Consider the following 57671-nt stretch of genomic DNA (forward strand, 5'->3'; position numbering starts at 1 on the left):
TCAACCCGGCGCTCATGGCGTATAGCCTGGCGCAGGTCGTTCTGATTATCGCTGTAGCCTCTATAGTTGGGAAACTCGGGCAATATGGCGGTGTTGCCATTACGGGCCCGGTTGCGCACTTGCTCTAATGCCCATTTTGCCTTTGTCAGGTTATTGTTTTCGCAACAAGCCTCAGCATACATCAGCAGGGCATCGGCATAACGTATCACTTTATTGTTAATGGGCCCGCGGCTGGGATGTGTTAATGAGTATAGCGTGTTACCGGGGCCATCTTCCATCATGGCATATTTCCTGTTGAGATACCGGTCTCCTAAGTAAATTTCCTGTGCAGGCGTTTCAATCTGATCAGATGTAGGGTTTAATATGGTAACGTCTCTTCTTGGGTCACCGGTTTCATATTCATTATATAAGTTTTGTGTAGGCTTATTAAAACCCCATCCGCCTCCAAGCTTTGACGAGCGTGAACGGGTTAAAATAACACTGAATGTCCCTCTGGTAAATCCGAAACCTTCGCCATAATCACTGGTGGGGTCTTCCATATATTGTATCTCAAAAATGGATTCAGGTCCGTTCTCACCACTCAATGTGAAGTTGTCTTTGTAATTGGTTACCAGGTGATATTCGCCCTGATCTTCGGCCTGTTTCACAATCTCCTGACCCCACTTTTCGGCTTCAGTATAGTTGTGAACGGTGAGATATACGTTTAGCAGCAGTGATTGGGCTGCACCTGACGTTGCCCGCCCAAGATCTGTTGCGGGGTATTCGCTTTTGCGCCATAATTTACCGGCCGCATCTTTTAAGTCGCTGATAATGAAATCATAAATTTCGGAAACTGGCGCTATAGGTTGTTTCCATTGATTGGAGCTTTCTATCACAAAATCTACTTTTGGCACACCGCCAAATACCCGCACTAAGCGTAAATAATAATATGCCCGCAGAAATTTGGCTTCACCAATTAACCGATCTTTAAGCCGCTGATCCATCGTTGCGTCAGGCGATACTTTTGGAATTTCCTGTAAGGCGAGGTTACACCGGGCTATGCCCTGGTATTGCGCCCGGTAAAAATCTAACAGAAAGACGTTATTAGACTGGGTTTTAAAATTTTCCATGTCGTACACAGCCGCCATATCGCTAACATCCTGGCCGCCTTTCAGGGCATCGTCAGAAACCACATCGCCAATGAACCATTCGCTGAAATAGGTGGTATTGTATTCCCAGCCTAAAGGCGCATAAGCGGCATTTACAGATTGTATGGCGGTTTCGCCGGATGAAAAGAAATCGTCAAGCTTAGTAACGCCTGGTGAAGGTGAGAGAAGCCATTTTTTACAGGACACCAGCGTGAGTGATCCTGTGAACAGTAAAACGACGAATATTTTTTTGGATATGTTATTTTTCATGATAACTGATTTTTCAGAAGTTAATATTTGCACCCAACATCACAGTTCTGGCCTGCGGGTAGTTGCCAAAATCTACTCCGCTGCCTATTTCGGGGTCATAACCGGTATATTTGGTAAAGGTTAGCAGGTTGCTTGCGGCCAGGTAAATCCGGCACCGGTTTATTCCTTTTATAGAAGCCGGTAACGTATACCCGATCTGTACATTTTTAAGCCGCAGGTAAGCACCGCTTTCTACAAACCGGGTGGATGCAAACTGATTTACAGAACTGTACGGATTTGGAATATCGCCTCCGGAATTGTCTGGTGTCCAGGCATTTCGCATGCTGGTGCTTAGGGTTGCTTCCAGGCCGGTTCCTTCGGTACGCATACGCACGGCGTTAAAGAGTTGATTTCCATACACGCCCTGGAAAAATACCTGTACGTCGAACCGGTTCCAGTCGGCGCTCAGATTTAAGCCATACGTTAGCCAGGGAAACGGATTTCCGATCTTGGTTTTATCGGCATCGTCTATTTTGCCATCGCCGTTCAGGTCTTTGTATTTGGCATCGCCGGCATGATAGGATATTGAACTGGCATCATAACCGTACAAATAGGCTAATGCTTCCTGGTCGGTTTTGTAAATGCCTTCGTATTCATATCCCCAAAGGGAAAATAGAGGTAAGCCCTGATCGCTTAGGGTGTATGTGCCGTAAATTTTTTGTCCGCCGTTTAACGCGGTAAGCTCATTCTTGATAACCGATGCATTTCCGGTTATGGCATAATTAAGCAGCTTTGTGCCTAAGGTTGCTTTGTTCTGATAAGTCAGGGTAAGCTCAATACCCTTATTGCGCACCGTACCTACGTTTGCAATGGCATCATAACGGTTTCCTACATACGCGGGAGCCTTTACGGAGAGCAACATATCTTTGGTATCCCGCTGGAACAGATCAATGGTTCCGGAAAACTTACTTTTAAACAGGCCAAAATCTATTCCCGCATCCAGCTGCTCTGTTCGTTCCCACCGGCCGCCTTTATTTACATAGGTTAATATCGTAGCTCCATTGGCTAATTGCTGGTCACTGCCCAGTACATAATCTACAAAAGTAGGGCCGGTATTAAACATTTTAAGGGTGAAATTATCCGAACCGATTTTTTCATTACCGATTTGTCCCCAGCCAACACGCAGCTTCAGGTAATCAATAACCGGTATGTTCTTCATCCAGCTTTCATCGCTTATCCGCCATGCCAGGGCTGTTGATGGAAAGTATCCCCAAAGGTTTTCAGGAAATTTGCTTGACGCATCGGCCCTGAAGTTAAAGGTAGCCAGATAACGATTGTTATAGGAATAGTGAAGTCTTCCTAATAAAGAGAACATCCGGGTGCGTGCCACACCATCAGAAGAATAGGTTCTGTCTTCGGTAGTTTGCGATAAGTACCAGTTTGTGCTTTCAGGATTGAGAATAGATGCTCCCGAACCGCCGATAGTGTAATAATTGTATTCTTCGGTAGTTTGTCCACCCATTACAGAGAAGCTATGCTTACCAATATCCCTGGTATAGGTTAGCGTATTTTCAAACCGTAATGTTGAATTTCTGGTCATGCTGCTTGACAGGAAATTCTTGGTAGACTGGTCGTAATCAGAATATTGATAAGCATCTTTGAATAGCCTGTTTCGCGAGTTGGAAAGGTCGAGACTAACATCTGAGCGAAATAACAGGCCTTTTATCGGGGTGATCTCAACAAACGCATCGCCGATAAGCCGCTCATTTTTATCTGACGGATGCGAATGCTCAACCATAGAGAATGGATTGGTAACATTTTTGAAGTTTGATGAGGCGCTGATTTGTCCGCTTAAATCTTTTCCATTCAGGTTTCTGGAGCCGGCGGGATAATGTGTGGGATCCCAGGGCGCCATAGCTAAAGCTGCCGATAAGATGGAGGCGCCGGGACTGGCATTATTATTCATGGCGTTGCGACCGTATGATGGAACAAACGATAGATTTTGCCCTACTTTAAGCCAGTTCTTAACCTGGTGCGCTGAATTAAAGCGTATGGTTAACCGGTTATAGTTTGATCCGATAATAGTTCCCTGCTGATTAAAATAACTGCTGCTGAAGGAGTAGCTGCTTTTGTCGTTACCGCCATCAACTGAAAGGTAGTAGTTTTGGATGAGTGCATTTGGGTTAAATACTTCATCCTGCCAGTCGGTTTCAATGCCTGCATAGTTTAACCCATCCGGGTTTGATGAGGATTTTATAAGCGGGTAATATGGTGAACTGCCTAAGCGATATGCATTTAGCCAACGGTTGAACCCGTATTGATTGTAATAGTCTATTTGAGATTGTACGCGGTTTAAGTCGATAATAGTTTTGGCGAACTCTTTGCTTTTCATCAGCTCCAGCTTATTCCACCGGTTCTGAATCCCGGTATAGGCATCTACAGAAATAGTTGCTTTACCGGTTTTTCCTTTCTTGGTTGTAACCAGGATAACGCCATTGGCTCCGCGTGAGCCATAGATAGCTGTAGCCGATGCATCTTTTAAAATTTCTGTTGATTCAATATCGTTAGGGCTCAAAAAAGAAATATCGCTTAAAATGATACCATCAACTACGTAAATAGGCGAGCTATCATTTACGGTACCTATTCCGCGTATACGAACTACTGCCGGAGCCCCCGGTTGTCCGGAATTTGCATTAACAGTTACACCGGCAGCCCTCCCCTGCAACGCCTGATCCAGGCCTGCCGCGGGTGTTCGCTGTAATTGCTCTGCCTTTATAGAGGTTACAGCACCGGTTACGTCGCTTTTTTTCATAGTGCCGTATCCAATAGCTATCACCTGATCCAGCATCTGGATATCGGGCTCTAAAACAATGTTAATAATTCCCTCTGTATGGATGGTTTTTTCCTGTTCCTTGAAGCCTACCGACGAAAATACCAGTGTCCTGCCTTGTTTAACCGGGATGGTGTATTTACCGTTGATGTCGGTTACAGTACCCTGGGCAGAACCTTTCACTTTAACACTTACTCCCGATAAGGGCTGCTTATCATCAGATGCCGTTACTGAGCCTGCTATATGTAGCTGTTGGGCTATGGCGGTCTGCAGCAGGAACAAGCCTGAAACTAATAAAGTTATTTTTTTCATCTATAATGAAATTAAAGCGTGAAATCAGAATATGCGGGTTTTTCTTGCTGTGTGTAGCAGGCATTTGTTAATGCAAATGGCATCAACTGAAAACAATGAATGAATGTAGTTTTTCCTTCCATATAAGTTTAATATTAATTAATTGGTTATCAGGTTGTATCCCGAAATACATCAGGATTGCATTTTCAAAGGTAAATACAAATTATACAGGCGTTGTAATTTACTACTACAATATTACCCATACATTGCGGATTATGTGCGCTTAAATGCACTTTTAAGGTACTACAATACTACTACACAGTAAAACAAAGTTGTTTGCTGAATATAAATCGCAATATTTGGGGCTGACTAAAAAGCTCCCGTCATCCCGATCCCTCCCGTACATACGGGATTGGGAGAGGGATCTCCGCCAGAAGTGCTTAGGAAGAAGATTTTGCTTCGCAGCTGCTTCGTGGTCTCCTTCTAAGGTCGTCGAAATGACGCAGCTTTCTGACTTTTTGGTCAGCCCCTTGTTTAAGGAGCATGCTTTTACGTGCAAATAAGAGCATGTTTAAATTTCATGAAACAATGGTTTTATTGCTGCTGGTGGGGACACCAGCAGCGGTTGAAGCCCTGGATGGTGTCTTCACCGTCCATCCACAATTACTACATCTATGAAATTTAAACATGTTCTAAGTGATGTGTTTATTTTGAATAATTACTAAATTGCTTTATCAATTAACCAATAAAATCTGAATGAGGTATTTATACTTACTAATTATAATTTGTTGTGTTAAAAGTCTGCAGGCACAAAATCCCATCGGGATTCCACAAATAAATACTTATGGAAGCCTGGATTATAGAGGTGGTACGCAGAATTGGGATATTGATCAGGATAAAAACGGCATTTTATATTTTGCAAATAACGAAGGGCTGCTAACTTTTGATGGCCGGCACTGGAATCTGTACCCGTTGCCTCATAAAACAATTGTGCGCTCGCTAAAAGTAAGCCGCGATGGTAAGATCTATGTAGGGGCGCAGGATGAGATCGGTTATTTTTTCCCGGATAAAAATGGTGTATTAAAGTTTCATTCCATACGTAATCTTATTCCCGAACCGGAGCGCCAGTTCTCTGATCTGTGGGATATTGTGGCATTAAAGGATGAACTATTCTTCAGAACCACCAATAAAATATTTTACCTGAGAGACGGCGTAATTAAGGTCTACAAGCCGCAACGTACCTGGGAGTTTATGGGCCAGGTGAATGGAGTTCTTTATGCCCAGGACAGTGGCAAAGGACTACTGACGTTCCAGGATGGTGCATGGCAGCCTGTTGTAACCGCTTCGAAACTTAAAGATTATATCACTGCCATTCTACCCTACCAGGGCGATACACTTTTGGTTACTACCCTAAAAAACGGGTTGTTTTTGTTGGGTAAAAACTTCTTTGCAAAAAAAACCAGCCCGTACGATGCGAGTTTTAGCAGGTATCGTTTATACAAGGCCATACAGGTAAGTAACGACTGGTATGCTGTGGCTACCTCATCAGGAGGATGTTATATTATCGATAAGGCAGGACGCATTGTACAACAGTTTTCATCGGCTGAAGGCTTATACAAAAATAACCTGCGCAGCATTTTTATAGATCGTAATAAGAATCTGTGGCTTGGTCTTGACGATGGTATTAACTTCATCGCGTTTAACAATGCTATCAAGTATATCTATCCCGATAAGGATAAGCAAACCAGCAGCTATGCCACGCTGATATACAATAATGTATTATACATTGGTACGTCTAACGGTGTATTTTATACTGCGCTGCAAGCTAATAACAAAGATCTAAGCTATTCTAAAAATCCTTTTAATGAATTTGCCAATACTGCGGGACAGGTTTGGAGCCTCCGGGAGATCAACCGGCATGTACTTGTTGGGCACGAAGACGGGGCTTATGTGATAGACGGCGGTCAGGCTAAGCAGCTATATTCATCGCCGGGAACGTGGCTGTTTAACCCGCTTTCTTCTTACCCCACACAGCATATTATAGCAGGTACGTACGGAGGGCTGCAACTGATAACATTTCAGAATAACCAGTTCATCAACCGGGGACATATTACAGGGCTTAATAATGAATCGCTGCGGTTTCTGCTCATTGATAACGGTGTGATCTGGGCTTCGCACCCGTACAGGGGCATTTACAGGTTAAGGCTTTCGCCGGATCTGAAAAGCATCAGCGAGATAAAATTATATACCGAAAAAAATGGCTTGCCATCGGCGTTAGGTAATTGCATTGCCAAGATCAGGGGCAAAATTGTTGCGGCAACTACACAGGGTATTTATGAATACGATGCCAGATCAGACCGGTTCATTCCATCGGCATTTCTTACACCAATTTTAAAAAAGAACGTTTATCATTACCTGAAAGAGGATAAAGATGGTAATATCTGGTTCATCAGCTTTAAAAAAGTTGGCCTGGTTGATTTTAATAATCCTTCGGAAGATAGTGCCTACACTATTGTTCATTTCCCGGAATTGAACTCGCAGGTGGTTGCAGGATTTGAAAATATCTATCCGTACGATGCCGAGAATATTTTTATTGGCGCCAATAAAGGGCTCATTCACATTAATTATAAAAAGTACATACAAAACCTGAAACCTATTGATGTTATGCTATCGTTGGTAAAGGCTACGGGTAAGCAGGATAGTGTGATTTACGGCGGATATTTTTTGAAAAACAACCGTATTGAGGCTGCACAGGATAAAAACCAAAAGGTAGAATTAACAAAAAATCTCAATTCGCTGCATTTTGAATATTCATCAACCCTGTACGAGCAGCAAAACAATATTGAGTTTAGCTACCAGCTTAGCGGATTTGACAAGGAATGGTCGGCATGGAGCGCTAAGAGTGAGAAAGATTATACCAATCTGCCTTACGGTAATTACACCTTTAAGGTTAAAGCCCGCAATAATTTAAGGAACGAATCGCCGGTTATTTCCTATTCGTTTTACATTAAGCCTGCGTGGTATGAAACGGTCTGGATCTATGCGCTTTACGTTATAGTATTGATCGGTCTGGTTTACCTGCTGATACGGCGGCAAAAGAAAAAGCATGAAAAAGCGCAGGCGTATCTTAAACACGTTCATCAGCTCGAAATTGAGCACAATGAAAAAGAAATTGTCAAGTTAAAGAACGAAAAGCTTGAAGCCGAGATCAGCTATAAGCAAAAGGAGCTGGCGACTACCAGCATGCACCTGGTGCAGAAGAATAAGCTTTTATTGAAAATAAAAGAAGTATTGCTGCCTTTAGTGAAGCTGGATGCCGTAGAGCATCATTCGGAAGATTTGAAAAAAGTGTTACGCTTACTGAATGACGCGGAACGGAGAGATGCCGATTGGGAACAATTTGCGGTGCATTTTGACCATGTACATTCCAACTTTTTAAGTACACTGAAAGAAAAATTCCCTAACCTGAGTCCTAATGACCTTAAGCTGTGTGCCTACCTGAAAATGAATTTATCATCTAAAGAAATAGCACAGCTGATGAGCATTACCATTCGTGCTGTTGAAGTAAGCCGCTACCGGTTGAGGAAGAAATTACAGGTATCGTCAGATACCAATTTATTTGATTACCTGATACAGGTGACCAGCCAGAAGTAACGGGGTTTGCCTGGAATTGACCTACGCTAAGAATGCTGAAAAGCATCGAGGTGTTAAGTTAAAAGTCGAGTCCCGTATCCTGAATCAGCTTGCGCTCGTTTGCAAAACGAGTGCATCATTATCCGGCGTTTGCAACGCCGCAAGCACAACAAAAGCTCTAAAACTTTTTCATTTATTTTAAGACTTAAGTTAGCCTGATGGCCCAATTGCCCGGCTGAAACTTAAGCCAGTTTTGCAGTTTATTTTTTTCAAGTTTAAACAGCTTCATATTTTATATGTACAATTGTTTACCTTTAAGAAGGTTTAAACAGCTTTAATCCGGACAAAACAGGCTGGATAGCCATAAGGAAGCGATTTTTGTTACAATTAATTTGATAAGAATACTACTAAAATAAATGAAAAGTAAAATAACCGGAGGAGAAACAGTCCTTTTATTTGCAGCCAAAATATTGAATAAATACGAGGTGAAATACTACCAGTGTATCGAAACAGGATTTATTCAAACCGAGGAGCCATACTGGTTACAAGAAGCCTACTCATCAGCAATTACTAAACTTGATATTGGATTACCTTACCGAAATGAGTTGCTCAGGGATAAAACGGTAAAAATACTGATGGATAATTTTAATGTTCATGGAAGGTTTCTTGATTATGCCGGGGGGTATGGGTTATTTACCAGATTAATGCGTGATAAAGGCTTTAATTTTTATCATACTGATATATATTGCCAGAATCTTTTTGCCGAAAATTTTGATCTGGCGGATATCAAAGAGCAAAGTCCAAAGTTTGAAGTGCTAACCGCATTTGAAGTGTTTGAACACATGGTTAACCCTAAAGATGAGATAAGCCGGCTGTTTTCATATTCGGATAATGTTCTTTTTTCAACAGAACTCCAGCCTGAAACTACGGTTAAGGGTATAAACCACTGGTGGTATCTTTCCCCTGAAACGGGACAGCATATCTCCTTCTTTAATCGTAATTCGTTAGAGTTTCTTTCAAAGAAGTTTGGCTATAACTTTTATTCAGATGGTGTTAGTACGCATTTATTTTCAAAAAGAAAATTTGCTGTGAATCCATTCAAAGAAAAAAGAGCTCCCTTTTTTATCAGAAAGATGCGCCGGATGGTTCATAATTATGAGCTGAAAAAATATCCTCCATTAGAGGGTCTGCTCCAAAGCGATTGGCAATACATTAAAGATAAAATAAACCAGCACTAACAGTTAGTAATTTCTGTCCGGTTAGAAGCTAAGGCTGATCTGATCTTTGAAAAGAAACAACAGCTTTAGAACATGTTTAATTTTATATATGTGGTCAGCCCCGGCCTCAGCCGCTGCTGGTGTCCCCACCAGCAGCAATAAGAACATCATTTCGTGAAATTTAAATATGTTCTTACCCGTTAAGAATCTATATTCTTTAAAAAGTACGTTCTGCATGTTTTGGCATAAAACTCATAATTTTGTTTTAGCATATAGGCATACAGATCAGATTTAAAAAACGCTTCAAAATCCAGTTCACTCTCTACAAGCACCAGGGTTGGGCGAATTTTATCCCAATTATTAGATTGTAATATGCGGAAATCATAACCTTCGGCATCAATTGTTAAAAAATCTACAGACTGGTTCCCGGGCAGGTATTCATTAAGTATATCCTGCAGGCCGCGGGTTTGTACTTCTATGGTCTTTTCTATTCTATAGCCTTTTTCTCCATCCCGTTCATGAGCTATTTCGGGGATAAATGTGTTTAAAGCCGGCTCATTAAATATATAGAAGGTAACGGTCTCGGTGTGGTCAGAAACCGGTATTTCGAGATTGATATCCTCGGGCCTTATCCGCTTAAAAAGTTCCATGCTGCCTGGCATTGCATCTATATTTATACCACGCCAGCCCATTTTATAAAATTTATAGGTGTTGGAGAACCGTTTGGGATGATGCGCCCCGATATCAATAAAGTAACCTTTCTGCCGGCCTTCAAAAAACCGGCCTAAGATACCATCTTCCCCTTCCTGGGAATATGATTCATTCAAATAATCCGGCTCTGGCTTTTTCTTTAAGCCTAATAGTGTTCTTAGTCCCATGACTATAATTTTATCTTAGTTTTAGCAGTCGCTTTATCCTGTACTTTAGTTTTCCTTTCTTTTTGGATCCGGCGCCAAAATCCCTATGAAGCAAAATCACATCGGCTTGTTTTTCGGGTAAAATATACCTGGGATGTTCAATGGAATGGGGCAAAGGTTCAAGAGGAAGGTTAGCGTTCGGATCATCGCTTGCAAAAGTATGCGTACCATCGGCTCTAAAGCCAATATTCGATACAAGATTGTAATTGGGAATAATGCATAAGCCGTTATTGAAAAAATTGCTGATGCCAACCTGGTAGTCCCAGGTATCTATCATTCCTTGTTTTAACCGGTGAAAAATATCGCACCAGCCTTCAACGAGAACAAGGTCATTAAATATTTTGCTGAATTGCTCTTCAACTTCGCTTTCATGATATTGATTCAGCTCCACATCATATTGTTGCCAAACCCTTCTCCACGCGGCCCATCCCCAAACATGCACATTATTTGAAAAGTAATAGGTTGCGTTACCCCATTTTTTTCCGTAATGTAAATTACAGCCCGCTATGTGCCTGATGCGTGTATCGTGCCTGTAACGTTCAAGCATCAGGTCGCAGAACCTGAAGAAATCATTGCCCGGCAGGCAATCGTCTTCCAGTATAATGCCTTCATTTTCATGCTCAAAAAACCAGGTAACTGCCGATGATACGCCATACTTACACCCCATATTAGAATCTCTGTAAAGTATTTTAACCTCGCAGGGCCAGTCAACCTGTATGAGCTCCCTGGTGGCTTTGCATAACAGCGATTCATTTTCACGGTCGGGTTTGGGGCCATCGGCAGCAACATATAGCCTGGGCGGTTTAGCCTCACGTATTTTTTCAAATACCCTGGCCGATGTATCAGGGCGTTTGTAAATAATAAATAAAACTGCTGAACGGGTTTGATACAGCATGGTTTACACTTCAAAGGTTTGCATATCGATCAGGCGTTTATATAAACCGTTATGTGCTATCAGTTCTAAATGTGTGCCTTGCTCAACAATCTGTCCGGCTTCCAGAACAATAATTTTGTCGGCATTCTGAATAGTGCTTAAACGATGGGCGATGACCAACGTCGTGCGGTTCTGCATCAATTTATTCAAAGCATCCTGTACCAGGCGCTCTGATTCGGTATCCAGGGCTGAAGTAGCTTCATCCAGCAGCATGATAGGCGGATTGGTAAGTACGGCCCTTGCAATGTTAATGCGTTGTTTTTGTCCGCCCGAAAGTTTTACGCCCCTGTCGCCGATATTGGTTTGATAACCATGCTCGGTTTGCATGATGAAATCATGTGCGTTGGCAATGCGGGCGGCTGCCTCCACTTCTTCAAGAGTAGCGTTGGGCTTGCCAAAGGCGATGTTGTTAAAAATACTATCATTAAATAAGATGGATTCCTGGTTAACAAAACCCATCTGTGAACGTAAAGAGTTTGCTTTTATGTTGCGAGTATCTATATCATCAAAAAGTATAGCACCATTGTCAGGCTCAATAAAACGAGGAATCAGATCCATCAATGTAGATTTACCTCCACCCGAAGGGCCAACCAATGCGATGGTTTTGCCTTTGGGAATAATTAACGAAATACTGTCGAGCACCTGTTTATCGCCATAAGCGAAACTTACATTTTTAAACTCGATGCTTTTATTGAAGCCATTTACCTCAACAGCATTAATGCCATCAATAACGGCAGGTTTGGTATCTATGAGTTCTAAGACCCGTTCGCCGGCAGCTATACCCTGATGAATATTACTAAAGGAATCGCTAATGGCTTTTACCGGACGTGTAAGCTGTGAGAAAATACCAATATATACGATGAACTGGGCTGATGTTAACTCGGATTGCTTATTTAATATCAGGTATCCGCCATACAGCACAATGCCGGCCACCATCAGGATGCTTAAAAACTGCGAGGTTGGCGATGCCAGTTGCTGCCGCCGGGCCATGGCCTTAACAATATTGGTGTAACGCCTGTTCTCTTCATTAAACTTCTGTTTCATGCGCTCGGCAGCATTAAACGCTTTAACGATTTTCATGCCGGTTAAGGTTTCATCCAGGTAGCTGATCATGATACCGAACGATTGTTGCAGGTTAATAGCCTGCTGTTTAAGTGTTTTAACAATACGGGCTACTACCAAACCGGCTAAAGGCACTACGAGTAATGAGATCAGCGTAAGCTTTACCGATATATTCAGCAGCATAATCAGGTAAGCAATAATTTGCAGTGGCTCCTTAAAAACCACCTGTAGCGTACCCGTAACCGAAAATTGTACTACCTGTACATCGTTGGTTACTTTTGACATGATATTACCCTTACGTTCATTATTGAAATAACCAAGATGGAGGTTGACCATATTGTTAAATACGGCTTTACGTAAGTTGAGCAGGGTATGCGCTCTAAGGTTCTCCATGATCCGCTGGGCGAGATAAGTAAAAACATTAGCCAGTAATACTGAAATAACAATAACCGCACAAACATATTGTAATGTTGCCCAGGCGCCATAATGATCAATAAAGTAGGAGGTATAATATTTAAACATACCCATAATATCCCATGCGGATGGAGCTGTGGCTGGCAGGGAAACACTTTTAGTATTATTAAACAGGGTATCGAGCAGAGGAGCTAACAACGCCAGGTTAAGCGTATTAAATACTACTGAAAGTAACGTTGCGATGATATAAGGAATAGCAAATTTTTCGATAGGTTTAGCAAAGGAAAGAAGGCGGAAATAGGTCTTCATTAAAAATTAAATAATTCACAAAATTATAAAGATATTTCCGATGTGATGTAGTTACACATAAAACTTACATTCATGTGTTATGATTGGGTGTATATCAGTTCGTTAAAGGCTTGCCATACTTGATCTACGGTATTTATTGCCACACAAGGATATGTTTCGTTTTCTTTAAGTGGATAAATACAATTCCAGTTACAATTAAAACAAGGCAGCAGGGTATAAACAAATTTCATGTTTGCGGCGAGGTGTTCGGGGTAAGGGATAAACCGTTGATAATGGGCAACACCGTGAATACATAATACCGGAGTGTTACAGGCGGCGGCTATATGCACTGCACTGGTGTCGTTTGTAATTATACAGGCTGCTCCGGCAATTAACTCAATAAGTTCAGGTAATGTGGTTTGCGCTACTTTGCTGCTTACGCGTTCTAAGGACAATTCGCTGAGCATATTTTCAGCATGATGAATGTCTTGTTTACCACCGGCAATAACCAGCGACAAACCGGTTTGTTGAAGTATGCGTTTTGCAAGTGCAATAAAATTAGTTGTTCCCCACTCCCGGCCAGCATAGCCCGCCCCAGGAAATAAAACTATATAGTTTCCGCGTTGAGCCTTTACGGGTAACCAGGGTTTATCGATATCAGCAGGCTGTCCGGTTACCCGTTCTATAAAGTATTTACTGCGTTCAAATTCAAAGTGTATATGTGCGGGTAATTGTAATTTACTGCTATAAAACTTATCGGTTTTCCGTTTGTATTTAGGCAATATGCGCTCATTATCGCTTTGAAAGCCTATAATGGTTTTGGCGGCAGTAAGTGCGGCCATGCCATCAATCATTAACGTACGGGAATAAGTAGGTTGTAATACTATGGTATAATTCCGTTTAAATAACTGCCATCCTATAGCCAGGCACTTCATAGGCTTATCATATATCTTATCGGCTTGTATAAAAAATACTGCCGACAGATATTCCCGGTCATACACCGTTACCAGATCACGCCATACCGTATTGCCTAATAAATCAATTTCATAATCTTTAAATTTCTGCGACTGTTTAAGTATGGCGATATAATTTCTGAATAAGATATAATCGCCAATTTCATCGGTTTTGATGAGCAGTAAACGCTTATGTTTTGGTCTTAAAAATGCCAGAAACCGTAAAATAAACGGGAGTTTTAATAGAATAAACCGGCTTATTCTGAATGAATTTCTGTTTTCTATTTTCATTTATTTTGCTAAATCCTCAAAAAGCTGCTCAAGCTGTTGTTTTACTTTTTCAGGTGAATAAGCAGATATGGCCTCACCAGTTGCTGCATGTATGGTATTCCATAACGGCTCGTCATTATACAAACGGATAATGGCGTCGGCAAAGTCTTTCACATCATCTGCAATAAGCACATTTTGATCATGTATGAGGTTCATACCTTCTGCACCGATGGTAGTAGAAACCGTTGGCAGTCCATATTCGAGGCCCTGTCCGATTTTACCTTTCATACCGGCGCCATAGCGTAATGGTGCTACAAAAACCCGGCTTTCCTTGAAATAAGATGATACGTTGGGCAAATATCCGGGTACAAAGACCTGTTCTGAAGCAAGAGCGTTCACTTCCGGCGGAGGATAGCTGCCCAACAAATATAACGGGATATTTTTTTGATGCTGCCATACCAACGGCATAATTTCCTGTACCAGCCATAATGCGGCATCTACATTTGGCTGATGTTTATATCCACCAATAAATAAAATACCCTGGCGTTCCCCGAAGGACAATACCGGCTGGACAATTTTGGGTGTATGAATATTGGGAATAACGTACACATTGCGGATACCTTGCTCTTCCAGGATATTTTTCTCGGTATGAGTAACCGTAATGGTAGCATCAGATTTACGGGCAATATCCAGCTCCTGCAATTTTGTTTTTAATGCTCCTTTGCGCAATTTTTCATCCTGCTGTTGCTCCGCTTGTCGTAACATCCTGATGTAATGCAGGTCAACCGTATCAAAGATCAGCCTGATGTTTTTATTCTTACAGATAACCGGGCGATACTTTTTGTTAAGCGAGGGGCGGGAGATCCAGGCGTAATCGATAATTGACAAGCTGTTTTTAAGCTGACGGAGCATGGCTTTGCGGTTGGGCCGGTGCAGGATGCTGATCACGCCCATTGATTGCAATTCTGTGTAATAGGGTTCTGTAAGCTGGCCGTCGTCGGGAAGATAGATAACCTGCAAGTTGAGGCTGGTGAATAGTTTGATTAGCTCAAACAGGCGCTGTGCACCGGATGACTTATCGTAAGCGGGAAGATTATCTTCGATAATGAGGATAGTTTTTTTGCCGGGCTGTTTTTCAATTTTACCCGTGAGATGACGTTGATAAAAATGTTGTTTCCGGCCGGAACCGGATAATAGTGCTTTTGCCAGTTTGCCTGTTCCAAGCATGCGATTTAAATACCGGAGATAATCTTTAGTGTTCAGACATTGTTTAAACCATTCGTGTTTCTCCTGGTAATATAAGGGATCGGGTGTGGTATGAGAATATCCTCCTTCTGTGAAGTGGGCCACAATAAGATCGTGAAATTCCTTTTTAAACTCCGTATCAGTCCAGCAACGGACATTCAGGTGATAATCGGCAAAAACAGGATATCTTGAATCATATAAATACTTGCTGAATACTGTGCGGGGATAAAATATAGCCTGATGGCATACATTTTCTTTGGTGATTTTGTAGGTGCTGTAAGGTTTTGAATAAGGTTTACCGTTAAATATTACCCCACCGTAATATATGGTGTTTTCATCCTTCAGAAAAGGTACCATTTGTGCAAACCCTTCCTTTAGAAAATCATCAGCGCCTATAAAATATAACCATTTTCCACGGGCAATTTTTACCGATTTGTTCATGGCGTCATAAATGCCTTTGTCGGGTTCGCTTACCCACTGGTCAATAACCGAAGCATTTTGAGCTATAATTTCCACCGTGTTATCAGTACTGGCGCCATCAATAATGATAAACTCTATCTGTGGGGTTTTATAGGTGCTGATATTGCTGATCAGTTGTGGTAATAATTTAGCTGCATTTCTTACTACGGTTATAATAGATAATACCGGTTGCTGATCAGTGTTGTATGAATCGGTTAATGCCATAAGCGTTTAATGGTATAGACAAGGTTTACGGGTTGATAAAGTATTTGCGGGCATGGTTTAACTTGCTTATCCATGATTTCTTTTTGAAATAAAATAAAACATTCATGTGGATAAGTACAAACATACCCAATGAGAATGAAGCTCCTGCTGTCAACCTGTTTTGCAGCAATGCCGCCAGTTTCCGGACGAATACCTGGTGCCGGCCAATAGCGGCCGATGCAAATTGTTGTACCTGCTGCACTTGTAATACAAGTTTATCCTGCTCTATGTTGGTTTTACGGGTATTCAATATGTTGGTGCTGGTTTGGGCATGTTGCCTGTATTTTACCAGTTTATTGGTTAGAAAATCAATAGTTCCATTATTACAGGCCTGGAAGGCCAGCCACCAGTCATGTGCAATGACTTCCGGGAAAGGCATAGCCATTTTGGCAAGCTGCTTTTTCATGAGTATGGTATGGCCGGAGACACAATTCTCAAGCAGAAAGGGGCGTATATCCGCCCCCCGGTAAAAGTTTTTAATGTCAGATACCGATTTCCCTATAGAGATGCCGGCCTCATCAATTAATTCAGAGTCATGATAAATAAGCAAATGATCGCCAATAAATTGCACCATTTGATGCAGTTTATTTTTATCCCATACATCATCCTGATCGCATAAGGCAATCAGATCGCCCTGGCACAAGGAAATAGCTTTTTCAAAATTTTTAGTATATCCCAGGTTCTGGGTATTGTAAAAAATCTTTATCCAGGGATATTGGTTGCTGTAGCTTTCTAATATTTCTTTGGTGCTGTCGCCGGAACAATCGTCAACGCATATCAATTCTACAGGATTGTAAGTTTGTTCAATAATTGAATTTAATTGCTCACGGAGGTACTGCGAACCATTATAGGTACATAAAGCTATAGATATTGTTGGCTGGGCTATGGTGTTCATGCAACCGGAATATGCACAAAATTATCCATATTAACCATTATTTACAGGTTTATTGTGCAGTTGTTGCATAATGGATTTTTTTATAGCAGTGAACGGTATAAATTGGAATTGCTCTTTGGCAGTTTGCCTGAAATCCCGTTTATACTTCTTAATCTGTTTAAAATTTTTGATAAACAACCCGGTTGCCTTATAATAAAAAAAATGCCCTAACGCCCAGCGTATGGTCAATGATGCAACTAAAATACCGGCCCACGCATATAACCTGAAGCCATCCAGGTGTAAATAATGCAGCTGTAATTTATTGCGTGTGCTGATAATTTTAATGTATTTCCTGGTACTGTGTTTCTTAATTGTTGCAGACACCAGGTGATGGCAAACTGCCTGATCTTCGTAATAGCATTTCCAGCCGCATTCCCAGGCCCGCAGGGACAGATCCAGGTCTTCCTGGTAGAAGGGTGAGAATAATTCGTTAAAACTTCCCAGGGCGATCAGCTTTTTACGTTCAACCAAAGCGTTTGCACCACTCAGATATAGTGTATAGATATCGCGGTTCGCAGAATCGAAAGGAACGTCCTTAAAGCTATTGATCTTAAAAACAGACGCTGACGGAAATTTACAGGCTTCGGCAATATGGTTGCTGTTTGCCTGCATGATTGTGCCCATTACACCAAACGTATCCTGGTGATTAAAGTAGGGTAATACATGCTCAAAATAATCTTCATCAGGAATAATATCACTGTTCAGCAGCATGACCAGTTTCATTGACGCCCGGGCGATGCCACGGTTTATATTTTTTGAAAATCCGCCATTATGGGTGCCGGGTATACAGATAATATCCGGATAATTTTTTTGCAGGAACGGTACACTATCGTCTGTAGATGCATCATCAGGGATGATAATTTCATAGAGACAACCGCTTCGGTTAAGTGCAGAAACCAGATAAGGCAAATTATTCTCAAGCAAATGCCTTCCATTATAGTTGGGAATAATAACTGATATGCTTAAATGCTTATTTTTCCCACTCATTTACAATACTGGCTATTTCTTCCGCAGCGATATGAAGCCAATGGCTTTTGTGCTTATGTTCATGCTCTTCAACCCATTGTGATTTTGTTCCAATAGGATGCCAGCGTCCCGCATGGATGGGCCTGCTATTGCTATACAGGCCTAAGCTGTATATGCCTAATGCTGCCGCAATATGCAAAGGGCCTGTACTAGCTGCAAGCAAGCCATCGGCATGTTTTATAAAAGCGATAAACTGGTTTAGCGATAAGGCTCCCACAATGTCGGTTACGTCATTACTGTGTTGTTTAAGCCAGGCCGTAAGCAGCGGTTTTTCCTTATAAGTTCCGCTAACAAATATACGGAAGCGGTTTTTATCAATGTTGCTAATCAGCTCTGAATACTTATCCAGGCGCCATTCCCTGGCGCTGCCCCTTGATTTGGGATGGAGAATAAGGTTAAATTTATCAGGCGATAAAAGCTCGCGATAACGGTCTTCTAACACCGGGATTTTGGTGAGGTTGTAGTATTGCGGAATTTCCTGAATACCGGGAAGTTCATGTATACCTATTCCCTGTAATAGCATGAGGTTAAGCTGGGCCTCATGCAAATCTGAATTTTTCCTGCTCAATGTGATAAAGTTATTGCAGGAAAACCAGTGTGATATGCGGTTGTTGGTGCCAATACGGTTGGGAATACCTGATATTGCTGCCAGAAGCCCAAGGTTTTTGTCAGGATATACATGTATAAATGTATCGATCTGGCTTTTTCTTAAAAACGAAATCCGCTGGGTATATGAATCACGTAACAGCTCATCGTAATTAATAAAATGATCAATGGCAGAGCAGGCATTAATTACAGCTTCTGTATAGCTTCTTCCTAAAAATGATATTTCAACATCCGGCAGCTTTTCTTTAATGTAACCGCACATAGGCAGCGTTAAAACAACATCACCAATAGCATCTGTTCGGCTTATAAGTATATGCTTAGGAGGGGTATTGATCATTGTAAAATGATACGGGATTATTTAATTTAAGTTTAAGAAGCCGGTAATTTTTATATTCACCTATTCTGATGCCGGTGTATTGGTATATTTTGTTCAGAATTTTTTTACGTAATGAATAGCTGCTCATTTTAGCTATATCGGTTGTGAATTTCCAGTTCGTGCTTCGGATACGCTCAAGCATCACACCGGGATGCCCACCGGTAAACGGTTTTATCATACCTGCATTTCCATAGTCAAACGTTGCTGTTGCAACAGGAGGCTCATAAATGGCATTCTTATCATAATACTGATTAAAATTTCTGATCTTATTTACAAGGCCATGCGGAGGTTTTACCCAGCCATAGTGATATATGTAGGCATCAATTAACTTAACATTTAGTTTTCTTCCATCAATTCTAAAGCCTTGGGCATCCCGGTATGAATGTATCCGTTTATCATTCCTCACAACGCGTATTTCCCTTCTGTACCAGTTTCTTGAGTCGGCAAAATAATCGTACGAACCGTAAAAATGAAGGTATTTAAACAGTAATCCCTCTATACGCTTATCGGTTAAACAGGTTTCCATTTCCTGCCTGATAAGGGGCAGATATTTTTCATGCACACATTCATCGCCTTGTATATAAAAGGCCCAATCTGCATCCGGCGATATAGCGTTAAAGGCTTTGTTTGTTTCTTCGGCAAATACCTTTCCTCCCTCTCTCAATTGCTCATCCCAGGTTGTATTAATAATTTTAATTTTGGGCGAATTTATATTGGCAATAAGCTGGTTGGTGTTATCAGTGCTGTTTCCTGCAGCTACTATAAATTCATCACAGATGGGTAAAATAGAAGTTATTGCTTCAACAATTGCGTAATCGTTCTGTACAGCATTTCGTATGAATGTAAAACCGCTTACCTTCATTATTATTTTATTTACCGGTCGTAAAAATAAACATTTATTACTAACGGAAACTGCAAAAAGGGTCGGCATCGTTAAGCGATCATTTTTAAATTCTATATAAAACGTTAATGTGCAACCTTGCGCTACACTACATGATAATTTTATCTATTCCTTACCTGCCATTAACTTAAATTTCATAGCTTAGCATTGTCAGGGATGTTATGAACGACAAAGAATTATGGCCGGATGAAACTCTACTGGAATCGCTTTTAAAAGATGATGAGCATGCTTTTAAGCTGATTTATCAACGGTATGCTTCCGGACTTTATGCGGCTGCATACAACCTGTTCAGGAATAAGCCCTTATGCGAAGATTTGATCCAGGAGCTTTTTGCCGATTTATGGATCAAACGGAAAGACCTGAATATACAATCGCTTAAGCCTTATTTGTATATGTCGGTTAAGAACAGGGTGCTGATGTTGATACGCTCCGGAAGAGCAATGCTCGATGAATCTGCCCTTGAAAAACTGATAGCCGATTATGCCGCAGATGACCGGTTAAACATACGTGAGCTGAATGATGTATTGAATCAGGGTATTGATAGTTTACCCGACAGATGCCGTGAGATTTTTCAGCTAAGCCGCCGCGAGCACCTGTCAAACAAAGAAATTGCAGAACGCTTAAATATATCCGTTAAAACGGTAGAAAATCAAATGACCATTGCCTTGCGTCGTTTACGCGAACAGGCCGGCGAATTTCTGGCAATTCTTATTATCTGGACAATCTTCAGAATGTAGCGTATTGCGTATTGAGCCTTACACCCTAAACCTTCCGCCTGCCAGCCTTCTACCGCTATGTCCTTGCTTCTAATATTGCTTTCCGCTTTAAGCCTTCTGCTATCAGCTCCTAAAATTTTTTTCAAACACTTTAGGGGTTGCACCGCTGGTTTGCATCATACAGATAATAATGCAGAAAAACAGGCCTGATAAAACACCCGGATATATTGAGACTTTGCTGACAACCTATTTTAAGGATATGCAGCAAAAAATCGCTTTATGGCATACTTCATCTTCTAACTTTGAGCAGGATTTAGTGTACGATAAGGTGCATCACGCTATTCAGTTATACAATAAACGTAAACGCATGCGTTGGTTTGCTGCCGCCGCCATTATCGTATTTCTTACCGTTTCAACGTTGTTTTATAGCCGGTGGTCAGCAATCAGCAACTTGGTAACACCTGTTGCCATGCTGGAGAAGCAATCTGCCACCGGGCAAATTACCTTATTCACGTTGACCGATGGAACTAAAATATGGCTGAATAGTGGTAGTAAGTTATCATATCCCGAAAAATTTAATGGTGAGCAGCGTGAAGTCAGCCTCTCGGGTGAAGCATATTTTGAAGTAGCGCACACCGATAAACCCTTTATCATCCACACCGGAGATATTAAAACACAGGTTTTAGGAACGAGCTTTAATATCAGCGCTTACCAGGATGAAAAAAATATCCGTATAACCGTTTTGACCGGGAAAGTAGGTGTAGGTACAAAAACCGGTACAAAAACCATGTATCTGACACCAAACCAGCAAGCCGTTTTTGATAAGGAACAGCATATTCTTACCCGTTATGACGATGTTGCCGCCAGCAGCGAAGTGATATGGCGTAATGATAAGCTGGTGTATAAAAGTGTCAAGTTGGGAAAAGTGATATCTGATATACAACACCGCTATGATATACATATAAAAGCCGATAAACGTATACTGAATTGTACTATTTCGGTCGATCTGGGTAATAAACCGGCCGGCGAGGTAATGCAGATTTTAGCAGAAATTATAAACGGGACAAGTGTGTTGAAGAATGAACAATATATCTTAACCGGTATAGGATGCCAGTAATAAATTAATAACCTAAATTAAATAGCATATGACATAAAAGGATTACATAAAAAAGCCTCTGCCTGGTTGAAGCGGACAGAGGCAAAAATGTCGAGTTAAAATGTATGCTGTCCAGGACCTTCCACAATCATGGATGTGGCATACTAATGTTCACCCATTAACATTTTAATGCCTAAAGTTATGAAAAAATCTCTATTGTGTAATAGAGTGACCAACTATGCGCTAACTGTCATGAAAATCAGCACTTTGGTTTATATTACTACCTGTTGTTTGTGCTCTATGGCATGGGCCAGCACAAGCTATGCACAACGATTAGCCGAGCAGAAGATCACCGTAAATTTCAAAAACATAAGGCTGGATGATGCCCTTGAAAAGCTGACCGAAGGCACAGGCTTTAAGGTAGCCTATTCAGATAACCTGATCAACGAGGCTGCACGTGTAAGTATGAAGATAAGTAACGGCAGCCTGTTACATGCGCTTCAGCAGCTGCTGGAGCCACAGCATCTTTCGTTTTCAGAAGTAGGTAACGTTATTGTACTTAAAAAAGCTCCGGCAGAGGTTCAGAAACCTGGAAAAACTATTCGCGGAACTGTAAAAGATACTACCGGCGCTACACTGGTAGGTGTAACCGTGCGGGTAAAAGATAAGCAAGGTTTGGGCACAAGCACCGATATTAACGGAAAATATGTATTAGATGTTCCCGATGGTGCTGTGCTGGTGTTTAACTACGTAGGGTTCAGATCACTTGAAATACCAGTCGGTAAAAGAGAGGTGTTGGATGTGGTTTTGCATGCTGCCGATTCACGTTTAGAAGAAGTGGTTGTAGTAGGTTACGGAACGCAGAAAAAGATAAGCCTGGTTGGTGCACAATCTACTGTTAAGCCTACTGATTTACAGCTTCCGATACGCAATCTCAGCACTTCATTAGGAGGACGGTTGGCTGGCGTAGTGTCGGTACAACGGAGTGGCGAACCAGGAGGCGACAATGCCGATATCTGGATTAGAGGTATATCAACGTTTAGTAGCAGCTTAAGTAAACCCCTGGTATTGGTCGATGGTGTTCCCAGACCATTTGCCGATGTTGATCCCGAGGATATTGAGAGCTTTTCCATTTTAAAAGATGCCTCTGCTACGGCCGTATATGGTGTGAGAGGTGCCAACGGTGTAATTCTAATCACTACTAAAAGCGGAACTCCCGGCAAGCCGAAATTCAACATACGGTATAACGAGGGAATTACCTCTTTTACCCAATTGCCCGAATTTGCCGATGGAGTAACCTACATGCAAATGGCTAACGAAGCGCTGACTAACCGCGGAAGTGCTCCCCGGTACACAGCAGAAGAAATTGAGGCAACCCGTACACAGTCAGATCCATACCTGTACCCCAATGTAAACTGGTACAATGAACTGTTTAATAAGTGGGGCGGTATGCGTCAGGCCAATATGAACATTAACGGAGGTTCAGACCGGGCCAATTATTATGTGGCAACAAGTTATTATGATGAAAAAGGTTTGTATAAAACAGATGAATTGGTAAAATACGATTCTGAAGTCAGGTATAAGCGTTATAACCTGACAACAAATCTTACCTTAAAGCCATCTAACAGTACCACTATAAAATTGGGCATACAAGGCTACCTGGCCAATGTAAATTATCCCGGCAGCAATTCGAGTGATATTTTTGAAAAAGCCTTTTTCATGACACCGGTGCTTAACCCGGTAAAATATCCCGATGGGCGTGCTGCTGATGGAACGGCTTCAAGCGTACAAAACCCGTATGCGTTGCTAACACAAACCGGATATGCCAATCAATGGCGGAATCAGCTATTCTCTAATTTAAGAGTAACGCAAGGGCTTGATGTTGTAACCAAAGGTTTGTCGGCCACTGCCATGTTTTCGTTTGATGCATACAATTATGTAAGCCTGCGCCGGACTAAAACACCTACTACCTGGCTGGCTACCGGCAGAGATGCCGACGGCAATCTGATATACCAGCAAACCCGTTTAGGCTCAGATTATTTAACTTACGCTAGGAATAATGAAGGTTCCAGGACATTCTACAACGAGATTGCTTTAAATTATACCCGCAGCTTTGGTAAACACGATGTAGGCGGGATGCTTTTATATAACCAGAGCGATGAGGTGAATACCCAGGCCGACGATTTAGAAACCTCGTTGCCGTTCCGTTTCAGGGGACTGGCAGGCCGAGCTACCTATGCCTACAATAACCGGTATTTTGCCGAGTTTAACTTTGGTTACAATGGCTCAGAAAACTTCCTTCCTCAAAAAAGATATGGCTTTTTCCCATCTGTAGCAGTGGGCTGGTTGCTCTCTGATGAAGATTTCTTTAAAGGAGCACGAGATGTTGTTCAAATGGCCAAAATTCGTTTTTCGCATGGAAAAGTAGGTAACAGCAATATTGGCGGCCGGCGATTTGCTTACCTGGGTACCGTAGAAAAATTGGGTACAGCAACAGCTCCTGTATATTCCTTTGGCCGGTCACCAGTGGGTATGACCGGATATGATATTGGTGAATATGCGGTAGATGTAACCTGGGAAACATCTAAAAAAACTGACCTGGGCTTAGACCTATGGACATTGCATAATCAGCTAAACCTGCAGGTAGATTTATTTAAAGAACACCGCGAAGGAATTTTCCTCCGCAGAGCTTCGCTGCCGGCATACATTGGTATGCGTAATAACCCTTACGGAAATGTAGGTGTTATAGACAATAAAGGTATAGACGGTTCAATGACCTATTCGGGTAAATTAGGCCAGAATTTCAAGTTCCAGCTGTTAGGTAATCTTACCTATAACAGGAACACTGTTGTAGAAGATGATCAGCCTGACCCGATTTATCCCTGGCTGGCAACAAAAGGTCGTAAGGTAGGTCAGCGGTTTGGATATATTGCCCTTGGGCTTTTTGAAAGCAATGAAGAAATTGCCAATAGTCCCAAACAATCCGGCGATGTTCGTCCTGGAGATATTAAATTCAAAGACCTTAACGGCGATGGTGTGATAAACTCATACGATAATGCACCCATTGGATATGGACAGGTTCCGGAAATTGTGTATGGTTTTGGTTTTACCTTAGGATATAAAGCTTTTTCTATTTCCACGCTTTTCCAGGGAGTTGGTAATATGGACATCTGGTTAAACGGCGAAGGTTTAATTCCATTTCAGCAGGGATTAAGCCGGGGAAATCTCTTTAAAAATGTTACCGACAGGTGGACAGTTGATAACCCTAATCCGAATGCGTTTTATCCACGACTGGGTGCAGGAACTATTAATGATAATTACACCCGCAGCACCTGGTGGATACAAAACGGTCGTTATTTGCGCCTTAAAACGTTGCAACTTACATATACGTTACCGAAGAGTTTCATCAGCAAAGCCAAACTGCAAAATGCACAGGTCTTCTTTTCAGGAGTAAATCTCTGGACACTGAGTCCGTTTAAAATGTGGGATCCGGAGCTGGGTGACGGCAGTGATGCCGCTTATCCCGGCGGAGCCAGATATCCTAATATAGCAACATACAGTCTTGGCTTTAACTTGAATTTTTAATCTGATAAATACAATGAATATGAACAGACTAAGATATAGCATTTGTATTTTCATTTGCATATTGCTTACGGCTACTTCCTGCCAGAAAAATTTTCTGGACCAGGTTCCAGACGATCGGTTGACTATTGAACAGGTATTTCAGCAATACACACCATCAGAGCAATACCTGGCTAATGTATACAGTTACATTAAAGACGATACCTACATTACCAACAGTACGCCATGGATTGGCTTATCGGATGAAGGTGATGTTACCTACGACCGGCCCGGGTATCTGACATTTCTGATGAATATTGGTAACTGGAATGCCGCATCCGGTTACTTTGACAATTATTATAGCGACTACTATAAAGGTATACGGTCTGCAACTACTTTTATTCAAAACATAAGTGGAAACCCGGAATACAGCCCCTCGCTGATTATCAGAAGAATGGCTGAAGCCCGGTATGTAAGGGCATACCTTTATTTCTGCCTGCTGCGCACCTGGGGACCAATAACCATTCTGGGAGATGAGCTTATTCCCGGCGATCTTCAGCCCGGCGACCCCCAGTTAAGCCTGCCGCGTAATTCATACGATGAATGTGTAAATTATATTGTAAGCGAGCTTGATAAGGCAACGCAGGATTTACCAACGCATTTTACAGAACAGGGCGATGCCGAGATGGGCCGTGCTACCAAACTGGCTTGTATGGCGCTTAAAAGTCGTGTGTTGTTGTATGCAGCCAGCCCTCTGTTTAACGGAAATACAGATTACGCCGGTTTTAAAAATCCGGATGGAAAAGCATTAATTAACACGCAATATGATGCTCAAAAATGGGCAAGAGCAGCCAAGGCAGCCAAGGATGTTATTGATCTGGGTATTTTATCTTTATATAAAAAGAATAATGCACAGGGGCAGTTTGACCCTTTTATATCCTATCGCGATGTATTCCTGGATCCGTGGAATTCAGAATGGATCTTTGCCCGTATAGCGAATAATTTATCCGGTTATGAAAGAGCATTGACACCCCGGTTAGCAAGCGGATATTGCAGCACCGGGCCTCCCCAGCAAATGGTTGATTCATACCAGATGGCTAACGGGCTGCAACCTGTTTTAGGATATAATTCTGATGGATCGCCCATTATTAATGCTGCTTCAGGGTATAAAGAAACCGGCTTTTCTACCGTTCAGGGCGTTGCCAATACATCTAATATGTACGCCAATCGTGAGCCCCGCTTCTATGTTAGCGTAAATTACAATAATGCTCCATGGATCAATACCAGCGAAGGTGTAAAAATCATTCAAACATTTAACTCCGGGGAGTCTGGCCCAGCCGGTTCCTGGGATTATCCACGGTCCAGTTATTTTATTCGTAAAAATGTATCTCCGGCCAGTAATCCCCGCACAGGAGTATATGCAAGCCGGCCTTACCTGATGTTCCGTTATGCAGAAGTGCTGTTAAATTATATCGAAGCCCTGAACGAATACGATCCGAACAATGCCGATATATTGAAATACCTTAATGCTATCCGCGAGCGGGCTGGCGTGCCACAATACGGGACAGGTACAAATCCGTTGCCGGTACCAGGTTCGCAAGCAGCCATGCAGGAAGCTATTCGGCACGAGCGCAAAATTGAGCTTGCCTTTGAGCATTTACGTTATTTTGATACACGCCGTTGGAAAATTGCCGAGCAAACCGATGCCGGGCCGTTTTACGGTATGAACGTAAATGCCAATTTGCCGGATTTTTATAAACGGGTTGTTTTTGAAACCAGGGTATTCCGCAAAAGCTTTTACCTGTTTCCAATACCTCAAACAGAGATTAATAAAAACAAAAATCTGGTTCAGAACCCAGGATGGTAAAACGTTAAATGAAATGACGTCATGAAGATAAAATCATTGTTATACATCGCTTTAATAATGTTTGCAGGGCTTTTCTTGTACACCTGTAAATACAATACGGATATAGCTAATCCGGGCGATTACGTAAAAATTTATATGCCACAGGCAACAGATGCTCCGGCAAAGCGCACATTTGTAATGGCTGATACCCTACAAACCATTATCTACGGTGCTGCCTATGGCGGAACAGATTATCCTGGAAATGATATCGAAGTTAGTTTTAAGGTAGACAACAGTCTGGTACAGGACTTTAACACCAAAAACGGAACTGATTATGCGGTAATGCCCCAGGGAAGTTATGAGCTGCAAACTACATCGGCCACCATTAAAAAGGGAGAGCTAAAAACGGCGCCCTTAAAAATCAAAATAAAAACGGCCGGAAGCCTGGAAGCATTTAAGCAGTATTTACTGCCGGTAAGTATTGAACAGGTAAGTGGTAATTTACCAGTAAACGAGAATCTAAGAACCTCTTATTTTCTGGTTGAAGCCCAGCGGGATGGTATAAGTCTGAAAGTGATGTCGTATGGAAAAGGTAGCGGCTATAACGACATGAATGCTTTGGCTGCTTCAATTAATACCGTTAATCCGGATTTACTACTGGTACGTGAAATAGATAAAGGAACTACCCGTAATGGTAATACCGATCAGCCGGCAATCTTATCCAAATTAATAGGGATGCCATATTATGCTTTTGCCAACGGACTGGATTATCAGGGAGGTAAATATGGATGTGTGGTTTATTCAAAATTTCCCATTGTAGATAGTGCAGCCTATCAACTGCCTACTACTCCGGCAGAAAAAGGTCCTCTTGCTATTATTACCGTACAGGTAAATGATACGCATAAACTGGTTTTTGCCGGAACCCATCTCAATGCTAACGCAACATACAGAAGTACTCAAACGCCTGCTTTATTGAATATTATGAGTGCATATACAGATATTCCGGTAATCCTGGCTGGAAATTTCAATGATAAGCCTGTAACAGGCGATACGTATGTACAAATGGCAACGCAGTTTAGCTTTCCGTGTACCACGTGTCCGGCCAATTACCCGGCAAGTGCTCCGGCCACCAATTCAGATTATATCATGTTTAAGCCATCGGCCAGCTTCAGGGTATTAGATTATACAGTGGCAGGTTCATCAGTTAGTACACATTTACCTGTAATTGTGCAATTACAGATGTTTTATTAAATAAATTGAATTTGGGGCTGACCAAAAAGTCAAAAAGCATCGTCATTTCGACGACCTTAGGAGGAGAAATCTTCTGCCTAAGTACTTCTGGTGGAGATCCCTCGACTACGTCTCGGGATGACGAGAGCTTTTTAGTCAGCCCCTTAAAGCTAATTCTTAAAAATAGCGTGCAGTTATGAAAAGTGTTTTAGGTAATACCATAAAATTAACAGTTATATTATTGCTGACATGTGCTTGCAATAAAGCCAAAGAAGCACCTAAAGATCCGGTAAAACCGCCGGTAAATAAGGGGCTTATAGTTAAAGTAATGTCGTATAACATACATATCGGCAATCCGCCAAGTAAACCTGCTAATTACCGTGATTTGTCGGCCATTGCAAGTGTAATTAATATTGAAAAACCTGACCTGGTAGCGTTAAGCGAAGTGGACAATAAAACCCAGCGCTCTGGTGTAACTGTTGACCAGGCAAAAGAACTTGGGAAACTTACCGGCATGTATTACTTTTTTACTAAAGCAATGGATTACCAGGGTGGCGAATATGGCGATGCTGTTTTATCACGGTTCCCGATCCTGGAGAGTACCCGTTACGTACTTCCCACAACAGGATCTGGATTTGAACCCCGTTCTGTAGCCATGATCACCGTAGAAAAAGAAGGCCGTAAATTCCATTTTGCCGCAACACATTTAGATCATACCGCAGAGGACGCGAACCGTATTCTTCAGGCTAATGAGCTGGTAAAAATTATAAACCAGCTTTCTATCCCGTTAATAATAGCCGGTGATTGGAATGCCCAACCCAGTTCTCAACCGATAGAGATATTAAAACAAACGCTTACGCCAACATGTGTCAATAATTGCCTGTTAACTTTTCCGGCTACTAAACCAGATCGTACAATTGATTATATCATGTATAAACCCCTGGAGAAATTCAAAGTATTAAATCTCCGAACAGTAAATGAAACATACGCTTCTGACCATTTGCCATTAACTGCAGAGATAGAGCTTAAGTTTTAGCATTGGCCTATGAAAAGAGCCCCGGAAGCTTGTAAAGAGCTTTCGGGCTTCTGGACTGTACTTTATGGTGCAGCAGGGCATTTATTGTATTATCAATTCATATAAACCTTAAAATTAAATTATGAAAAAGCTATTAGTTATATCATTACTGGTAACCATGATGTACCGGTTAGATGCACAAATTATTATTACCGGCTTTTTAGTTGAGCCCCCCGGAACTGATGCACCAGCGGGAGGTGGATATGAGTATATTCAATTGAGGGCAACCCAGGATATAGATTTTGCTGCTACTCCGTATGCTGTTGTTGCAGGGGAAATAAGCGGGGGAACACCAAGCGCCTTAGGCTGGGCAGCCGGTGCAAGTTTAACCTATAAGTTTAATTTAACCAGCGGTACCGTTAATAAAGGTGATTATTTTTATGTAGGCAATACAAAAAAACTAATTAACGGAGCGGGGAGCACCGGTATCAGCTCAGCAAAATGGATACGTGTAAAAAGCACGGGAGATGAAACAGGAGATGATGGCATGGGTGTAAATGCCACCGCAGGTTTTTTGCCACAGGCTAAAAATTCAGCTTGCGGCATTGCTGTTTTTTCAGGCACTTTAATAGATGGAACAACTGTGCCGTTAGATGCAGTATTTTATGGAGATAATATTGGTAATGCCTATATTACAAGCAGTGGCAATGGCTACCTGGTTCCTAAAAATGATCTTTATGACCCTGATCCGGGTCAGCCCAAATTTGGTATGGGTAGTAATACAATCTTAATTGGCCCTAAGGCAACTACAGATGACAATCATTTTTATATGCTGGGAGGTGTATATAATCTTACAACCAACCATTGGGATGCTCCAAGGAGTGCCACATTAATTACATTAAGTTCAACTTCTACACTTGCTGATATTGAAAGTGGTACAGGTGCAAATATACTTCCCATAAAGCTCACCTCGTTCACTGCGCAAAAGCAGCAAAACGCGGTACGCTTATCGTGGTCAACAGCATCAGAAACCAACAATTCGCATTTTGAAGTGCTACGTTCTGACGGAGAGGCTTTTCAAGCCATTGGTATGGTACAGGGAAACGGTACTACCTCCGAAATGAATACTTATAATTTTACAGATAATAATCCTTTGCCCGGTATATCTTATTACCAGTTGCGGCAGGTAGATTTCAATGGTAAATCAGAACTTTCTAAAATTATCCCTGTAAATATCGAATTTAGTCAGCCGCAGATAAGGGCTACAGGGCGGAGTAACACGCAGCATATTGAAATTTCGGTTTACTCGCCTCAGGCTGGTCGCGGCAAGCTACAGGTAACCGATGTAAACGGTAAAAAAATCGCGACTCAGAATATTAGCCTGGAAAAGGGCAATAATCAGTATACCATTCCGGCAAACTTATCTGCAGGCGTTTATATTGCAACGGCGGCTATAGCCGGTAAAAAGTATGCTGTGAAGTTTATGCCGCAGTAATCTCCGCACAAAAAGAATCAAAATATTGCTGTCAGCATAAACAAATCTTCTTTGATTTAATTCAGAGGAGATTTGAATAACAAATGAGGCTCAGGCCAAGCTTCGTGTCTTCACGAAGCTTCCCTTTATACCGGTTCGTGAAGACACGAACCGTTGCGTTAGGATTTATTCAGAGAAGTTACTGTGAAAAAATACCCGGAAGGACTATCTTCCGGGTATTTTTTTAGCACACCCGCTGATATAAAGGTTTTGCCAGATTTTAATGAAAGCAAGGCTGTTTTAAGTGTCTGCACTTTATTTAATGCCAAATTTGTGTTAAAATAGTATTATCTCTATATCTCCGAAAATAGCTATTATAGCAACCTCTGCTACATTATGTCTGTATATCAATGTCATAATTTAACAAGTATTAGTCAAAAAAATATTATAAATGAGCGTGAATACTTTCCATCTTTGGGTCAACTAACCAGGTATAGATTATGTTAAAAATTCTACAGATTTTCCTGCTATCGGCAGGATTGCTGACCGGGGGAATTCAGGTATTTGCACAGAATTCACCAAACAAGGTTGTCAGAGGAACAGTAACAGATTCAGAAGGGATTCCCCTGGCGGGAACATCTGTTTCTGTTAAAGGTAGTGCTTCGGGCACATTAACGGATGCCGATGGAAAATATACGGTCAGGGTGTCTGAAAATACGACCGTATTGGTGTTTACTTTTTTGGGAATGCAAACCCAGGAACGTATAGTCGGAAACCAGCAAATTATTAACGTAACCCTTAAACCGGTAGACCAACAACTGGAAGATGTGGTGGTTATTGGCTACGGAACGGTTAAAAAGGCCGATTTAACCGGTGCGGTACAAAGCCTGAGTTACCAGGATTTGAACAGGGAAAACCCGGGAAATATATTATCGGCTATGCAGGGCAAGCTGGCCGGGGTAAACGTAACGCAAAATGACGGCGCTCCGGGAGCAGGACTGAGCATTAAAATCAGGGGAGCCAATTCATTCCTGGGCGGCACAGAGCCGCTGTACGTTATTGACGGAGTGCCCTTTAATGCCAGCAACAGCGATGCTACACCACAATCTATTGGTGAAGATGAAAAGCAAACCAACAATGTGATGTCGTTTTTAGACCCGAACGATATAGAAAGTATCGATGTGCTGAAAGATGCTTCAGCGACAGCTATTTATGGTTCCAGGGGCGCTAACGGCGTGGTACTGATAACTACCAGAAAAGGAAAACTCGGAAAAGATAAAGTAGAGCTATCCGTTAATGTGGGAACGGCAAACGTATCTAAAACCATAAGAGTGCTTACGCCTTATGAGTATGCGCAATTTCAGAATCTTTCTTATGAAACCGCCAATAAATACGATGGAACCAGCTATAATTTAAGATATCCCGACCTTTCACTTTACGAGAATGTGCATACCAACTGGCAGGATCAGATTTTCAGGAGAGGTGTCACTCAGCAATATAACGTCAATATCTCAGGCGCTACCGATGCTGGAAACCATCGCATTTCATTTAATTACCTGAACCAGGATGGAATTATTAACAATTCAGATTACCGGCGATTGGGGTTGAGCTTAAACCTGAACAGAAATCTTGGTAAAATATTTAAGGTAGGAACCAGCACATCCGTATCGAATAATATTACCAATGGCGTAAAAACAGGTACCGATAAATCGGATGCGGCAAGCGCCGGCGTAATCAGGTCGGCTACCTCCTTTCCGGCAACCATAACGGAAATAGAGCAATACAGCGATTCGGGAGACTCTTATTTTATAACAAACCCCGTAATATATACCAACGATGTGCTGAACCGGGTAAATTCATATAACATATTTTCTTCCAATTATGTAGAGGCAGCCATTTTAAAATCCTTGAAATTCAGGCAGAATGTCGGCATCAATTATGGATCGGGCAACAGGGATCAATATTATCCGAGAACAGTTTATGAAGGCTTCGCATCAAAAGGCTGGGGTTTGAAATCAGATAATCAATACTCAAGCATTGTCTCAGAAAGCATTTTAACGTTCGATAAAACAGTTAGAAAGCACAGCTTTAATGTAGTGGGAGCTTCTACGTATGAATCGTCCCATTCGCAATGGAAACGTGCCGAAGGAAAAACGTTTCCTAACGATTTATTGCAAAATGAAAATTTAGAATCGGCAGAACAGGTAATGCCCATCAAAGGCGCCAAATCAGCTTCTACGCTGATCTCTTTCCTGGGAAGATTAAATTACGCTTTTGACGACCGGTACCTGTTTACGTTCTCTTACCGGGCAGACGGTTCCAGCAAATTCGGCGATAACAACAAATGGGCCGGCTTCCCTTCGGCAGCCTTTGCCTGGAAAATCAACAAAGAGCCATTCCTTAGCGATTCCAAAACCATTGACGATTTAGCACTGCGGTTAAGTTACGGTCAAACAGGTAACCAGGGTATTGGCGCTTATTCATCGCTTTCAAAGCTTACCGTATACAATTATCCGTTTGACGGAAACCTGCAAAGCGGTTTGGCAGACGATTTTTATTCAGGTCCGGCCAATTCCGAATTGAAATGGGAAACCACTACGTCATATAACCTCGGTTTGGATGTAAGCGTGCTGAAAAGCCGCGTCAACTTACACGTTGATCTGTACAAAAAACAAACCGATGACTTGCTGCAATATGTTACTACGCCGTCGTCCACAGGTTTTGAGCGACAACTGCGCAACTCAGGGTCTATTGAGAACAAAGGGTTGGAAATCGCCATAGACGGGCGTGTATTAAGCCGTGGGAATTTTGAATGGAAATCGGCGTTTAATATCGCGTTTAACCGCAACAAGATACTCGATTTAGGCGGGCCTACCGAACAATACGCTACTAATATTTCAACCGGTGACCAACCGTTTATCCAAACGATAGGTCATCCGATAGGCGCTATTTACGGTTATGTGGAAGACGGTTATTACGATAACGAGGCCGAAGTGAGAAACTCGCTGTTATATACCAACCAGGGCGATGAAATTATCAGGAGAACCATCGGTGAAATTAAATACAAAGATTTTGACGGCGACCCTACAGCATTATCTACAAGCGACAGAACCTTTATCGGCGACGTGAATCCCAAATACACGTTTGGCTTCACCAATAATTTCAGGTATAAAAGTTTCGACCTTTCTGTTTTCATTAATGGTGTTCAGGGGAATGATATCATTAACATGAATACCCGTTTCAATGCTAATATCGGTACACAGAAAAATGTTCCTAAAGCCATGCTTGACGGTTCCTGGAAAGACGGACAGGATAACTCGAACGCAACCTGGCCCAAAGCGATGAGGCAGTTCTGGCGGACAATTTATTTCTCCAGAAGATTTGTTGAAGACGGCAGTTTTGTACGGATCAAAAATCTTGCCTTGGGATATACGTTGCCAAAGCATCTCATCAAAGGAATCTCATCAGCAAAAATAACCTTTGGTGTAAGCAACCTGTATACATTCACCAACTACTCAGGATATGATCCCGAAATGAACAGCTACGGAACCAACCCGGCCCTGTTTGGAGTAGACCTGGGCGGTTATCCTAATTCACGGACTTATAATTTGTCAATACGTTGCGGCTTTTAAAACAAATTGTTATGAGAACATTATTTAAAAATACGATAAAGACATTTGTTATTGCAACGCTGGCGGTAACAACGGTCACCTCTTGTAAAAAAGCGTTAGAAGAAAAACCATATTCTTTTTTGTCGCCGAATAATTTTTACAAGAATGAAAGTGATGCGAAAATTGCGATAAACGGAGTTTATAATGTGCTGTATTCATGGGATTTATACAAGCAGCCGATATGGAATATGACCATGCTGGACGATGACCATGTATCTGGTGCGGATTGGTTCCTGGGCACTTCAGGTGCGGGTAACTTTCAGGGATATTGGGGCGTAGACGGTCCCTGGGTAGGATTTTACTCCTTAATATCACGGGCAAACGTGGTGATAGAAAATGTAAGCAACATCACGGAGAATATAGATCCCGACATAAAAAACAGGATTATCGGCGAAGCGTATTGCCTGCGGGGATGGGCTTATTTTCAGCTGGTTCAGCTTTATGGTGAAATCCCGTTAAGAGATAAATCGCTTTCCGCCGACCCTAACCCCGATGTGCCCAAGTCTCCGGTGAAAGAGGTTTATGAATTCATTATTTCCGACTTTAAAAAAGCGGAAGAATTGCTTTTGCCGGAAGGAAATCCAAAATCCGGGGAACCGGGAAGAGTGAAAAGAGGTGTAGCCAAAGCGTTTTTAGCCAAGGTTTATCTTACCATGGCTTCGGGATCTTTGTCCAACGTCCAGATAAGCGTACGCGGCGGGCAAAACAACGACATTTACACCTATACCAAAAGTGTGGTGGCCGGACTTGAAGGTTTAGACAGCAGGGAGTATTTTAAACTTGCCAGGGATAAAGCCGTAGAGCTGTTGCACGATAATGAATATTCGCTTTTTACCAATTCGTGGAAAGAAATATGGAGTAAAGAAAACAGGAACAAAAAAGAGCACATGTGGGAGCTGCAATCCCTGGCCGGAACCGATTTGTTTACCAACAACATTAACGCTTATTTTTCGGCATATTCTACCTTTGGCCGGGGCGCTGTTTGGTTTACCAACAATCATTACAAAGATTACGAAGCCACTGATTTAAGGGTATTGGAAGGTGTAAAGCACAACTATCAGAGTACTACCGGAACACGGTATTATTATCCCTCATGGGAAGCTGCCACCTATAAAGTTGTTGGCGGCGTTACCTATAACAACAACGGCACAACAGACGACCGGGCGTACGTAATTAAGTATGAAGATGTAGCCGACCAAACCATAGCCAACAGCGATGCCTATATCCCGTTATTGCGCTATTCGGAAGTTTACCTGATAGCTGCCGAGGCGGAAAATGAGCTGAGCACTACCCCATCTGACGATGCATATACCTATTTAAATGAAATAAGGAGTCGTGCGCATGCCAGTACGGTATCCGGCCTCAACCAGGAAGAGTTCAGAAGTTTCGTGCTGGCAGAACGGGCTCGTGAATTTGTGTTTGAAGGCATCAGGAGGTTTGATTTATTGCGTTGGGGAATTTACTTACAGGTAATGAATAAAATAGGAACCGGGCAGGATAACATCTCGAAGGTAAGAACAGAAAAACATCTGCTCTTCCCTATTCCAATTGGCGAAATGCTTTCTAACAAAGCAATTCATGAAAATAATAAGTTCTGGTAATTTTAAAAAGATTGAACATGAAAAATCTAAAACCAGTAGTGATAAGCATATTTGCTTTAGCTATGCTGTTTTCCTGCAAAAAAAACGAAGTGTCAAAGGAAAATACAGCACCTCCGCAAGTCTCGTCCGTTACCAATTTAACCGACCGGGGTACCGCGTTAACCTTCTGCGACTTTGGCGATTGGATTATTATAAAAGGTTCGGGCCTGTCAACAACCAGTAAGATAGATTTCAATGGCGTTCTGGCAGCAGATTCTTTATTTTACGCGGACGATAGCACCATAACCGTTAAAATACCGGATATATTGCCCGATGTGTTGAATAATCCCATCACCGTATACACCAAATACGGAACGGTAACGTATCAGTTTCAGATTAAGCAGCCTGCGCCGGTTATTAATAATATTTCCCCCGCGGTAGGCGACCCCGGAGATATTGTAACCATAGCAGGATTGAATTTCATTAATCTTGTAAACGTTAAAATCGGCGATGCCGATGCGGAGGTAGTATCGTCTACACCTACAGAAATTAAAATTAAGGTGCCGTCTGTTTCGTATGGTTATATCAGCGTACAAACTACCAGCGGTCAGGTGCAATCTTCGGGCATTTTTGGGTTTAAATATATTGTATATACAGATGCCCTGGCTTCTGATTGGATTTATAGTCTCTACAGTGCAGGTTACCAGGTAGTACAGGCCCCATCGCCGGTTTTAAGAGGCACATCAGCTATAAAAGTACTTTATACTACCGCATGGGGAGGTTTCAGGCTTAAAAAGAACACGGCTATGAGCTTAACCGGCTATAGCTCCTTAAAATTCTCTGTGTATGGAGAAGCTGAATCTGTAGGCAAAAAAATAAGGGTGTTTCTGAACAACAGTTCATCTACAGGCTATAAGGATATAACCATTACCGAATCGGGTAAATGGATTACTTATGAAATCCCGCTATCTCAATTCGGCAACCTGGCCACTTTGAATTACATAGAAATCAAAGAGTTTTCAGGAAAAACACATACCATGTACGTTGATGATATTGTGCTGATGTAAAAGCGAATTGGATTAGTGTAAATTCGATGAATAAAGATTAGCGATCGGGCGAAGCTCCAGCTTCGTCCGTTTTACACTTAAGCCTCTGGCTTCGGCCAGGTTTCGTGTCTTCACGAAACTTCTCTGATACTGGCTCGTGGAGACACAAACCGGGGCGTTGGTAGTACCAGGGAACAAGAAGGTAGCTCAAAAGTAAAATAGCACCGTCATTTCGACGATCCCGAAGAACTTTCGAGCTACCTTCCCTTATATAACCTGAGTTCGATTAATATTTAACTGATTATTAACAGATTGCTTCACCCCTGCACACATTTTCCACGCTTCGGTTCGCAATGACGCTCCTATTTTCGTCTTTGCGAGGACGATAGGACGAAGCAACCGAACGAAGTGAGCTCATGAATACCACTAAAAACATAAAAAAACAATGAATAACCGAGCAAAGCGAGCTCATGAATGCCATTGGAAAACCATAAAACCCTAATGAATAATCTTTGTTAGTCCTGTTTTGAGCAGGATTATTAATCGAACTCAGATTTATATAAAAATCCGTGTTCCGCTGTAATCCTGCCTGAACTCGGTTGGCGTGCAACCTTTTTTCTTTTTAAAAATCCGGTTAAAGTTAGAGATGTTGTTAAATCCGCAGTTGTAGGAAATTTCGGCAATGGTATGCGTGGTTTCAATTAACATCCGGGTGGCGTGTCCCAGGCGTATTTCATTCAAACTATCAATAAAGGTTACGCCCGTCCGTTTCTTGATAAACCGGGAAAAAGAAACCTCGGTCATATTAACCAGCTTCGCCACATCCTTTAAAACAATCGGTTTGTCGTAATTGGTATTCATATAATCAAACGCCTTATCTATCCGGCGGCTGCTGTATGAAACGTTGGCCTCAGTAAAGCCCGCATCCGAAAGCGAAGACATTCCTCTGCTGGTTGATAAATCGTGGAGAATAAGCAGCAAAGAAATAACCGAATCAAACCCACTTTTCTTATCCAGCGAAAGTATTCTCGGGGCAATGCTTTCTATGGTTTCACGTGAAAAAGTGATGCCTTTTGCGCTTCTTTCGAACATCTTCTTCATAAAATGAAGCTGGTTTCTTTTGAGCAGCTTTTCATCAATAAGGTCCCTGTGCCACTGTATGGTGATTTCGGTGATGCACTCGCTTTTACACTCATGTGTAAACCAGGCATGAGGAAGATTCGGGCCCACTAAAACCAGTTCCATGTCGTCAATTACCTCGATGTGGTCGCCTACAATTCTTTTGGCGCCTTGGGCATTCACAATTAGGTTCAGCTCAAACTCCTCATGATAATGCAGGGGGAAGTTAAATTCCTTTTTTACCCGTGAAAACAGCGTGAAGCAATCATTTTGGGTTAAGGGAGTAATTTCTTTGGTAATGGCCGGATTATTCATAAAGTGAATAGTAGCTTTAACTAATTAAAAAGATAAATAAATATAATACCTGTAGGATATTTTAGCAAAAAATAAAATATGTTTATGAAGGGCTATTCGCCATTTTATAATCTTTAAACAGGTCAATTAGGACAAAAAAACAAATTAAAAGGTTAAAAAAGTATTATATCAGACCGAACCTTTGTAGCTATTATTGGATAATTATAAACCAGAAGAGAATGACCATCAGAACGCTTTGTTTTTTAACGGTACTATATATGACAATGCAATCGTTCACCGCTGACGTTATTGCACAGCCCATAGATAAAAAAGCCTCGAAAGAAACCAAAGCGCTGTACAAAAATCTTCATACCGTTACTAAAAAAGGCATTATGTTCGGGCATCAGGATGATTTGGCTTATGGCGTAAACTGGAAATATGAACCCGGCAGAAGTGACGTAAAAGATGTTGTGAACGATTATCCTGCTGTTTTCGGCTGGGACATCGGCGGTATAGAACACGACAAAAAGGAAAACCTGGATAACGTACCATTTGATAGTATCAGAAACTACATCAGGGAAGTTTACGGGCGGGGAGGCATTAACACTATAAGCTGGCATTTGGATAATCCCGTGAGTTTGGGGCAAGCCTGGGACACCACAAAAGCCGTTGCCAGCATATTGCCCAATGGCAAAGCGCATCAAAAATACCTGCTCTGGTTAGACCGGGTCGCAGGCTTTTTAGAAAGCCTTAAAACAGACCAGGGAGTTTATATTCCGGTGCTGTTTCGCCCGTTTCATGAGTTGAACGGAGCCTGGTTTTGGTGGGGGGAAACCCACTGCACTAAAGAGGAATACATTACCCTGTGGCGTTTTACGGTAGATTATCTCATGAATAAGAAAAATCTTCATCATCTTATCTATGTATTCAATACCAACAGCTTTAAGGATGAAGCCGAATTTTTAGAGCGTTATCCCGGAAACAATTACGCGGATATTGTGAGCTTTGATGTGTACCAGTTTGCTGCAGCTAACGCTTCGAAAGCTGCGCTGAAAAAATCCTCGCTTCAGTTCCAGGAGCAATTAAAGGATAATTTAATGGTCTTAACAGCCGTATCTAAGCGGAAAAATAAGCCTGCCGCTTTAGCGGAAACTGGTTTCGAAGCACTCCCCGATGACACCTGGTGGACACAAACCCTGTTCCCGGCTATCAAAAATTTCCCGATAGCTTACGTGCTGGTTTGGAGAAACCACGGACTCAATTCAGAAAATAAAATGCATTATTATGCACCGTATCAGGGTCAGGCATCTGCCGAAGACTTCAGGCAGTTTTACCGGTCAGGGAAAATGCTGTTCCTGAAAGAAACAGGCAAATTAAAGCTATACCAATAATTGTATGATAAGTCCCAAATTAAGTATAAAAGAAAAGGTGGGATACGGATTTGGCGATTTCGCGTCGTCCATGTTCTGGAAAATCTTCTCCGTTTACCTGCTTTATTATTACACCGATATCTTCGGTTTATCTGCCGCGGTAGTTGGCACCATGTTCCTGGTAACAAGAATCTGGGATACCGCGTTTGACCCCGTTATAGGAATTATTGCCGACAGAACAGAAACAAAATGGGGAAAATTCCGGCCGTTTATCCTTTGGGTGGCTGTTCCTTTCGGGTTAATCGGCGTGTTAACGTTTGCTGCTCCTGAACTTGGCAGCAACGGAAAGGTAATCTATGCGTACATTACATATACCTTAATGATGATGGTTTATTCCGCCATTAACGCTCCGTATGCCTCGCTGATGGGCGTAATGACCGCTGATATTAAGGAGCGTACTACCTTATCCACCTATCGTTTTGTATTTGCCTTTGCCGGAAGCATTTTGGTTTTGGCTACTGCCGAACCATTGGTAGATTTTTTTGGCAACTCTTTAAATGTACCGGTCGCTAAAAGCTGGCAATTTACAGTTGCCGTTTTCGCGGTAATTGCCTGTATGCTCTTTCTGCTGACTTTTTCGTGGACAAAAGAACGCATAGCACCTGTAAAAGAGCAGAAAAATGCCCTGTCTGAAGATTTACAGGATTTAGGAAAGAACAAGCCCTGGTTTATTCTTTTAGGTGCGGGAATTGCCACGCTGATATTCAACTCGCTAAGAGACGGTTCGGCCATTTATTATTTCAAATATTACATCGTTAACCAGGAAGCATTCAGCGTTCCGGCACTGAATATTGCTATAAATTACAGTAGCCTTTACCTGGTTTTAGGACAGGCTGCAAATATTGTAGGAGTAGTGATGGCCAAACCCGTATCAGATAAAATAGGCAAGAAAAAAACATTCGCTTTGGCGATGCTTATTGCTACGATTTTAAGCGGCTTCTTTTACTTCTTCAACGAAACGGATATCACCCTGATTTTTATTTTCCAGTTTTTAATCAGTATATGCGCCGGCAGCATATTCCCTTTACTATGGTCAATGTACGCCGATATTGCCGATTATTCTGAATGGAAAACAGGCAGGAGAGCAACGGGACTTATTTTTTCCTCATCATCCATGTCGCAAAAGCTGGGCTGGACACTCGGCGGAGCATTAACCGGCTGGTTATTAGCCCTGTTTGGCTTCAAAGCGAATATGGTCCAGGCAGAGGCCATGCAAACAGGATTAAAAATGATGATGAGTCTGGTACCGGCATGCGGAGCAATAATATCTACCTTATTTATTCTTTTTTATAGCCTGTCTGATGAGAAGATGCAGCAGATTGCCGATGAACTGGCAGAAAGGCGAAAATAACCCATACAATCTATTAGAAAACCATTAACACTGAGCAGATGACTGAGTTCGAGTCAAGAAAAAAGTTGATACAACATCAACATGAAGAATTGTTGAATAAGAAAAACCATAAGATTGAGCCCGGGAATGGAATTTTTTTCAGGTATGAAAATCCGGTATTAACCGCCGGGCATATCCCTCTAAACTGGCGGTTCGATTTTAACGAGGAGTCCAATCCGCACTTTATGGAACGGATAGGCATAAATGCGGTTTTCAATGCCGGGGCGATAAAGCTTAACAATAAATTCTGTTTGGTTGCCCGGGTGGAAGGCGCAGACAGGAAATCTTTTTTTGCCGTTGCCGAAAGCGATAACGGCATAGATGGATTCAGGTTTTGGAACGAACCGGTTGTATTAGGTGAGACGGAAAACCCGGACGTGAATGTGTACGATATGCGGATAGTTGCGCATGAAGATGGCTGGATTTACGGAATATTTTGCACAGAAAGAAGAGACAAAGGTGCCCCCGAAGGCAACCAAAGCGCAGCCATTGCACAGTGCGGTATTGCCAGAACAAAAGACCTGAAAAAATGGCAACGGCTGCCCGATTTAAAGACCAATTCCCCGCAGCAGCGTAACGTAGTGCTGCATCCGGAATTTGTAAATGGAAAATATGCCTTCTATACACGTCCGCAGGACTCATTTATCGAAGCCGGGAAAGGCGGAGGAATTGCCATTGGATATTGCTCATCGATAGAAAACGCGGTAATTGACGAAGAAATAATCCTTGACCGGAAACAATACCATACCGTTTATGAAGCCAAAAACGGGCAGGGCCCTTCGCCGCTCAAAACGCCTTTAGGCTGGCTGCATTTAGCCCACGGGGTAAGAAATACAGCGGCGGGATTGAGGTATGTACTCTATATGTTCCTCACGGATTTGAATGATATAACCAGGGTAATCAGGAAACCGGGGGGATATATCATTGCTCCCGAAGGAGAAGAACGTATTGGCGATGTTTCTAACGTTGTGTTTGCCAATGGCTGGATAAAAGACGGCGACCAGGTATATATTTATTACGCGTCCTCCGATACCCGGATGCATGTGGCAACCACTACCATTGAAAAACTGCTGGATTATGTAATGCATACGCCGGAAGACGGGTTCACTTCCGGCAATTCCGTAAAGGCTATTTTAGCGCTCATAGAGAAAAATTCAGGCCATGTATAGTGTTAAGTTAAGTTGATTGCCAGTTTTTTGACTTTTTAATCCCGGATGGTCGTACTATCGCCAAGTCAATTTCGCTACGCTCAATTTTTTGAATTATTGATGTGTGTGTGTTTGTTTTATAAGGAATCAATGAGCCCTCCGGGGTTTTTACTTTTGAATTTTGATTTTTTAACGTGAATATCTACCAGGAAATAGAACAGGAGCTTTTTAATATACTGGATTATTGGGAAAATAATGCGGTTGATAAAGCGCATGGAGGCTTTTACGGAAGAAGAAATCAGCAGAACGAACTTATTCAAAATGCGGTTAAAGGTTCGGTGCTGAACAGCCGGATTTTATGGACCTTTTCCGCTGCTTTTAAATATACCGGGGCGCAAAAGCATTTGCTTTTAGCGGAGCGGGCTTATGCGTACATCCGCGATTATTTTTACGATACCGTTTATGGCGGTGTTTACTGGACGGTTGACTATGCAGGGAATCCATTAGATACTAAAAAGCAAACCTATGCCTTATCTTTTGCCGTTTACGGATTATCCGAATATTACAGTGTTTCTCAAAACGAAGAAGCGCTCCAACTGGCTATCAGGATATTTGAGACAATAGAGGCTCACTGCTTTGATACAGAAAACGGTGGATATTTTGAGGCGTTCGGAAGGGACTGGTCTGAAATACCCGATTTACGGTTAAGCGATAAAGATGCCAACGAGAAAAAAACCATGAATACGCATCTGCATATCCTGGAGGCGTACACCAATTTATACCGCTATTGGAAAAGCGACAGATTGAAAAACCAGCTAAAAGGTCTGTTGCAGGTTTTTGAAGGGCATATTATCCATCCTGAAACCTTTCATTTAAACCTATTTATGGACGAAAAATGGCGGTATAAAGAACATATTATTTCTTACGGACACGATATTGAAGCATCCTGGCTACTGCAGGAAGCTGCTGAAGTATCGGGAGAGCAAGGTAATATGGAAACTGTTATGAAACTTGCCTCGGCAGCAAGAGAAGGACTTTTGGCAGATGGTTCGCTGATGTATGAAAAAAATCTGAGCGTCGGACATCAAATAAAAGAAAAACATTGGTGGGTACAGGCCGAAGCAATGGTTGGTTTTTATAACGCGTTTCAGCATACAAAAGATGAATCATACTACAATACCTTTCAGCAAGTATGGGCGTTTATAAAAGCACATATCCTGGATAGAAAGAATGGTGAATGGTTATGGGGGGTAGATGCGCAAAACAAACCGTTACCAAACGAAGATAAATTAGGCCTGTGGAAATGCCCTTACCATAATGTAAGAGCCTGTTTAGAAATACTTCGGAGAAACAGTGACTCTGCCACTGAGCAGTTTAGATACTAACCATAAGATATTGTAAAATTATAGCAAGATAATCGACAAATAATAGATTATCTTATTGTAATCTTACATATTTTGCATTATGCAACCTAATCCAATTCAGAACAAACGTATCTAGTTTTTTTCGTCATTGCGAGGCTGTATGGGGTTGTGCGAGCCGAAGCAATCTGCCAATTAACAATGAGATTGCTTCACTCTGTCCACAATCCCAATGCTTCAGTTCGCAATGAGGCCACATTGTTTTTAGATGCGCTTGTCCTGAACCCAGAAAACGGTTAAGTCTTACCATTTATTGTAAAAACCCTGACATATCGCTAAAATCTTATTTTTGAATGATTATTTTCGATTCTGAAATGAGAAAAGCTTTTTCACTTACACTGGCAGGTTGTTTGTTTCTCGCGTCGTGCAGCAACAAAATCACTTCGTTAAAAACCATTGCCAGGGCTGATACTGCCGGAACAATCTCTACCACCATACCTGTAACGCAACATCGCGATAAGCATTACGACTGGGATAAACGCCATCAGCAAGTGTTGGCGTTGAATAAAGAACGTCCGCCGAAGGTTGTTTTTATCGGTAACTCCATTACACATTACTGGGGCGGCGAGCCTGTTGACCCGCTTAGCCGCGGCGCTGATTCCTGGGACGAATATTTTAAATCTAAAGATGTACGAAACCTGGGTTTTGGCTGGGACCGCATTGAAAACGTATTGTGGCGGGTTTACCACGGTGAGCTGGATGGATATAAAGCCTCGCATATCACCTTGCTGATGGGCACAAACAATTTACCGGTAAGTACCGATGAGGAGATAATCACAGGCCTTGAATTTTTGATACAGGCTATAAAACGACATCAGCCGAAAGCGAAATTCATGCTGATTAGTATACTTCCACGTAAGAATTATGAACAGCGTATCATGTCTCTCAATGAACGCATCAGACAACTGGCCGGAAAACTGAACGTTAATTACATACCTGCCCATAAGTTGCTGGCTATTGACGGCGGAAAGCCAAATCCTGAGCTGTTTACGGCCGATGGCGTACATCCCAACACGGCGGGTTACCGCGTACTGGCGCCATTAATCAACTCATACCTCAACTGAGGTTAATTTAAAAGTAAAGAAGCATGCTCGGGGCAACCTGCGATTGAGAGCATTTCAATAAAAGTACAGTTAATATCAACTCAATACATCCACAATCATGAAAGAAACTTCATTACAACGGCGCAAATTTTTAGGACTGGTATCTAAAGCCGGATTGCTCAGTGTATGCCGGTTCCCTTTATCACGCAACACAGGCGAACCGGCCGAAGATGAGCACGTTTTTTTAACGCAGCCTTACCTGCAAAACCCGTGTTTTGATGCTATGACCATCAAGTGGATTACCAATAAACCTTGCTACGGTTGGGTGGAATATGGCCTGGATGAAAACCTGGGGCAAAAGGCGGAACGTATTGAGCTTGGCCTGGTAGAGGCCAATAATCGTATCCATACCATACAGCTTAGCAACCTGAAACCCGGCACAACGTATCATTATAAAGTGCTGTCTAAGGATTTCGTGAAGTATGACCCATATAAGATAATATACGGAAAAACTATAGAAAGTAAGGTTTACAGCTTCACCACGCCTGCCGAACATGCTGATTCGGTATCGTTACTGGTGCTGAACGATATCCATGACCGCCCGGCGTCCATACCGTTTTTAATGAACATGAACGGCAATGACCCGTATGATTTTGTGTTCTTTAATGGCGATATGTTCAATTACCAGAGCGATGAACAGCAAATCATCGACCACATGCTGACGCCTTGTACCGATGTTTTTGCATCGGTAAAGCCGTTTATGTACATCCGGGGAAACCACGAAACCCGTGGTAAGTTTGCCCGGCACTTGAATGATTATTTTGAAAATATAGATCAGGCCAACTATTTCTCATTTACCCGTGGTCCGGTACATTTTATCACGCTGGATACCGGCGAAGATAAACCGGATGACACGCCGGTTTACGCGGGTATGTGTGCATTTGACGACTATCGCAGGCAGCAGGCTGCATGGCTTGAAAAACAGCTGCAAAGCCGTGAATATAGAAAAGCGCCGTTCCGGGTGGTATTTATGCATATTCCGCCATACCATTCCGGCGACTGGCATGGAACCATGCACTGCCGCGAATTGTTTGCCCCGTTATTTAACAAGCATAAAGTTGACCTGGTGATTTGTGGTCATACCCACCGCTGGGGCGTTTATGAGCCGGATCCTGCACAGCATCATTTCCCGATCATTATTGGTGGTGGGCCGCAGGAAGGAAAGCGCACTTTAATTAAGCTGCGGGCAGACCGGCATCAGCTCAACCTGTCTATGCTGGCCGATAATGGGAAGGAAGTAGGCAAGTATCACTTGCAGGCGAAACGATAGCTAAAATTAACAAACGTCCAAAACGCAGGAATTGAAATTTACGGCAGTATTTTCTTCCGGGTAATTTTTATGACAACCATTATACGGACTTTATTCCTAATCCCCACCGCCCGTACTGGCCGTTATAGCCTCGCCGGGTTTGCCGATGGTTTTATAAGCGCCTTCGCCTTTTAATATGGCAGCCAGCCGGGTTTTATCGGTCAGTATATCAGTAGCTGTTTTTAGCTCGGTATCGTTGGCAAAGCTGTTTTCCATACGCCCTTTCTGGAAATAGTAACGTGAAACAATTTCATTTTCCAGCAATTGTTTAATCTCAGGCTTGAATTGTGTCAGGTCATTCTTTTTGCTGTAAAATACCTTGTGTTTCAGGGCTTCAAACTCAGATTTAATATCTTCCAGCTTATGCTCTTTGGTAGCTTCGGTTTGTAAATCGGTTAACAGCTTCTCTGTACGTGTGCTGTAATTATAATCCTTATTCGACAGATAGTTTACAAAATTGGCGTAATCCGCATCAGATAATCGGAACGTTTTTGCCGGAGCAATGCCGGTATGCGCATTACGGAACGAGGTAGCGTAGTCAAAAATCAGGTAGCGGGTGATCAGCGTTTGCGCTATCGGACTAAGCATTCGTGGTTTTACATAAATATCAGGATAAATGCCGCTGCCATCGTAAACGGAACGCCCGTCGCTGGTTTTGTATTCGCTAATCAGCGAGTCGGCTACCTTTTCCACATCGCCATCAGGGTTTCGGTGCGTGTAATCCAGCGCCTGTATACATCTTCCGGAAGGTGTATAATATTTGGCAATGGTAACTTTAACCAGCGTATTGTATGGCAGGTTAAAAGTTTGTTGTACCAGTCCTTTGCCGAAGCTGCGTTGCCCGATAATTACCGCCCGGTCCAGATCTTGTAAAGAGCCGGCCAGGATTTCTGAAGCCGAGGCTGAACGATTGTTAACCAGAACAGTGAGCGGCAGGTTGGGTTCCAGCGGTTCGGCAAATGTTTTATAGCTGATACTTTTTTCGGCATTACGGCCTTTTTGAGTTACTACCAGCACGTCTTTGGGCACAAACAGGTTTATAATTTTAACAGCTTCCTGCAAAATGCCGCCGCCATTGTATCGTAAATCGAGCACCAGGCCATTCAGGTTATTTTTTTTGAGTTCCGTTAAGGCGTCTTTGACTTCCTGTGCCGAGTTTTCAAGAAATTTATCCAGCTTGATATATCCAATGTTATTGGCAAGCATGCCATAGTAAGGTACATTAGGCTGGGTAATTTCTTCACGCACAATGTTTTTGGTGATGGGTGTGGTTTCTCCCGGGCGATTAATAAGCAATTTAAGCGGTGTTCCGCGTGAGCCTTTGAGCAGGTTGCTTACCTCTTCGCTGGTTTTATCTTTCAGGGTAACGCCATTGATTTGCAGCAACTCGTCACCGGCACGCACATCGGCTTTTTGTGCCGGGAATCCCTGGTAAGGCTCAGAAATAATTACTTTACCATCACGCGACAGAATGGATGCACCAATACCGCCATAATGCGTGCTTACATATTTCATGCGGTAATCCTCAATGTCAGATTCGGGCACATATTCAGTGTACGGATCCAGATCTTCCAGCATGGCATCAATGCCGGTTCGCATCAGTTTGGTAGAATTGATATCGTCTACATAATTGATGTTCAGTGTTTTATAAACAGAAGCAAAAATATCGAGGTTTTTTGACAGCTGAAAAAGGTCGTCGCTGAAAGCAAACGAGGCCGCAGCAGCTACAACACAGCTAAAAATGATACGCTTTTTTAGTAAAGAGATCTTTCCCGGCATGATTCACAAATTAAGCGATTAAATGTACGAAATCTTTCGCTTTGGCGGGAAAGAATAATGGGGATAAAATTAATGCACGGGCGCTATAGCCTGTTGTTATCCAGGTTTGCCAGGCTTTTTTTCAGTGTGAACACCACATATTCGCGGCTGCGTTTTAGCCGTTGCATTAAATGCTGTATTAACGATTCTTCCTGGCCGGGTGTAAAACTTAAATCTTCGTCAGAAAGATGATTGTATTTGCGCCTGAGCTTGATTTTTAAAATATTCCAGTCGCTGTCGCTGATATTAAGTTCTGCCATAACGTTATTTGGCACAAAAATAAAAAATTAAACCTATTTATCAGAAATGAGTTTTATCAAGTATTATTGGAGAAAATTTAACCTTGTTTAATTTGAATGACACATGAAAAAGATCCTTTTATCAGCATGTATACTGGCCGTTACTATCCTATCGGCACATGCGCAATCGTTTAATTTAGGTATTAAAGCGGGTATTAACAGCTCTAAGCTGAGCACAGATTTTGCCAAGGAAGAAAACCGTCTGGGATACCAGGTAGGTTTGTGGGCACGTTTGGGAGCCGCTGGTATTTATGTGCAGCCGGAAGCTTATCTGGGCAGCAAAGGTGGTAAGTTTACTGCTTTTGATAATGGCAGCGGCGAGCAGCAGGCCGATGCAAAAGTAAACTTTACTACACTGGATATCCCGGTTCTGGTAGGCACTAAGATCGGGTTCGATAAAGCTAACCTGCGGTTTATGGCCGGCCCGGTAATTTCATTTAACCTGGATAAGGATAGAAAATTCAGCTCTGCATACGATCAGGCAACAGATATAAAGAACTATAAAAACCAGGCCTGGGGCGGACAATTGGGCGCCGGTGTAGATTTAGGCAGCTTTTCTGTGGATATACGCTATGAAGCCGGCCTGAGCAACATCAGCAAAAGCGATAAATACGATCAGAAAACCAATCTGTGGCACTTTAGCCTGGGATATAAGCTGTTTTAGCTGATCTGTGGCAGGTTACGAGCTGTAATGTTATGGCCCTCATAACTCATAACACACAGCTCGTAACCCTTTTTGTTACTTTTGAAATCGCTTTCTGCTTTAAGCCTTTGCTTTTAGCTCTTTAAAAGGCTAATTCCTAAAAGTTATCAGAATTAACCCTGGCATTGTCCCGGCTTAATTAAACCCAATTGCAGCGGATACCGGCCTGTGGCTAATGCCCGGGATGGATGAGGGCAGGGTTGCAGGCGTATGAGCGAAAAGTGGGACTATCTGTTCAAAAGCGGTACAGGCCGTGCTTTTCAAAAAAACAGAATACACTCGTTGTACAAATATGCATTGATAGATACTGCTCTCATAATCAGACTATTGATTGTTAAAAATTAAAATTCCTATCTTTGCGGCAATGGAATTTCAAAACGATGCTATCCAGGAGTACCTGGAACAACATTGCGAGCCAGAGCCCGAATTGCTTCGGCATATTAACCGGGAAACTCACCTGAAAGTCCCCATGGCACGTATGCTGTCGGGCCATTTCCAGGGCCGGGTGCTAAGTATGCTTGCTAAGTTGATCCAACCCCGCCGTATTCTTGAGATCGGCACGTTTACCGGTTACGCCACGCTGTGCCTTGCCGAGAGCTTGCCCGGGGATGGTATAATTGATACGATTGATATTAACGAGGAGCTTGAAGACCGCGTACGCGGATATTTCAACCGGTCTGGCTTTGCGCAAAAAATAAGGTACCAGATTGGTAATGCTATTGATATTATTCCGCAGCTAACCGAAACTTATGATCTGGTATTTATTGATGCCGATAAAAAAAATAACACAAATTATTATGATCTGGTGTTTAATAAAGTTCGAAAAGGGGGGCTGATCATTGTAGATAATGTGCTTTGGAGCGGCAAAATTATATCGGCCAGCGACAAGGATACACAAAACATCAGGGAGTTTAATGAGAAAATAACCCAGGATATGCGTGTGGAAAAGCTGATACTTCCGGTACGCGATGGTTTATTTATAATTCGTAAAATTTAACGGGTATTATAAATAGAGTACAGACTTTAGATTATTACGTTGATGTTTTAGGAAACTATACATTTTTGACTTTTTAATTTTAACTTTTTAATTTTTTAGGTATGTTAAAACGATTGATTACAGCTTGCCTGTTGTTTGCAGCGGGAACAAGCTTCGGCCAGTCGGCGGCAGAAAGGTATATCCAGCTATACAAAGATGACGCCATACGTAAAATGAATGAATATGGTATTCCGGCCAGCATTATACTGGGGGTGGCCATGCATGAATCGGGCAGCGGAACCAGCAAAATTGCCAAATACCTTAACAATCATTTCGGCATTAAAGGCCGCAATGAAAACAGGCAGATCAGATCTTCCTATAAAAGCTACGATTCTGTCGACGATTCGTACGATGATTTTATCAGCATGCTGAAGCGGCATATACAATTTAGCCGTTTGTTTGAGCGCTATTCTGACTATGATTATAAAAGCTGGGCTAAAGGTATACAACGCGGAGGTTATGCCCGCAGCCAAACCTGGGCCAGCCAGGTACTGGCTATTATCAATAAATACCAGCTATACCGGTTTGATAACAGGCCGGGTTCTGACGATGCTACCGCTTACATCAGGCCGGTAGAATCTGTTCCGGTTGCCAAAACGTACAATGTAAAAGCAGGCGATACCTTGAACGGCATTGCCAAAAAATTTGATACCACGGTTAAAGATATCCGTGATAAAAATGCATTAAGTACAACCAACCTTAGCGTAGGGCAAAAATTAAAATTGTAAAAATCTTAAATGATCAGATTTATTCTGCCGGTAGCATGCGTAATGTTACTGGCTTCGTGCAGCAAAAAAATACAGTTGACTAAACGCCCCCAGCCGGCACAAAGGCCGCAGCAGGTTATCACCGATAATGTGCTGGTGAAAAAGTATTCTGCACAGGAGTATATTGAACGGTATAAGGCCGTGGCAATAGCAGAAATGGATAAATATGGTATTCCGGCCAGTATTACGCTGGCCCAGGGGCTGCTTGAATCCGGCAACGGCAACGGTACGCTGGCCCGCCTGGCAAACAATCATTTTGGTATAAAGTGTAATTCGGACTGGCGGGGTAAGACCATTTTGCAGGATGATGACCAGAAAGATGACTGTTTCAGGGTGTATAACAGCGCCGAAGAATCTTTCAGGGATCATTCGGAGTTTCTGCAGCGTAAGCGGTATGCCGCCTTGTTTGAGTTGGATAAGAACGATTATAAGGGTTGGGCTTACGGATTGAAGCAGGCGGGCTATGCCACTAATCCGCGTTATCCGGAACTGCTGATCAGTTTGGTTGAGCGCTATAATTTAGACCAGTACGACCGTAAAGAGGGCAGGATAGAAAAGGCTGAACGGGAAGAGAAGGTACTGGCTAAAATTGAAGAAAAAGCACCGGAAGAAAAGGCGCCCGAAGCGGTAAAAGCTCCTGTTGCCATGAATATCTATGAGGTAAAGCAAGGCGATACGCTTTATTCCATCAGCAGACGCTTTGGCCTCTCGGTAGATGACATTAGGATACTGAACAATATAGGGGGTACTGATATCAAGATCGGGCAGCTTTTGCTGGTTTCCAAATAATGTTAAATAATGTAAAAAGCCTAAACATTTACCGCAAAAGCGTGTAGCTTTATAAGCTTGGAAAAGATTATTCTGTTATTGGTATTTACGGTAGGTTGGGGGCTTAAGGCTTTTTCGCAGGAGCGGGAAATATTAGGCATTGTATGCGATAAGGATACCAAGCAACGCATTACCAAAGTGCACATTACCAATTTGCGCACAAACCAGGGCCTGTATAATAACCTGAAAGGTGAGTTTGTAATGCAGGCCGCTCAGGGCGATAAACTGGTAGCAAACCTGCAGGGCTATCTGGCAGATACCATTACGGTTTCAACACAAAATTCGGTTTTCTTTTTTCTGAAACGCACCAATATTATGCTGCAGGAAGTGCAGGTTAACGGGAAGCTGCTATCGCCAAAAAGCAAATTAGAACAAACCAAACGCGATTTTAAGAGCATTTACCGTGTAGGTAACAGCAGCGATCTGCTCACCACGGGCGGTGTAAACGGGCTGGGCGGCGCCGGGTTAAGTATAGATGCTATTTACAGTGCATTGAGCAAAGAAGGTAAAAATGCCCGTTATCTGCAGGGGATCATAGAGCGTGATTACCGCGAAACCATGATCGATTTCAGGTTCACCCCATTACTGGTGACTAAAACAACCGGCTTACAGGGAGAGCAATTGGTGGATTTTATGCATCAGCACCGGCCCTCGTATTATTTTATTATGGAAGCTACCGATTATGAGCTGATCAATTATATCAAAATAAGCTACCAGAAATATCTTCGCAATCCCACATTATACCGCTTGCGTCCGCTTAAACCGTGATTCTGGCATGTACCCCGGGTGTATCAGGTTAAACTTAGGCCAGGTACGGGAGATCTTAGGAACAAGAGCAAGGATACAAGAGACAAGAAGTTGAAAGCGTCAGCCTGCGCCCGTTTGCAAAACGAGTGCATCAATATCCGGCGTTTGCAACGCCGCAAACGCCAACAAAAAATTCTAAAACTTAAGCCAGATGCGGGAAAGCTTGGAAGCAAGAAGAGGTACAAGAACCGGGAAAGTATGAAGACATAAGGCAATAAAGAGAGAGACAAAGAACATCCATCTAAGATCTCACATCTAATGTCTCACATCTTAATGCTCAATGCCCAAAATACTACTCGCTGATAGGCGTTTCCGGTGCTTTTGATGAATCTTTCTTCTGCTTATTCACTGTATTGCGTCCAACTTTGGTAAAGCGGTAGCTTACGGTAAGCTGATAATTACGGGTGGCAAGCTTTGAATTGCGTTCCTGCGTGTAATTGATGCCTTCTACAAATTGTATATTACGCCGCTGTGCAAAGGGGTCAACCGACATCACCCTGACAAACAGTTTATTATCCAGAAAACCTTTACGGGCGCCAAAGGAAGCTGATACTGATCCTTTGGATCTCCCCTGAACAGAAGCCCGGTTGTAATAGTTCACATTACCTTCAAACGCTATCCGCTTGGGAAACTGAATTGATGGCCCCACGCTGGCCCGGTAACTGTAGCCAACAGTATTTTTTGAAAGATTAAAGGTAGACTCATACGTAGTCCGGCTAACGCCAAAGCTACCTGTAAATGTAATCTTTTTGGTGGGGCGGTAATTGCCAAACATATTCAGGGCGTAGGTATTGCTGGAGCCCACATTCTCATAAGTAGAAACGGTATCCATGCGGATACGTTCAATGATATGCCCTGAATTGGCATACGATAACCGCGGTGTGAACGACCATTTTTGTCCGAAAGCGCCAAAGCTTAATTCAACCTGGTGTGTATACGAGGGTTTAAGCGCCGGATTACCATAAAAAATGTTGGCCGTATTTGAGCTGTCTACCAAAGGGTTTAAGGCATAATCACGCGGACGTGCAATGCGCATGCTGTAGCTTATGCCTACATTGTACCGTTTCCGGAACGATTTGCCCAACGATATGTTGGGGAAAAAGTTGATGTAAGGCTTCATGCTGGCAGTGGCAGGCTTATCCTGCTCAAAACTTGCATCCGTTAACTCTGTACGTCCACCTGCACGGAACGACCACCTTTTCTTGGTTCGAAGGCTGTAGCTGGCGTATACCGCATAAATATTTTCGTAGTAAATAAAGCGGTTGGTCAGGTTAGAGTTAACGGTATCCTGTAAGGTATCAAAATTATACCCGGTTACAAACTGGTCATTATCATTTTTATGGAATGAGCTCTGGAATCCCATAGAGAGCGACGACAGCTTGGTGACAGGACGGTAATAATTGAGGTTTAGATCCAAGCCGGTATTGGCAGCCACATTGTTATAGTATTGCCGGGTTTTAACAAGCAATCCGTTTGAATGAGTGAGTATCTCACGGGCAAGATTACGGTCGCGGTCGTTATTGTTGTAAAATCCGACCATGCCTGCTTTTAGTGTTCCTTTATTGTTTTTCAGCTTTAAGCTATAATCAGCATCCAGGTTGTAACTGCTGCCATCGTTAACATTTGAATTGTTTTGCTGGATCAGCTTGGTTTCTACGCTCTTAATATCTAAGGAGTGGTCGTCCAGGTAAGAATCACCGCCCGTATTACGGAAATTAACATTAGCCGCTACACGCACATTCTGATTTGGAGTAATATCCCAGTCCATATTGCCCCGTAAATTATGACCTTTATTGCCGTTATCGTTGGTACTATACTGGTTCCTGTATGACGATATTGCATCGTTTTTATAATAGGTAGTATTTACCACGCCATCAGACGTTGTTGGCCGGTTAATATAACCGTAGCTGGACGAAATAGACAAGCTGTCTGTACGATAGGCAATATAAGCGCTGCCATTGTATGTGCCCAGGGTTCCGCCAGTAAGCGCAACCGAACCATTCAGCCCGATCTTGTATCCTTTTTTAAGGGTGATGTTAATAATGCCATCGCCATCGGCGGCATACTGCACGTCAGGATTGGTGATAACTTCTATTTTCTCAATAGCGTCGGCAGGCAGAACATTTAACAGATCGGTAAGGGTAGCCGCTGTATAGTCAGACGGTTTCCCATCCATAAAAATGCGGGTGTTCCGTTTACCGGCAATGGTAGGCTTGCCGTCAATATCCACATCCACCATCGGTACATTCCGCATTACGTCTGACGCTGTGCTGCCTTCGGCCATCAGACTTTGGCTTACGTTGTACGTAATGGTATCCGTGCCAAACTGAACTACAGGCTTCGTATCGGTTACAACAACCTCATTTAATACGTTGGCATCTGGTTTGAGCTTTATCGTTCCCAGGTTTTTGGTGGGATGCTGTTTGCTCAGCACAATGTTTTCAATAATGGCGCTGGTGTATCCTACAAATGATATTTTTATCTTATACGTATCAAAAGGTAAGTTACTGAACTGGAACTTACCGCCATTTTCGGTCTGGTAACTTTTTACCACCGAGCCGTCACTCTGTTTAAACAGGGCAACGGCAGCAAAATCTACAACTTCGCCGGTTTTATTATCAATCACCTTACCCGTAAGCAGGCCATTATCAGCAAGGCTTCGGGTAGCCGAGAGCAATACCGGTAAAAAACATAATAAAAGATGTAAAATTCGTATAGTCAAAACAGCTTTCTTTGGTTTTATAAATTATATAACTATTTGAGGCAGCGGATAGTATTAAAACTCCTCATCGCTTCGTTGCCTTGTATCGTCATCCATATTATTTTTACGCCGCTTCTGTAAATCCTGCTTATCCTGCTTGCCAAAACGGTAACTAAACGTAATGCCGGCCATGCGCTTTTGCCGGCGACGTTCTGAATCCTGTAGCAAGCTCTCGGTTTCAGTGAACCAGGCATACCTGCGGGTGTTAAATACATCACGTACATTAAACGATAAGCTTCCGCGTTTCTGTTTCAGGAAGTCATACCGCAAACCGGCATCGCTGCTAAAGATCTCATGCATGTGCCCCTGGGCGGTATTCCGGGGAGCCATATAGCTCAGGTTAAACTGGGCAGACACGTTTTGGGGCAGTTTCAGGTTAGCGGTGAGGTTAGCCATCCAGTTGTAGCCATCGCTGCTGCGGATGTGAAAAGCCTCATTGCCGTTTAACTGGTTATAAAACATATTCAGGTTACCGGTTAAGCTCAGGGCTTTTGATACATCAGCCCTTGAAATAACCTCAAAACCCACGGCATTGCTGCTGGTAAGATTGTAAAACCGGGTAAGGGTGATAGCGTTGCTGCCGGGATAAATATCGCGTATACTTTGCACCACATCGTTTACGCGACGATAATATACTGCTGATGTAAGTGTAACGGTTTTCCAGAATTTGGAATAGCTTAACTCAAATGAATGAATGTCCTCGGGTTTCAGGTTGGGATTACCCTGCCGGTAATTGCTTGGGTCTGAAATATCCAGGAATGGGTTTACTTCCCATCCATGCGGACGGTCTACCCGCCTGGTGTAGCTTAGCTGTAATTGCTGTTCTCCCTTGAATTTCTGTGTAAAAAATATGCTGGGATAGATCCTGAAATAATCGAGGTTTGATTTACTGATAGAAGGCTGCAACGTAGCGGTATCAGTCCCCCTGTAAACGGTATTCAGATAGGCTTGTTCTGCCCGGATACCTACCTGCATTCCGAAATTCTTACCAAATTTATTCTGATAGTTGATATAAGCGGCATGCACAATATCTTCCATGCTGAACTTATTGGTTTGGTTCAGGTCGGTGATGTAGTTGCCGGATTGGTAATTTTCAAAAAACTGGTCTTCCCAGTCGTTACGAATGGTGCTGCGGTAACCGGTTTCCCATCTTACTTTATCATTAACAGGCAGCACATAATCCACCTGGATGTTGTAGTTCTCGCCACGCTCGTTATTAGCGCTGCGGTTCAGCGAATCCTTAACAGAACCATCCGTCATGTTGAATTGCTGGCTGAACTGCTGGTTGTAGTCTTCATCGCTCTTACCGTAAGAAAAATTAGCGGTAAGCTCTTCGCCTTTGTGTTTAAATTTCCGGCTGAGATCCAGGCTCAGATCATAGCTGTTTTCGCCGCCGTTCCTTCGGGTCAAGCGCTGGCTGGTGTTATAAGGTTCAGCGATGTTCTGGTAAATATAATCCAGGTTTTCGCCACGTTTAAAATCCCTGAAATTAAAATTACCCGATGCGCCCAGTACGGTTTGCTTACCCAGGTAATAGTCAGCGCCCAGCTTAAGACCATTGTTTTTATCCTTGCGGGATGATTCTGAGCTATTGTTTATAAAACCATTCTGCTGTACATACGTGCTCCGGTTATAACCGCTTCCCGGACGGTTGCCATCGCGGTAGCTGTAGTTGCCGTACAGGTTAAATTTCCCGTTGCGGTAGCTCAGGTTGGCATTGGCATTATAATTATCCTGCGTGCCTGCACCCAGCGAAACTGAGCCGTTAATGCCCAGTTTTTTATTTTTCTTTAAAACGATGTTAATGATGCCCGATTGCCCGTCGGCCTGGTATTTAGATGAAGGATTGGTGATAAGCTCGATGGTTTCTATGGCGCTGGCCGGTAATGATTGCAGCACATCGGCAATATTGTTTCCGCCCATGGCCGAAGGTTTACCGTCAATCAGTATTTTAACATTTGATGAACCACGCAGGTTAACATTCCCGTCCATGTCAACCGATACAGACGGCACGTTGGCCAGCAGATCGCTCGCTGAACCACCTTCGCTTACCAAACTCTGTTCTACGTTAAATACTTTACGGTCTATACCCAATTGTATGGTGCTTTTCTGTGCCTGAACCACTACCTCTTTCAGCATGTTGGCTTTACCTGTAGATAATTTTATAATGCCAAGGTTTAATAATGCAGCCGAAGAAGTTATGGTGA

Annotated in this window: 39 protein-coding genes (2 of these 39 cut by a window edge); 23 read left to right on the top strand and 16 right to left on the bottom strand. The window is 42.5% G+C overall.

What is annotated here, in order from left to right; all coding sequences use genetic code 11:
- Both FW774_RS02800 and FW774_RS02805 read right to left on the bottom strand, forming a co-directional pair.
- Positions 1 to 1397, bottom strand: partial view of a RagB/SusD family nutrient uptake outer membrane protein gene (locus tag FW774_RS02800; protein WP_149346625.1) — the 5' portion only. The gene continues 187 nt to the left of window position 1, outside the view; only the first 1397 of its 1584 coding nucleotides appear in the window; its start codon is at positions 1395 to 1397; its stop codon lies beyond the left edge, outside the window.
- Between the two features lie 13 nt (positions 1398 to 1410).
- Complete coding sequence (locus FW774_RS02805) at positions 1411 to 4518, bottom strand: SusC/RagA family TonB-linked outer membrane protein (RefSeq protein ID WP_149346626.1); 3108 nt, start codon at positions 4516 to 4518, stop codon at positions 1411 to 1413.
- A 735-nt stretch (positions 4519 to 5253) separates the two neighbouring features.
- Between FW774_RS02805 and FW774_RS02810 the strand changes: the two genes are divergently transcribed.
- Together FW774_RS02810 and FW774_RS02815 are read left to right on the top strand one after the other, a co-directional pair.
- Positions 5254 to 8151, top strand: a complete 2898-nt coding sequence (locus FW774_RS02810) for a triple tyrosine motif-containing protein (RefSeq protein WP_149346627.1) — start codon at positions 5254 to 5256, stop codon at positions 8149 to 8151.
- A 395-nt stretch (positions 8152 to 8546) separates the two neighbouring features.
- A complete protein-coding gene (locus FW774_RS02815; RefSeq protein ID WP_149346628.1) occupies positions 8547 to 9368 on the top strand; it encodes a class I SAM-dependent methyltransferase in 822 nt (273 codons plus the stop codon).
- Positions 9369 to 9547: 179 nt separating this feature from the next.
- Here the strand turns inward: FW774_RS02815 and FW774_RS02820 are convergent, their stop codons facing one another.
- The 9 genes from FW774_RS02820 to FW774_RS02860 form a co-directional block, all read right to left on the bottom strand.
- Positions 9548 to 10225: an FkbM family methyltransferase gene (locus FW774_RS02820; protein ID WP_149346629.1), complete on the bottom strand. Its 678-nt coding sequence runs from the start codon at positions 10223 to 10225 to the stop codon at positions 9548 to 9550.
- 10 nt (positions 10226 to 10235) lie between these two features.
- The gene (locus FW774_RS02825) at positions 10236 to 11159 is read right to left on the bottom strand and encodes an N-acetyl-alpha-D-glucosaminyl L-malate synthase BshA (RefSeq protein WP_149346630.1); all 924 of its coding nucleotides are present in this window, start codon (positions 11157 to 11159) and stop codon (positions 10236 to 10238) included.
- Between the two features lie 3 nt (positions 11160 to 11162).
- Entirely contained in the window at positions 11163 to 12983 is a 1821-nt protein-coding gene (locus FW774_RS02830; protein WP_149346631.1) for an ABC transporter ATP-binding protein, read from the bottom strand.
- Positions 12984 to 13060: 77 nt separating this feature from the next.
- Positions 13061 to 14206 carry a glycosyltransferase family 9 protein gene (locus tag FW774_RS02835; protein WP_149346632.1) on the bottom strand — a complete coding sequence of 382 codons (1146 nt, stop codon included), beginning with the start codon at positions 14204 to 14206 and terminating at the stop codon, positions 13061 to 13063.
- Positions 14207 to 16114 carry a glycosyltransferase gene (locus tag FW774_RS02840; RefSeq protein ID WP_149346633.1) on the bottom strand — a complete coding sequence of 636 codons (1908 nt, stop codon included), beginning with the start codon at positions 16112 to 16114 and terminating at the stop codon, positions 14207 to 14209.
- Between the two features lie 25 nt (positions 16115 to 16139).
- Positions 16140 to 17048, bottom strand: a complete 909-nt coding sequence (locus FW774_RS02845) for a glycosyltransferase family 2 protein (protein ID WP_149346634.1) — start codon at positions 17046 to 17048, stop codon at positions 16140 to 16142.
- Positions 17049 to 17078: 30 nt separating this feature from the next.
- Complete coding sequence (locus FW774_RS02850; protein ID WP_149346635.1) at positions 17079 to 18074, bottom strand: glycosyltransferase family 2 protein; 996 nt, start codon at positions 18072 to 18074, stop codon at positions 17079 to 17081.
- Positions 18058 to 19056: a glycosyltransferase family 9 protein gene (locus tag FW774_RS02855; protein WP_149346636.1), complete on the bottom strand. Its 999-nt coding sequence runs from the start codon at positions 19054 to 19056 to the stop codon at positions 18058 to 18060. Before FW774_RS02855 ends, FW774_RS02850 begins: the two co-directional genes overlap by 17 nt.
- Entirely contained in the window at positions 19037 to 19957 is a 921-nt protein-coding gene (locus FW774_RS02860; protein WP_149346637.1) for a glycosyltransferase family 2 protein, read from the bottom strand. The genes FW774_RS02855 and FW774_RS02860 overlap by 20 nt, the downstream gene beginning before the upstream one ends.
- 200 nt (positions 19958 to 20157) lie before the next feature.
- Here FW774_RS02860 and FW774_RS02865 point away from each other — a divergent pair, with 200 nt between their 5' ends.
- The 10 genes from FW774_RS02865 to FW774_RS02910 all read left to right on the top strand — a co-directional run bounded on the left by FW774_RS02865 (position 20158) and on the right by FW774_RS02910 (position 37252).
- A complete protein-coding gene (locus FW774_RS02865) occupies positions 20158 to 20733 on the top strand; it encodes an RNA polymerase sigma-70 factor (RefSeq protein ID WP_149346638.1) in 576 nt (191 codons plus the stop codon).
- Positions 20734 to 20902: 169 nt separating this feature from the next.
- Positions 20903 to 21829, top strand: a complete 927-nt coding sequence (locus FW774_RS02870) for a FecR family protein (protein ID WP_149346639.1) — start codon at positions 20903 to 20905, stop codon at positions 21827 to 21829.
- A 180-nt stretch (positions 21830 to 22009) separates the two neighbouring features.
- Positions 22010 to 25393: a TonB-dependent receptor gene (locus tag FW774_RS02875; protein ID WP_149346640.1), complete on the top strand. Its 3384-nt coding sequence runs from the start codon at positions 22010 to 22012 to the stop codon at positions 25391 to 25393.
- Between the two features lie 19 nt (positions 25394 to 25412).
- On the top strand, positions 25413 to 27236 hold the full coding sequence (locus tag FW774_RS02880) for a RagB/SusD family nutrient uptake outer membrane protein (RefSeq protein WP_149346641.1): 1824 nt from the start codon (positions 25413 to 25415) through the stop codon (positions 27234 to 27236).
- Between the two features lie 21 nt (positions 27237 to 27257).
- Positions 27258 to 28466, top strand: a complete 1209-nt coding sequence (locus FW774_RS02885) for a BT_3987 domain-containing protein (RefSeq protein WP_149346642.1) — start codon at positions 27258 to 27260, stop codon at positions 28464 to 28466.
- Positions 28467 to 28641: 175 nt separating this feature from the next.
- Complete coding sequence (locus FW774_RS02890) at positions 28642 to 29481, top strand: endonuclease/exonuclease/phosphatase family protein (protein ID WP_149346643.1); 840 nt, start codon at positions 28642 to 28644, stop codon at positions 29479 to 29481.
- A gap of 121 nt (positions 29482 to 29602) precedes the next feature.
- Positions 29603 to 30955, top strand: coding sequence for a T9SS type A sorting domain-containing protein (locus tag FW774_RS02895; protein ID WP_149346644.1), 1353 nt, complete (start codon positions 29603 to 29605; stop codon positions 30953 to 30955).
- 479 nt (positions 30956 to 31434) lie between these two features.
- Complete coding sequence (locus tag FW774_RS02900; RefSeq protein WP_149346645.1) at positions 31435 to 34566, top strand: SusC/RagA family TonB-linked outer membrane protein; 3132 nt, start codon at positions 31435 to 31437, stop codon at positions 34564 to 34566.
- A gap of 11 nt (positions 34567 to 34577) precedes the next feature.
- On the top strand, positions 34578 to 36206 hold the full coding sequence (locus FW774_RS02905) for a RagB/SusD family nutrient uptake outer membrane protein (protein ID WP_149346646.1): 1629 nt from the start codon (positions 34578 to 34580) through the stop codon (positions 36204 to 36206).
- Positions 36207 to 36223: 17 nt separating this feature from the next.
- Positions 36224 to 37252: an IPT/TIG domain-containing protein gene (locus FW774_RS02910; RefSeq protein ID WP_149346647.1), complete on the top strand. Its 1029-nt coding sequence runs from the start codon at positions 36224 to 36226 to the stop codon at positions 37250 to 37252.
- A 534-nt stretch (positions 37253 to 37786) separates the two neighbouring features.
- Here the strand turns inward: FW774_RS02910 and FW774_RS02915 are convergent.
- Entirely contained in the window at positions 37787 to 38665 is an 879-nt protein-coding gene (locus FW774_RS02915; RefSeq protein ID WP_149346648.1) for an AraC family transcriptional regulator, read from the bottom strand.
- Positions 38666 to 38883: 218 nt separating this feature from the next.
- Here FW774_RS02915 and FW774_RS02920 point away from each other — a divergent pair, with 218 nt between their 5' ends.
- The 6 genes from FW774_RS02920 to FW774_RS02945 all read left to right on the top strand — a co-directional run bounded on the left by FW774_RS02920 (position 38884) and on the right by FW774_RS02945 (position 46406).
- Positions 38884 to 40035 (top strand): glycoside hydrolase family 26 protein, encoded by a 1152-nt coding sequence (locus FW774_RS02920; protein ID WP_242457685.1) that lies wholly within the window; start codon positions 38884 to 38886, stop codon positions 40033 to 40035.
- Between the two features lie 7 nt (positions 40036 to 40042).
- Complete coding sequence (locus tag FW774_RS02925) at positions 40043 to 41425, top strand: MFS transporter (RefSeq protein ID WP_149347137.1); 1383 nt, start codon at positions 40043 to 40045, stop codon at positions 41423 to 41425.
- 38 nt (positions 41426 to 41463) lie between these two features.
- Positions 41464 to 42633: a glycosidase gene (locus FW774_RS02930; protein WP_149346649.1), complete on the top strand. Its 1170-nt coding sequence runs from the start codon at positions 41464 to 41466 to the stop codon at positions 42631 to 42633.
- Between the two features lie 173 nt (positions 42634 to 42806).
- Positions 42807 to 43997 (top strand): AGE family epimerase/isomerase, encoded by a 1191-nt coding sequence (locus tag FW774_RS02935; RefSeq protein ID WP_149346650.1) that lies wholly within the window; start codon positions 42807 to 42809, stop codon positions 43995 to 43997.
- Between the two features lie 350 nt (positions 43998 to 44347).
- The gene (locus FW774_RS02940) at positions 44348 to 45097 is read left to right on the top strand and encodes a GDSL-type esterase/lipase family protein (protein ID WP_187774787.1); all 750 of its coding nucleotides are present in this window, start codon (positions 44348 to 44350) and stop codon (positions 45095 to 45097) included.
- 97 nt (positions 45098 to 45194) lie between these two features.
- The gene (locus tag FW774_RS02945; protein WP_149346652.1) at positions 45195 to 46406 is read left to right on the top strand and encodes a purple acid phosphatase family protein; all 1212 of its coding nucleotides are present in this window, start codon (positions 45195 to 45197) and stop codon (positions 46404 to 46406) included.
- A gap of 96 nt (positions 46407 to 46502) precedes the next feature.
- On the opposite strand, the gene FW774_RS02950 is transcribed toward FW774_RS02945, so the two are convergent.
- Both FW774_RS02950 and FW774_RS02955 read right to left on the bottom strand, forming a co-directional pair.
- Positions 46503 to 48224, bottom strand: a complete 1722-nt coding sequence (locus tag FW774_RS02950; RefSeq protein WP_149346653.1) for a S41 family peptidase — start codon at positions 48222 to 48224, stop codon at positions 46503 to 46505.
- An 83-nt stretch (positions 48225 to 48307) separates the two neighbouring features.
- Positions 48308 to 48523, bottom strand: coding sequence for a hypothetical protein (locus FW774_RS02955; protein ID WP_149346654.1), 216 nt, complete (start codon positions 48521 to 48523; stop codon positions 48308 to 48310).
- A 103-nt stretch (positions 48524 to 48626) separates the two neighbouring features.
- On the opposite strand from FW774_RS02955, the gene FW774_RS02960 reads away from it, so the two are divergent.
- The 5 genes from FW774_RS02960 (at position 48627) to FW774_RS02980 (ending at position 52664) form a co-directional block, all read left to right on the top strand.
- Positions 48627 to 49226 carry a porin family protein gene (locus FW774_RS02960; protein ID WP_149346655.1) on the top strand — a complete coding sequence of 200 codons (600 nt, stop codon included), beginning with the start codon at positions 48627 to 48629 and terminating at the stop codon, positions 49224 to 49226.
- 403 nt (positions 49227 to 49629) lie between these two features.
- Positions 49630 to 50262, top strand: coding sequence for an O-methyltransferase (locus tag FW774_RS02965; RefSeq protein WP_149346656.1), 633 nt, complete (start codon positions 49630 to 49632; stop codon positions 50260 to 50262).
- A gap of 101 nt (positions 50263 to 50363) precedes the next feature.
- Positions 50364 to 51029, top strand: coding sequence for a glucosaminidase domain-containing protein (locus FW774_RS02970; protein ID WP_149346657.1), 666 nt, complete (start codon positions 50364 to 50366; stop codon positions 51027 to 51029).
- A gap of 9 nt (positions 51030 to 51038) precedes the next feature.
- On the top strand, positions 51039 to 51857 hold the full coding sequence (locus FW774_RS02975) for a glucosaminidase domain-containing protein (RefSeq protein ID WP_149346658.1): 819 nt from the start codon (positions 51039 to 51041) through the stop codon (positions 51855 to 51857).
- Between the two features lie 57 nt (positions 51858 to 51914).
- Positions 51915 to 52664, top strand: coding sequence for a carboxypeptidase-like regulatory domain-containing protein (locus FW774_RS02980; protein WP_149346659.1), 750 nt, complete (start codon positions 51915 to 51917; stop codon positions 52662 to 52664).
- A 331-nt stretch (positions 52665 to 52995) separates the two neighbouring features.
- Here FW774_RS02980 and FW774_RS02985 read toward each other — a convergent pair whose 3' ends face one another.
- Positions 52996 to 55425 carry a TonB-dependent receptor domain-containing protein gene (locus FW774_RS02985; RefSeq protein WP_149346660.1) on the bottom strand — a complete coding sequence of 810 codons (2430 nt, stop codon included), beginning with the start codon at positions 55423 to 55425 and terminating at the stop codon, positions 52996 to 52998.
- 54 nt (positions 55426 to 55479) lie between these two features.
- Positions 55480 to 57671: the 3' portion of an outer membrane beta-barrel family protein gene (locus FW774_RS02990; RefSeq protein ID WP_187774788.1), read on the bottom strand. 265 nt of this gene lie beyond the right edge of the window; 2192 of the gene's 2457 nt are visible here — the last part of the coding sequence; its start codon lies beyond the right edge, outside the window; the stop codon is at positions 55480 to 55482.

The sequence above is a fragment of the Pedobacter sp. BS3 genome, assembly GCF_008274585.1.
Classification (GTDB): Bacteria; Bacteroidota; Bacteroidia; order Sphingobacteriales; family Sphingobacteriaceae; genus Hufsiella_A.

What these genes read in the sequence shown, in the direction of transcription:
- FW774_RS02805 (WP_149346626.1), bottom strand. Translation starts at nt 4,518, where the DNA reads ATGAAAAAAATAACTTTATTAGTTTCAGGCTTGTTCCTGCTGCAGACC.
- FW774_RS02810 (WP_149346627.1), top strand. Translation starts at nt 5,254, where the DNA reads ATGAGGTATTTATACTTACTAATTATAATTTGTTGTGTTAAAAGTCTG.
- FW774_RS02815 (WP_149346628.1), top strand. Translation starts at nt 8,547, where the DNA reads ATGAAAAGTAAAATAACCGGAGGAGAAACAGTCCTTTTATTTGCAGCC.
- FW774_RS02820 (WP_149346629.1), bottom strand. Translation starts at nt 10,225, where the DNA reads ATGGGACTAAGAACACTATTAGGCTTAAAGAAAAAGCCAGAGCCGGAT.
- FW774_RS02825 (WP_149346630.1), bottom strand. Translation starts at nt 11,159, where the DNA reads ATGCTGTATCAAACCCGTTCAGCAGTTTTATTTATTATTTACAAACGC.
- FW774_RS02830 (WP_149346631.1), bottom strand. Translation starts at nt 12,983, where the DNA reads ATGAAGACCTATTTCCGCCTTCTTTCCTTTGCTAAACCTATCGAAAAA.
- FW774_RS02835 (WP_149346632.1), bottom strand. Translation starts at nt 14,206, where the DNA reads ATGAAAATAGAAAACAGAAATTCATTCAGAATAAGCCGGTTTATTCTA.
- FW774_RS02840 (WP_149346633.1), bottom strand. Translation starts at nt 16,114, where the DNA reads ATGGCATTAACCGATTCATACAACACTGATCAGCAACCGGTATTATCT.
- FW774_RS02845 (WP_149346634.1), bottom strand. Translation starts at nt 17,048, where the DNA reads ATGAACACCATAGCCCAGCCAACAATATCTATAGCTTTATGTACCTAT.
- FW774_RS02850 (WP_149346635.1), bottom strand. Translation starts at nt 18,074, where the DNA reads ATGAGTGGGAAAAATAAGCATTTAAGCATATCAGTTATTATTCCCAAC.
- FW774_RS02855 (WP_149346636.1), bottom strand. Translation starts at nt 19,056, where the DNA reads ATGATCAATACCCCTCCTAAGCATATACTTATAAGCCGAACAGATGCT.
- FW774_RS02860 (WP_149346637.1), bottom strand. Translation starts at nt 19,957, where the DNA reads ATGAAGGTAAGCGGTTTTACATTCATACGAAATGCTGTACAGAACGAT.
- FW774_RS02865 (WP_149346638.1), top strand. Translation starts at nt 20,158, where the DNA reads ATGAACGACAAAGAATTATGGCCGGATGAAACTCTACTGGAATCGCTT.
- FW774_RS02870 (WP_149346639.1), top strand. Translation starts at nt 20,903, where the DNA reads ATGCAGAAAAACAGGCCTGATAAAACACCCGGATATATTGAGACTTTG.
- FW774_RS02875 (WP_149346640.1), top strand. Translation starts at nt 22,010, where the DNA reads ATGAAAAAATCTCTATTGTGTAATAGAGTGACCAACTATGCGCTAACT.
- FW774_RS02880 (WP_149346641.1), top strand. Translation starts at nt 25,413, where the DNA reads ATGAACAGACTAAGATATAGCATTTGTATTTTCATTTGCATATTGCTT.
- FW774_RS02885 (WP_149346642.1), top strand. Translation starts at nt 27,258, where the DNA reads ATGAAGATAAAATCATTGTTATACATCGCTTTAATAATGTTTGCAGGG.
- FW774_RS02890 (WP_149346643.1), top strand. Translation starts at nt 28,642, where the DNA reads ATGAAAAGTGTTTTAGGTAATACCATAAAATTAACAGTTATATTATTG.
- FW774_RS02895 (WP_149346644.1), top strand. Translation starts at nt 29,603, where the DNA reads ATGAAAAAGCTATTAGTTATATCATTACTGGTAACCATGATGTACCGG.
- FW774_RS02900 (WP_149346645.1), top strand. Translation starts at nt 31,435, where the DNA reads ATGTTAAAAATTCTACAGATTTTCCTGCTATCGGCAGGATTGCTGACC.
- FW774_RS02905 (WP_149346646.1), top strand. Translation starts at nt 34,578, where the DNA reads ATGAGAACATTATTTAAAAATACGATAAAGACATTTGTTATTGCAACG.
- FW774_RS02910 (WP_149346647.1), top strand. Translation starts at nt 36,224, where the DNA reads ATGAAAAATCTAAAACCAGTAGTGATAAGCATATTTGCTTTAGCTATG.
- FW774_RS02915 (WP_149346648.1), bottom strand. Translation starts at nt 38,665, where the DNA reads ATGAATAATCCGGCCATTACCAAAGAAATTACTCCCTTAACCCAAAAT.
- FW774_RS02920 (WP_242457685.1), top strand. Translation starts at nt 38,884, where the DNA reads ATGACCATCAGAACGCTTTGTTTTTTAACGGTACTATATATGACAATG.
- FW774_RS02930 (WP_149346649.1), top strand. Translation starts at nt 41,464, where the DNA reads ATGACTGAGTTCGAGTCAAGAAAAAAGTTGATACAACATCAACATGAA.
- FW774_RS02940 (WP_187774787.1), top strand. Translation starts at nt 44,348, where the DNA reads ATGAGAAAAGCTTTTTCACTTACACTGGCAGGTTGTTTGTTTCTCGCG.
- FW774_RS02945 (WP_149346652.1), top strand. Translation starts at nt 45,195, where the DNA reads ATGAAAGAAACTTCATTACAACGGCGCAAATTTTTAGGACTGGTATCT.
- FW774_RS02950 (WP_149346653.1), bottom strand. Translation starts at nt 48,224, where the DNA reads ATGCCGGGAAAGATCTCTTTACTAAAAAAGCGTATCATTTTTAGCTGT.
- FW774_RS02955 (WP_149346654.1), bottom strand. Translation starts at nt 48,523, where the DNA reads ATGGCAGAACTTAATATCAGCGACAGCGACTGGAATATTTTAAAAATC.
- FW774_RS02960 (WP_149346655.1), top strand. Translation starts at nt 48,627, where the DNA reads ATGAAAAAGATCCTTTTATCAGCATGTATACTGGCCGTTACTATCCTA.
- FW774_RS02965 (WP_149346656.1), top strand. Translation starts at nt 49,630, where the DNA reads ATGGAATTTCAAAACGATGCTATCCAGGAGTACCTGGAACAACATTGC.
- FW774_RS02970 (WP_149346657.1), top strand. Translation starts at nt 50,364, where the DNA reads ATGTTAAAACGATTGATTACAGCTTGCCTGTTGTTTGCAGCGGGAACA.
- FW774_RS02975 (WP_149346658.1), top strand. Translation starts at nt 51,039, where the DNA reads ATGATCAGATTTATTCTGCCGGTAGCATGCGTAATGTTACTGGCTTCG.